This window comes from Sphingomonas sp. ACRSK, from assembly GCF_022346685.1.
GTDB lineage: Bacteria > Pseudomonadota > Alphaproteobacteria > Sphingomonadales > Sphingomonadaceae > Sphingomonas > Sphingomonas molluscorum.
Genome location: NZ_JAKRNR010000009.1, coordinates 56,167 through 110,328 on the forward strand (window position 1 = coordinate 56,167; position 54,162 = coordinate 110,328).

Annotated in this window: 58 protein-coding genes (2 of these 58 cut by a window edge); 34 read left to right on the forward strand and 24 right to left on the reverse strand. The window is 69.4% G+C overall.

What is annotated here, in order from left to right; genetic code table 11:
- Window positions 1–996: the final stretch of a heavy metal translocating P-type ATPase gene (locus MHZ35_RS06810; protein WP_274615708.1), read on the forward strand. 1,284 nt of this gene lie to the left of the window's left edge; 996 of the gene's 2,280 nt are visible here — the last part of the coding sequence; its start codon lies beyond the left edge, outside the window; its stop codon occupies window positions 994–996.
- Entirely contained in the window at window positions 993–1,385 is a 393-nt protein-coding gene (gene cueR, locus MHZ35_RS06815; protein WP_129342047.1) for a Cu(I)-responsive transcriptional regulator, read from the forward strand. The genes MHZ35_RS06810 and cueR overlap by 4 nt, the downstream gene beginning before the upstream one ends.
- Before the next feature lie 55 nt (window positions 1,386–1,440).
- Here the strand turns inward: cueR and MHZ35_RS06820 are convergent, their stop codons facing one another.
- Together MHZ35_RS06820 and MHZ35_RS06825 are read right to left on the reverse strand one after the other, a co-directional pair.
- Complete coding sequence (locus tag MHZ35_RS06820; RefSeq protein ID WP_132883166.1) at window positions 1,441–2,493, reverse strand: ribonucleotide-diphosphate reductase subunit beta; 1,053 nt, start codon at window positions 2,491–2,493, stop codon at window positions 1,441–1,443.
- Window positions 2,494–2,537: 44 nt separating this feature from the next.
- Window positions 2,538–2,738, reverse strand: a complete 201-nt coding sequence (locus MHZ35_RS06825) for a hypothetical protein (RefSeq protein WP_239434932.1) — start codon at window positions 2,736–2,738, stop codon at window positions 2,538–2,540.
- A 56-nt stretch (window positions 2,739–2,794) separates the two neighbouring features.
- Here MHZ35_RS06825 and MHZ35_RS06830 point away from each other — a divergent pair, with 56 nt between their 5' ends.
- A complete protein-coding gene (locus MHZ35_RS06830) occupies window positions 2,795–3,073 on the forward strand; it encodes a DUF2171 domain-containing protein (protein WP_239434933.1) in 279 nt (92 codons plus the stop codon).
- A gap of 172 nt (window positions 3,074–3,245) precedes the next feature.
- On the opposite strand, the gene MHZ35_RS06835 is transcribed toward MHZ35_RS06830, so the two are convergent.
- Complete coding sequence (locus MHZ35_RS06835) at window positions 3,246–5,147, reverse strand: ribonucleoside-diphosphate reductase subunit alpha (RefSeq protein WP_239434934.1); 1,902 nt, start codon at window positions 5,145–5,147, stop codon at window positions 3,246–3,248.
- Between the two features lie 409 nt (window positions 5,148–5,556).
- Here MHZ35_RS06835 and MHZ35_RS06840 point away from each other — a divergent pair, with 409 nt between their 5' ends.
- Window positions 5,557–7,146, forward strand: coding sequence for an amidase (locus tag MHZ35_RS06840; protein ID WP_239434935.1), 1,590 nt, complete (start codon window positions 5,557–5,559; stop codon window positions 7,144–7,146).
- 129 nt (window positions 7,147–7,275) lie between these two features.
- Here MHZ35_RS06840 and MHZ35_RS06845 read toward each other — a convergent pair whose 3' ends face one another.
- The 3 genes from MHZ35_RS06845 to MHZ35_RS06855 all read right to left on the reverse strand — a co-directional run bounded on the left by MHZ35_RS06845 (window position 7,276) and on the right by MHZ35_RS06855 (window position 8,837).
- Entirely contained in the window at window positions 7,276–7,674 is a 399-nt protein-coding gene (locus MHZ35_RS06845; RefSeq protein ID WP_239434936.1) for a DUF4345 domain-containing protein, read from the reverse strand.
- Window positions 7,671–8,132 carry a DUF2721 domain-containing protein gene (locus MHZ35_RS06850; RefSeq protein ID WP_239434937.1) on the reverse strand — a complete coding sequence of 154 codons (462 nt, stop codon included), beginning with the start codon at window positions 8,130–8,132 and terminating at the stop codon, window positions 7,671–7,673. Before MHZ35_RS06850 ends, MHZ35_RS06845 begins: the two co-directional genes overlap by 4 nt.
- 81 nt (window positions 8,133–8,213) lie before the next feature.
- Window positions 8,214–8,837 (reverse strand): DNA-3-methyladenine glycosylase family protein, encoded by a 624-nt coding sequence (locus MHZ35_RS06855; protein ID WP_239434938.1) that lies wholly within the window; start codon window positions 8,835–8,837, stop codon window positions 8,214–8,216.
- A gap of 78 nt (window positions 8,838–8,915) precedes the next feature.
- On the opposite strand from MHZ35_RS06855, the gene MHZ35_RS06860 reads away from it, so the two are divergent.
- Window positions 8,916–9,233: a 2Fe-2S iron-sulfur cluster-binding protein gene (locus MHZ35_RS06860; protein WP_125961975.1), complete on the forward strand. Its 318-nt coding sequence runs from the start codon at window positions 8,916–8,918 to the stop codon at window positions 9,231–9,233.
- Window positions 9,234–9,235: 2 nt separating this feature from the next.
- Here the strand turns inward: MHZ35_RS06860 and MHZ35_RS06865 are convergent, their stop codons facing one another.
- Window positions 9,236–10,237, reverse strand: a complete 1,002-nt coding sequence (locus MHZ35_RS06865) for a quinone-dependent dihydroorotate dehydrogenase (protein ID WP_239434939.1) — start codon at window positions 10,235–10,237, stop codon at window positions 9,236–9,238.
- A 181-nt stretch (window positions 10,238–10,418) separates the two neighbouring features.
- Here MHZ35_RS06865 and MHZ35_RS06870 point away from each other — a divergent pair, with 181 nt between their 5' ends.
- From MHZ35_RS06870 to MHZ35_RS06905, 8 genes are all read left to right on the forward strand, one after another.
- Window positions 10,419–10,901 carry an SUF system Fe-S cluster assembly regulator gene (locus tag MHZ35_RS06870; protein WP_125962022.1) on the forward strand — a complete coding sequence of 161 codons (483 nt, stop codon included), beginning with the start codon at window positions 10,419–10,421 and terminating at the stop codon, window positions 10,899–10,901.
- On the forward strand, window positions 10,901–12,364 hold the full coding sequence (gene sufB, locus MHZ35_RS06875; RefSeq protein ID WP_239434940.1) for a Fe-S cluster assembly protein SufB: 1,464 nt from the start codon (window positions 10,901–10,903) through the stop codon (window positions 12,362–12,364). The genes MHZ35_RS06870 and sufB overlap by 1 nt, the downstream gene beginning before the upstream one ends.
- A 179-nt stretch (window positions 12,365–12,543) precedes the next feature.
- Window positions 12,544–12,906, forward strand: a complete 363-nt coding sequence (locus MHZ35_RS06880; RefSeq protein ID WP_239434941.1) for an endonuclease domain-containing protein — start codon at window positions 12,544–12,546, stop codon at window positions 12,904–12,906.
- Window positions 12,907–12,908: 2 nt separating this feature from the next.
- Complete coding sequence (gene sufC, locus MHZ35_RS06885) at window positions 12,909–13,652, forward strand: Fe-S cluster assembly ATPase SufC (protein WP_239434985.1); 744 nt, start codon at window positions 12,909–12,911, stop codon at window positions 13,650–13,652.
- On the forward strand, window positions 13,649–14,728 hold the full coding sequence (locus MHZ35_RS06890) for a SufD family Fe-S cluster assembly protein (protein WP_239434942.1): 1,080 nt from the start codon (window positions 13,649–13,651) through the stop codon (window positions 14,726–14,728). Before sufC ends, MHZ35_RS06890 begins: the two co-directional genes overlap by 4 nt.
- On the forward strand, window positions 14,725–15,939 hold the full coding sequence (locus MHZ35_RS06895; RefSeq protein ID WP_239434943.1) for a cysteine desulfurase: 1,215 nt from the start codon (window positions 14,725–14,727) through the stop codon (window positions 15,937–15,939). The genes MHZ35_RS06890 and MHZ35_RS06895 overlap by 4 nt, the downstream gene beginning before the upstream one ends.
- A complete protein-coding gene (locus MHZ35_RS06900) occupies window positions 15,939–16,409 on the forward strand; it encodes an SUF system Fe-S cluster assembly protein (RefSeq protein ID WP_125961981.1) in 471 nt (156 codons plus the stop codon). The genes MHZ35_RS06895 and MHZ35_RS06900 overlap by 1 nt, the downstream gene beginning before the upstream one ends.
- A 14-nt stretch (window positions 16,410–16,423) precedes the next feature.
- Entirely contained in the window at window positions 16,424–16,777 is a 354-nt protein-coding gene (locus MHZ35_RS06905; protein WP_239434944.1) for a HesB/IscA family protein, read from the forward strand.
- A 168-nt stretch (window positions 16,778–16,945) separates the two neighbouring features.
- Here the strand turns inward: MHZ35_RS06905 and MHZ35_RS06910 are convergent, their stop codons facing one another.
- Window positions 16,946–17,638, reverse strand: coding sequence for a hypothetical protein (locus tag MHZ35_RS06910; RefSeq protein WP_239434945.1), 693 nt, complete (start codon window positions 17,636–17,638; stop codon window positions 16,946–16,948).
- Window positions 17,639–17,690: 52 nt separating this feature from the next.
- Window positions 17,691–18,374 carry an arylesterase gene (locus MHZ35_RS06915; protein ID WP_239434946.1) on the reverse strand — a complete coding sequence of 228 codons (684 nt, stop codon included), beginning with the start codon at window positions 18,372–18,374 and terminating at the stop codon, window positions 17,691–17,693.
- Between the two features lie 65 nt (window positions 18,375–18,439).
- On the opposite strand from MHZ35_RS06915, the gene MHZ35_RS06920 reads away from it, so the two are divergent.
- The 5 genes from MHZ35_RS06920 (at window position 18,440) to MHZ35_RS06940 (ending at window position 23,425) form a co-directional block, all read left to right on the forward strand.
- A complete protein-coding gene (locus tag MHZ35_RS06920; protein ID WP_239434947.1) occupies window positions 18,440–19,138 on the forward strand; it encodes an ABC transporter ATP-binding protein in 699 nt (232 codons plus the stop codon).
- On the forward strand, window positions 19,135–21,648 hold the full coding sequence (locus MHZ35_RS06925; RefSeq protein WP_239434948.1) for an ABC transporter permease: 2,514 nt from the start codon (window positions 19,135–19,137) through the stop codon (window positions 21,646–21,648). Before MHZ35_RS06920 ends, MHZ35_RS06925 begins: the two co-directional genes overlap by 4 nt.
- A gap of 22 nt (window positions 21,649–21,670) precedes the next feature.
- Window positions 21,671–22,294 carry a TetR/AcrR family transcriptional regulator gene (locus MHZ35_RS06930; protein WP_125961985.1) on the forward strand — a complete coding sequence of 208 codons (624 nt, stop codon included), beginning with the start codon at window positions 21,671–21,673 and terminating at the stop codon, window positions 22,292–22,294.
- Between the two features lie 141 nt (window positions 22,295–22,435).
- Window positions 22,436–22,846 (forward strand): hypothetical protein, encoded by a 411-nt coding sequence (locus MHZ35_RS06935; RefSeq protein ID WP_239434949.1) that lies wholly within the window; start codon window positions 22,436–22,438, stop codon window positions 22,844–22,846.
- A gap of 237 nt (window positions 22,847–23,083) precedes the next feature.
- The gene (locus MHZ35_RS06940; protein WP_239434950.1) at window positions 23,084–23,425 is read left to right on the forward strand and encodes a hypothetical protein; all 342 of its coding nucleotides are present in this window, start codon (window positions 23,084–23,086) and stop codon (window positions 23,423–23,425) included.
- 55 nt (window positions 23,426–23,480) lie between these two features.
- On the opposite strand, the gene MHZ35_RS06945 is transcribed toward MHZ35_RS06940, so the two are convergent.
- Genes MHZ35_RS06945 through tgt form a run of 4 tightly spaced genes read right to left on the reverse strand, consistent with a single transcriptional unit; the run spans window position 23,481 to window position 28,698 of the window.
- Window positions 23,481–24,452: a cell wall hydrolase gene (locus tag MHZ35_RS06945; RefSeq protein ID WP_342453506.1), complete on the reverse strand. Its 972-nt coding sequence runs from the start codon at window positions 24,450–24,452 to the stop codon at window positions 23,481–23,483.
- Window positions 24,453–24,477: 25 nt separating this feature from the next.
- Entirely contained in the window at window positions 24,478–27,324 is a 2,847-nt protein-coding gene (locus MHZ35_RS06950) for a M16 family metallopeptidase (protein ID WP_239434952.1), read from the reverse strand.
- A gap of 23 nt (window positions 27,325–27,347) precedes the next feature.
- Window positions 27,348–27,548 carry a hypothetical protein gene (locus tag MHZ35_RS06955; RefSeq protein WP_125961989.1) on the reverse strand — a complete coding sequence of 67 codons (201 nt, stop codon included), beginning with the start codon at window positions 27,546–27,548 and terminating at the stop codon, window positions 27,348–27,350.
- A gap of 19 nt (window positions 27,549–27,567) precedes the next feature.
- Entirely contained in the window at window positions 27,568–28,698 is a 1,131-nt protein-coding gene (gene tgt / locus MHZ35_RS06960) for a tRNA guanosine(34) transglycosylase Tgt (protein WP_239434953.1), read from the reverse strand.
- A gap of 112 nt (window positions 28,699–28,810) precedes the next feature.
- Here tgt and MHZ35_RS06965 point away from each other — a divergent pair, with 112 nt between their 5' ends.
- Entirely contained in the window at window positions 28,811–28,975 is a 165-nt protein-coding gene (locus MHZ35_RS06965; protein WP_239434954.1) for a hypothetical protein, read from the forward strand.
- Window positions 28,976–29,169: 194 nt separating this feature from the next.
- Here MHZ35_RS06965 and pgeF read toward each other — a convergent pair whose 3' ends face one another.
- From pgeF to lgt, 4 genes are read right to left on the reverse strand one after another with little or no spacing between them, the layout of a single operon-like run.
- Window positions 29,170–29,934 carry a peptidoglycan editing factor PgeF gene (pgeF, locus tag MHZ35_RS06970; RefSeq protein ID WP_239434955.1) on the reverse strand — a complete coding sequence of 255 codons (765 nt, stop codon included), beginning with the start codon at window positions 29,932–29,934 and terminating at the stop codon, window positions 29,170–29,172.
- Window positions 29,931–30,440 carry a GNAT family N-acetyltransferase gene (locus tag MHZ35_RS06975; RefSeq protein ID WP_239434956.1) on the reverse strand — a complete coding sequence of 170 codons (510 nt, stop codon included), beginning with the start codon at window positions 30,438–30,440 and terminating at the stop codon, window positions 29,931–29,933. The genes pgeF and MHZ35_RS06975 overlap by 4 nt, the downstream gene beginning before the upstream one ends.
- Window positions 30,437–31,483, reverse strand: coding sequence for a class I SAM-dependent methyltransferase (locus MHZ35_RS06980; protein ID WP_446741021.1), 1,047 nt, complete (start codon window positions 31,481–31,483; stop codon window positions 30,437–30,439). Before MHZ35_RS06980 ends, MHZ35_RS06975 begins: the two co-directional genes overlap by 4 nt.
- Window positions 31,480–32,358 (reverse strand): prolipoprotein diacylglyceryl transferase, encoded by an 879-nt coding sequence (gene lgt, locus MHZ35_RS06985; RefSeq protein WP_132883187.1) that lies wholly within the window; start codon window positions 32,356–32,358, stop codon window positions 31,480–31,482. The genes MHZ35_RS06980 and lgt overlap by 4 nt, the downstream gene beginning before the upstream one ends.
- Before the next feature lie 113 nt (window positions 32,359–32,471).
- On the opposite strand from lgt, the gene MHZ35_RS06990 reads away from it, so the two are divergent.
- From MHZ35_RS06990 to phbB, 3 genes are read left to right on the forward strand one after another with little or no spacing between them, the layout of a single operon-like run.
- Window positions 32,472–34,733, forward strand: coding sequence for a xanthine dehydrogenase family protein molybdopterin-binding subunit (locus MHZ35_RS06990; RefSeq protein ID WP_239434957.1), 2,262 nt, complete (start codon window positions 32,472–32,474; stop codon window positions 34,731–34,733).
- Window positions 34,730–35,737, forward strand: a complete 1,008-nt coding sequence (hemH, locus tag MHZ35_RS06995; protein ID WP_239434958.1) for a ferrochelatase — start codon at window positions 34,730–34,732, stop codon at window positions 35,735–35,737. Before MHZ35_RS06990 ends, hemH begins: the two co-directional genes overlap by 4 nt.
- A 60-nt stretch (window positions 35,738–35,797) precedes the next feature.
- The gene (gene phbB, locus MHZ35_RS07000) at window positions 35,798–36,520 is read left to right on the forward strand and encodes an acetoacetyl-CoA reductase (protein ID WP_239434959.1); all 723 of its coding nucleotides are present in this window, start codon (window positions 35,798–35,800) and stop codon (window positions 36,518–36,520) included.
- A 104-nt stretch (window positions 36,521–36,624) separates the two neighbouring features.
- Here the strand turns inward: phbB and MHZ35_RS07005 are convergent, their stop codons facing one another.
- Entirely contained in the window at window positions 36,625–37,017 is a 393-nt protein-coding gene (locus tag MHZ35_RS07005) for a glycine zipper 2TM domain-containing protein (protein WP_125961997.1), read from the reverse strand.
- A gap of 164 nt (window positions 37,018–37,181) precedes the next feature.
- Here MHZ35_RS07005 and MHZ35_RS07010 point away from each other — a divergent pair, with 164 nt between their 5' ends.
- Window positions 37,182–38,180 carry an esterase-like activity of phytase family protein gene (locus tag MHZ35_RS07010; protein WP_239434960.1) on the forward strand — a complete coding sequence of 333 codons (999 nt, stop codon included), beginning with the start codon at window positions 37,182–37,184 and terminating at the stop codon, window positions 38,178–38,180.
- 44 nt (window positions 38,181–38,224) lie between these two features.
- Here MHZ35_RS07010 and rpmB read toward each other — a convergent pair whose 3' ends face one another.
- Entirely contained in the window at window positions 38,225–38,527 is a 303-nt protein-coding gene (rpmB, locus tag MHZ35_RS07015) for a 50S ribosomal protein L28 (RefSeq protein WP_125961999.1), read from the reverse strand.
- A 183-nt stretch (window positions 38,528–38,710) separates the two neighbouring features.
- Between rpmB and MHZ35_RS07020 the strand changes: the two genes are divergently transcribed.
- The gene (locus MHZ35_RS07020) at window positions 38,711–38,929 is read left to right on the forward strand and encodes a hypothetical protein (protein WP_239434961.1); all 219 of its coding nucleotides are present in this window, start codon (window positions 38,711–38,713) and stop codon (window positions 38,927–38,929) included.
- A gap of 107 nt (window positions 38,930–39,036) precedes the next feature.
- On the forward strand, window positions 39,037–39,465 hold the full coding sequence (locus MHZ35_RS07025) for a nucleoside deaminase (protein ID WP_239434987.1): 429 nt from the start codon (window positions 39,037–39,039) through the stop codon (window positions 39,463–39,465).
- A 207-nt stretch (window positions 39,466–39,672) separates the two neighbouring features.
- Here the strand turns inward: MHZ35_RS07025 and MHZ35_RS07030 are convergent, their stop codons facing one another.
- On the reverse strand, window positions 39,673–40,350 hold the full coding sequence (locus MHZ35_RS07030; RefSeq protein ID WP_239434988.1) for an OmpA family protein: 678 nt from the start codon (window positions 40,348–40,350) through the stop codon (window positions 39,673–39,675).
- Between the two features lie 157 nt (window positions 40,351–40,507).
- Here MHZ35_RS07030 and MHZ35_RS07035 point away from each other — a divergent pair, with 157 nt between their 5' ends.
- Window positions 40,508–41,815, forward strand: a complete 1,308-nt coding sequence (locus MHZ35_RS07035; RefSeq protein ID WP_239434962.1) for a hemolysin family protein — start codon at window positions 40,508–40,510, stop codon at window positions 41,813–41,815.
- A 20-nt stretch (window positions 41,816–41,835) separates the two neighbouring features.
- On the opposite strand, the gene MHZ35_RS07040 is transcribed toward MHZ35_RS07035, so the two are convergent.
- Both MHZ35_RS07040 and purD read right to left on the reverse strand, forming a co-directional pair.
- The gene (locus MHZ35_RS07040) at window positions 41,836–42,552 is read right to left on the reverse strand and encodes a helix-hairpin-helix domain-containing protein (RefSeq protein ID WP_239434963.1); all 717 of its coding nucleotides are present in this window, start codon (window positions 42,550–42,552) and stop codon (window positions 41,836–41,838) included.
- Window positions 42,553–42,632: 80 nt separating this feature from the next.
- Window positions 42,633–43,895, reverse strand: coding sequence for a phosphoribosylamine--glycine ligase (purD, locus tag MHZ35_RS07045; RefSeq protein WP_239434964.1), 1,263 nt, complete (start codon window positions 43,893–43,895; stop codon window positions 42,633–42,635).
- Here purD and xseA point away from each other — a divergent pair.
- From xseA to mtnP, 5 genes are read left to right on the forward strand one after another with little or no spacing between them, the layout of a single operon-like run.
- Entirely contained in the window at window positions 43,894–45,273 is a 1,380-nt protein-coding gene (gene xseA / locus MHZ35_RS07050) for an exodeoxyribonuclease VII large subunit (RefSeq protein ID WP_239434965.1), read from the forward strand. The genes purD and xseA overlap by 2 nt on opposite strands.
- 19 nt (window positions 45,274–45,292) lie before the next feature.
- Complete coding sequence (locus tag MHZ35_RS07055; RefSeq protein ID WP_125962004.1) at window positions 45,293–45,493, forward strand: DUF2093 domain-containing protein; 201 nt, start codon at window positions 45,293–45,295, stop codon at window positions 45,491–45,493.
- A gap of 35 nt (window positions 45,494–45,528) precedes the next feature.
- Complete coding sequence (locus MHZ35_RS07060) at window positions 45,529–46,407, forward strand: M23 family metallopeptidase (RefSeq protein ID WP_446741022.1); 879 nt, start codon at window positions 45,529–45,531, stop codon at window positions 46,405–46,407.
- Between the two features lie 56 nt (window positions 46,408–46,463).
- Window positions 46,464–46,997 carry a superoxide dismutase family protein gene (locus tag MHZ35_RS07065; RefSeq protein WP_239434967.1) on the forward strand — a complete coding sequence of 178 codons (534 nt, stop codon included), beginning with the start codon at window positions 46,464–46,466 and terminating at the stop codon, window positions 46,995–46,997.
- A 16-nt stretch (window positions 46,998–47,013) separates the two neighbouring features.
- The gene (mtnP, locus tag MHZ35_RS07070; protein ID WP_239434968.1) at window positions 47,014–47,883 is read left to right on the forward strand and encodes an S-methyl-5'-thioadenosine phosphorylase; all 870 of its coding nucleotides are present in this window, start codon (window positions 47,014–47,016) and stop codon (window positions 47,881–47,883) included.
- A gap of 125 nt (window positions 47,884–48,008) precedes the next feature.
- On the opposite strand, the gene MHZ35_RS07075 is transcribed toward mtnP, so the two are convergent.
- Both MHZ35_RS07075 and acnA read right to left on the reverse strand, forming a co-directional pair.
- A complete protein-coding gene (locus MHZ35_RS07075; RefSeq protein ID WP_239434969.1) occupies window positions 48,009–48,434 on the reverse strand; it encodes a GNAT family N-acetyltransferase in 426 nt (141 codons plus the stop codon).
- 500 nt (window positions 48,435–48,934) lie between these two features.
- Window positions 48,935–51,607 (reverse strand): aconitate hydratase AcnA, encoded by a 2,673-nt coding sequence (acnA, locus tag MHZ35_RS07080; RefSeq protein ID WP_125962007.1) that lies wholly within the window; start codon window positions 51,605–51,607, stop codon window positions 48,935–48,937.
- Window positions 51,608–51,843: 236 nt separating this feature from the next.
- On the opposite strand from acnA, the gene MHZ35_RS07085 reads away from it, so the two are divergent.
- The 3 genes in view from MHZ35_RS07085 to MHZ35_RS07095 are tightly spaced (at most 52 nt apart) and all read left to right on the forward strand, a layout consistent with a single transcriptional unit that may run on beyond the window.
- Entirely contained in the window at window positions 51,844–52,623 is a 780-nt protein-coding gene (locus MHZ35_RS07085) for a histidine phosphatase family protein (RefSeq protein ID WP_239434970.1), read from the forward strand.
- On the forward strand, window positions 52,620–53,504 hold the full coding sequence (locus MHZ35_RS07090) for an NAD(P)H-hydrate dehydratase (protein WP_239434971.1): 885 nt from the start codon (window positions 52,620–52,622) through the stop codon (window positions 53,502–53,504). The genes MHZ35_RS07085 and MHZ35_RS07090 overlap by 4 nt, the downstream gene beginning before the upstream one ends.
- Before the next feature lie 52 nt (window positions 53,505–53,556).
- Window positions 53,557–54,162, forward strand: the 5' portion of a protein-coding gene (locus MHZ35_RS07095; protein WP_239434972.1) for a glycosyltransferase family 2 protein. The gene runs 414 nt beyond the window's last position; 606 of the gene's 1,020 nt are visible here — the first part of the coding sequence; the start codon lies at window positions 53,557–53,559; its stop codon lies off the right edge, out of view.

Below are 54,162 nucleotides of genomic sequence, written 5' to 3' on the forward strand. Positions count from 1 at the left end.
CTGGTCAAGGATGCCGAGGCGTTGCAGGCGCTGGAGAAGGTCGACACGCTGGTGATCGACAAGACGGGCACGCTGACCGAGGGCAAGCCGCGGCTGACCGTGATCGAGCCCGTCGAAGTGGCCGAGGACGAACTGCTCGCGCTCGCGGCGGCGGTGGAGGCGCACTCCGAGCATCCACTGGCGCACGCCATCGTGGCGGAAGCGGCCCGGCGCGGGCTGGCCGTGGCACCGGCCGAGGGCTTCCGTTCAAAGACGGGCGCGGGCGTGACCGCAACGGTCGCGGGACATTCGGTCGCGATCGGCAATGCCGCGCTGATGCGCGACGCGGGCGCGGACCCGCGGCCGCTCGCCGCCCGCGTGGAGGCGCTGGCCCACGACGGCGCGGGCGTGATGCTGGTCGCGGTCGACGGCGGCATCGCCGGCCTGCTCGGCGTCGCCGATCCCGTCCGCGAGTCCGCCTCTGGAGCGATCGCCCAGCTGCGTGCCGAGGGCCTGCGGATCGTCATGCTCACCGGCGACGGCCGCGGCACGGCGGAGGCGGTCGCGCGCACCATCGGCGGCATCGACGAGGTCCACGCCGGGCTCGCGCCCGAGGACAAGGCCCGCATCGTCGGCGAGCTCAAGGCGCGCGGTGCGCGGGTGGCGATGGCGGGCGACGGCATCAACGACGCGCCCGCGCTTGCCGCAGCCGATGTCGGCGTCGCGATGGGAACCGGCACCGATGTCGCGATCGAAAGCGCGGGGCTGACGCTGACCCGCGGCGACCTGGCCGCGATGGTGCGCGCACGGCGGCTGGCGAAGGCGACGATGCGCAACATCCGCCAGAACCTCGCCTTTTCCTTCCTGTTCAACGGCATCGGCGTGCCCGTTGCGGCCGGCGTGCTCTATCCGGTCGCCGGCATCCTGCTGTCGCCGATGCTCGCCGGGGCGGCGATGGCGTTGTCGTCGTTCGCAGTGGTAACCAACGCGCTGCGACTGAACGGAGTGCGGCTATGAACATCGGCCAGGCGGCGGACGCGAGCGGCATCTCCCAGCGGATGATCCGCCATTATGAGAAGATCGGCCTGATCCCGGCGCCGCTGCGGCGGGACAGCGGCTATCGCGACTATGACGCGGCGGATGTGGCGCGCTTGCGCTTCGTCGCCCATGCCCGCGACTTGGGCTTTCCGATCGAGGAGATCCGCTCGCTCCTGGGCCTGTGGCAGGATCGCCACCGATCGAGCGCAGACGTGAAGGCGCTGGCGATTGCGCGTGCGGAGGAACTCGGCCGCAAGGCGCGAGCCCTGGAGGAGATGCGGGGCACGCTGCTCGACCTGGCGCAGCGCTGCCACGGCGACGACCGGCCGGACTGCCCGATCCTCGACCGGCTCGCGGACCCGGCCTGAACGCAAAAGGGGCGCCGCAGCGCGACGCCCCTTCGGTTCGGCGGACAGCCTGGAGTTACTCCGCGGCGACGCCGTTGTGGGAGAACATGTCGCTCTCGCCGGCTTCCTCGTTCGCGGCGGCCGGGCCCTTGGCCTTCTGGCGCTTGTCGAAGCTGTCCCAGACCTCGTTCCAGTTGCCGCGGGTCGCGCCCTTCGAATATTCGGTCGCGCGCTGTTCGAAGAAGTTGGCGTGCTCGACGCCGTTCAACAGCGGCGTCAGCCACGGCAGCGGATGCTCGTCGATCATGTAGATCGGCTTCATGCCCAGCTGCCCCATCCGCCAGTCGGCGATGTAGCGGATGTACTTCTTGATCTCCTTGGGGGTCATGCCGTTGACCGGGCCCATCTCGAACGCGAGGTCGATGAACGCGTCCTCCAGCCGGATCGTCGTCTGGCACTGGTCGGCGATGTCGTCCTTCACCGCCTTGGTCAGGCAGTCGCGCTCCTTGGTGAAGGCGTGGAACAGCTGGATGATGCCTTCGCAGTGCAGGCTCTCGTCGCGCACCGACCAGGACACGATCTGCCCCATGCCCTTCATCTTGTTGAAGCGCGGGAAGTTCATCAGCATCGCGAACGACGCGAACAACTGCACGCCCTCGGTGAAGCCGCCGAACATCGCCAGCGTGCGCGCGATGTCCTCGTCGCTATCGACGCCGAACTGCTGCAGATAGTCGTGCTTGTCCTTCATCTCGGCATAGTCGAGGAAGGCGCCATATTCGCTCTCGGGCATGCCGATGGTGTCGAGCAGATGGCTGTAGGCCGCGATGTGGATCGTCTCCATGTTGCTGAACGCGGTCAGCATCATCTTGACCTCGGTCGGCTTGAACACGCGGCCGTACTTCTCGTGGTAGCAGTCCTGCACCTCGACGTCGGCCTGGGTGAAGAAGCGGAAGATCTGCGTCAGCAGGTTGCGCTCGTGATCGGACAGCTTCTGCGCCCAGTCGCGGCAATCCTCGCCCAGCGGCACTTCCTCCGGCAGCCAGTGAACCTGCTGCTGGCGCTTCCAATATTCATAGGCCCAGGGATATTCGAAGGGCTTGTAGGTCTTGCGGGCGTCGAGAAGGGGCATGGGTCAGACTCCAGGAATTTGAATGGGGCGGGCGCGGCGACCGGTCATGGTGTCTGGTTCCAGGACCATTGCGCCGTCGCGAAGATGGCAAGGACGAGGGCGAAGGCCGCGAGCATCGTGCCGGCGATGCGATAGCCGTAGACCGCACCCTCGCTGGTGGCGGTGCGCAGCCGCAGGAGCAGCCAGGCGCCGGCCACACCTGCGACGAGTGCCACGCCGTACATGATGAACACCGCGACGGTCATGCGACCATCCGCCGCGACGTGCGTTGATCGGCCGTCACCAACCAAGGAGGACTCCCATGGCAGACCTGTCGGCCATCAAGGAACATATGGAAGTGATCGGCGCGGACGGCGTCCATGTCGGTACCGTCGACAAGGTCGAGGGCGACCGTATCAAGCTGACCAAGCAGGACAGCGGTGCCGACATCGAGGGTGTCGAGGAAGGCCTGCATACCGACCATCACCACTTCATCTCCATCGGTCTCGTCGCCGAGGTCGAGGGCGACAAGGTCCGCCTGTCGGCGAACGCGGACGTCGCGGTCACCTTCGAAGAGGAAGAGGACGGCGAGCCGCTCTGATTCGGATGCCGCCGCAGCGGTCCGCGATGCGCGGGCCGGTGCGGCGTTTCCGAACGTGGCGGAGGCTGCGTTCATTCCATCCTCGTCGCCCCAGCCGGGGCGGATCGGCGTCCCGAAGCTACGGCTTCCGGGACGCCTTCCTATAGCATAGCCGACGGGCGGCTGCGCGGCCTTACTGGCAGGCCAGGCACTCGTCGTAGTCGGTGCTCTCGCCGATTTCGAACTTCGGCGCCTCGGGCGTGTTGTCCGCCTCGACGCCGCCGGTGCCGGCGAAGCCTGCGCGCTGAATCGACTTCGAGCGCAGGTAATAGAGCGACTTGATGCCCAGCTCCCAGGCGCGGAAGTGGAGCATCAGCAGGTCCCACTTCTCCACGTCGGCCGGGATGAACAGGTTCAGCGACTGCGCCTGGTCGATATAGGGCGTGCGGTCACCGGCCAGTTCGAGCAGCCAGCGCTGGTCGATCTCGAAGCTGGTCTTGAAGCACGCCTTTTCGTCCGCCGACAGGAAGTCGAGGTGCTGGACCGAGCCGCCATGCTCGAGGATCGAGTTCCAGACCGCGTCCGAATCCTTCGACTTCTCGCGCAGCAGCTTCTGGAGGTGCGGGTTTTTGACCGCGGTCGAGCCCGACAGCGTCTTGTGCGTGTACATGTTCGCCGGGATCGGCTCGATGCACGCCGAGGTGCCGCCGCAGATGATCGAGATCGATGCCGTCGGCGCGATCGCCATCTTGCAGCTGAACCGCTCCATCACGCCCATGTCGGCGGCGTCGGGGCAGGGGCCGCGCTCGACCGCCAGCTGCATCGACGCCTCGTTCACCTGGGCGTTGATGTGCTTGAAGATCTTGAGGTTCCACGACTTGGCCATCGCCCCCTCGAACGGCAGCCCGCGCGCCTGGAGGAAGCTGTGGAAGCCCATGACGCCCAGACCCACCGAACGCTCGCGCTCGGCCGAATAGCGGGCGCGCGCCATCTCGTCGGGGGCGTTCTTGATGTAGTCGGTCAGCACGTTGTCGAGGAAGCGCATCACGTCCTCGATGAAGCGCTTGTCGCCGTTCCACTCGTCCCACTTCTCAAGGTTGAGGGAGGAGAGGCAGCACACCGCGGTGCGATCGTTGCCGAGATGGTCGGTGCCGGTCGGCAGCGTGATTTCCGAGCAGAGGTTCGAGGTCGAGACCTTGAGCCCCAGGTCGCGATGATGCTTGGGCATCGTCGAGTTCACATGGTCGGAGAAGACGATGTACGGCTCACCGGTGGCGAGGCGGACCTCGACCAGCTTCTGGAACAGCGCGCGTGCGTCCACCTTACCGCGGACCGAGCCGTCCTTGGGGCTCTTGAGCTCCCATTCGGCGCCCGCGCGCACCGCTTCCATGAACGCGTCGGGGATCAGCACGCCGTGGTGCAGGTTCAGCGCCTTGCGGTTGAAGTCGCCCGAGGTTTTGCGGATCTCCAGGAACTCCTCGATCTCCGGGTGGGAGATGTCGAGGTAGCAGGCGGCCGAGCCGCGGCGGAGCGACCCCTGCGAAATCGCGAGGGTGAGCGAATCCATCACGCGCACGAACGGGATGATGCCGCTGGTCTTGCCGTTGAGGCCCACCGGCTCGCCGATGCCGCGGACATTGCCCCAATAGGTGCCGATGCCGCCGCCGCGCGATGCCAGCCAGACGTTCTCGTTCCAAGTCTCGACAATGCCTTCCAGGCTGTCGGGAACCGAGTTCAGGTAGCAGGAGATCGGCAGGCCGCGGCCGGTGCCGCCGTTGGACAGCACGGGCGTCGCCGGCATGAACCACAGGCGCGAGATATAGTCGTACACGCGCTGCGCATGCGCGGCATCGTCGGCGTAGGCGGAGGCCACACGCACGAACAGGTCCTGGAACGACTCACCGGGCAGCAGATAGCGGTCGGTCAGCGTCTCCTTGCCGAACTCGGTCAGCAGCGCGTCGCGCGCATGGTCGACCTCGACCGGATAGGGCCGGGCGATCGAGCGGCTGTCGCGCGCGGCCGCAGGGGCGGGTGCGTCCAGCGTGGTCGTGCTGTCGCCTGCGCGATTGTCCTGGCTGTCCCTGCTGAAGTCCATGCTGCCCTCGTTCCAAATGTCTTGTTCGCGGCCTTGGCAGGCCCGATGTAGCGTCGCCGAACACGGCCGCAACCAGCCCGCGTGAGCCACCTGCACCGTCAAAAAACGCGGCTTTTCCGCCGCATTCCGTTCAAACTGGAAGCCTTCGCTGGATACCAGCGATAGCGCCGCTTCCCAGGCGCCACCACAAGACTTGGTGTCGCGCAAACCTCGGCGGCTTGCAAGATCGCTCGTCGCAGTGAATCCGGCGTTCATCGTTCCCCGGCGCGCGCGACGCGTGGACATTCCTAGCGTTCAAGCGAAAACCGCAGCCTCAAAAAATTTTCGCCTGCGCCCGGCAGCCCTGCCGGCCCCGTTGCAAGCGGTCGCTGCCGGCCTCAAGCTGCGTCCACAAGCTAGGGAGTATGGGATGCGGCGGGTACAAGGGGGAATGCTGGGATTGGCGCTGCTGGCGCTTGCGACGACCGCACGCGCGGAGCCGCCCCAGACGCCTCCCATCGAGGAACTCTCCCTCTCCGACGCGGCAGCCGCGCTGGCCGCGGGCACCAGCAGCGAGGCGCTGACTCGCGCCTATCTCGCGCGCATCGAGGCGATCGACCGCAAGGGGCCGTCGCTGCGCAGCGTCATCGCCGTCAACCCCGAGGCGCTGGCGCAGGCGCGCGCGCTCGACGCCGAGCGGCGCGCAGGACGCATCCGCGGTCCGCTCCATGGCGTACCGTTGCTGATCAAGGACAATATCGAGACTCGGGAACTGCCGACCACCGCCGGCAGCCTGGCGCTCAAGGACAATCGCACCGGCCGCGATGCGCCGGTGGTGGCGCGGCTGCGTGCGGCAGGCGCCGTGATCCTGGGCAAGACCAACCTGTCCGAATGGGCGAACATCCGCTCTTCCGGGTCGATCAGCGGATGGAGCGCAATCGGCGGGCTGGTCCGCAACCCCTACGCGCTCGACCGGACCGCGTGTGGCTCGTCGAGCGGCAGCGGCGCCGCGGCCGCCGCCAGCCTCGCCGCGGCGGCGGTGGGGACGGAGACCGACGGCTCGGTCGTGTGCCCGGCGGCGATGAACGGGCTGGTGGGGCTCAAGCCGACGATCGGCTTGGTCAGCCGCACCCACATCGTGCCCATCAGCCACAGCCAGGACACCGCGGGCCCGATGGCGCGCAGCGTGCGCGATACGGCGCTGCTGTTCTCGGCAATGGTCGGCAGCGACCCGGCCGACCCGACCACGCGCGACGCCGACCGGCACCGCACCGACTATGCCGCCGCGCTCTCGGCCGACGCGCTGAAGGGCGTGCGCGTGGGCGTGCTCCGCCCGGAGATGTCGGCACCGCTGGCGAAGCAATATGATGCGGCGCTCGCGGTGCTGCGCGCGGCAGGCGCGACCCTGGTCGACGTGACGCCACCCAAGCTGGACGGGCTGGGCGAGGCCGAGTTCCTGGTGCTGAAGGCCGAGCTGAAGGCCGACCTCAACGCCTATCTCGCGACCACGCCGCCCGCCGTGAAGGCCCGCACGCTCGCCGACGTGATCGCCTTCAACGCCGAGCATGCCGATACCGAGATGCGCTTCTTCGGCCAGGATACGTTCGAGGCGGCGCAGAAGATGCCCGGTCTCGAAGACCCCGCCTATAAGGAAGCGCGCGCCAAGGCGCTGCGGCTCGCGGGTGCCGAAGGCATCGACGCGATGCTGGGCCAGGCAAAGGTGCAGCTGCTGGTGTCGCCGACCTATGGCCTGCCGTGGCTGTCCGATCCGGTGCACGGCGACCACTTCGTGCCGCCCTCGGCCAGTGAGCTCCCGGCGGTGGCCGGCACGCCGCACCTGACCGTCCCGATGGGGCTGGTGCAGGGGCTGCCCGCCGGCTTGTCCTTCCTCGGCCCCAAGTACAGCGAGGCGCTGCTGCTGGGCGCCGGCTATGCGTTCGAGCAGCGCGGCCGCCTGCGGGTGAAGCCCGGCTATGTGGCGAGCGTGCCGACGGAGCGCGGGCTGGAAGGGGCGCGGTAGACGGCCTAGCGCGCGCCTCCCGCGTGCTCCTGCGCAGGCAGGAGCCCAGGACCCCGGGCGCGACCGTGCTTTCTGCTGGGCCCTGGATCCCCGCCTGCGCGGGGATACGGAAGGAAGTGCGACGAAGACCTACTCGCGCCAGCGGCGTTGCAGGCTCGCCTGCCATAGCAACACCAGCGGTACCGCGCCCAGCTCCACGCACAGCCCGACCAGATGCCCCGTCGACGGCGGGCCAACCTCGATCAGCGACCAGGCCCGTGCCAAGCCGCCGATCACCACCATCATCCCCAGCAGGCGAAAGTGCGCGGCTTGGCGCTCGATGGCGGGGATGCAGCTGGCAAAGCCCAGCGCCATCCCCAGGAACACGCCGGACAGGTAGCGGAAATGGCTGTCGAGGTCCGCGCGCACGGCGTCGTGCGCCAGCCACCCGGCCCCGCGCAGGATGCCGACGCTCGCCGTGGACAGTGGGATCAGGCACAATAGGGCCACGACCGCCTGCAGCAGCCGGCGCTCGGCGCCTCTGGTCACGGCAGCGGCAGTTCGAGCAGGTCGGAGCGGACGCGGATCGCGCGCACGGACATGTGGATCTCGATCAGGAAGCAGATCAGCCCGCCGGTCAGCAGCAGCATCGAGACGATGAAGGCCACCGCGATCACCTGGCCGATCTGGAAATTGCCCAGTTCGGCCACGAATAGCATCGCCACCACCAGACAGATCGCGATCGCGGCCATGACGACCAGATAGACCGCGTTGTTGATCATGCGGATACGCCCGTCGATCAGCCGCAGCTCCGCCACGTGCTGGACCCGCTCGGGATCGTCGCCGCGCAGCTGCAACGCGGTCAGCTGGCGCGAGCGGTCGACGATGCGGGCCAGCCGCCCGACCATCACGTTCAGGATCGCGCCGAGGCCGGCGAGCAGGAAGACGGGCGCGATCGCGACCTGGATCGTTTCCGCGACGGTGGAGAGGACGGGAGAGAATGCCACGCGCCCGTTATTCGTGGGCCGCCAAGGTTGCGCAAGCGAAATGGTGGCATCGGGCGCTGCCGGTCGAGCCGCACCGGACGATCAGATCACCTCCATCTTGCTGTTGTAATGGTGCCAGGCGAGGATCGCCGCGGCCCCGCGGTGTGGGCGCCAGCCTTCCGCCAACACCCGCACCAGCTTCTCGTTCGGGCGTTCGGCGTGGCCCAGGATGCGCCCGACCTCCACCTGCACCGCGAGGTCGCCGGCCGGCCAGATGTCCGGCCGCCCCTCCGCGAACAACAGGTAGATTTCCGCCGACCAGCGCCCGATCCCCTTGATGCGGGTAAGCGCCGTGATCGCTTCCTCGTCATCCGTCGGCAGCGCGGCCAGGTCCAGTCGCCCGCTCGCCACTTCGTCGGCCAAGCTGCGGGCATAGCCGATCTTCTGCCGGGAAAGCCCGGCGGCGCGCAGCGTCTCGTCGCTTGCGGCGGCGAGACGGGCGGGGTCCTCGACCTCGCCCAGCGCCTCCTCCAGCCGGCGCCACACGGCGGCGGCGGCATGGACGCTCACCTGCTGGCCGACGATCGTGCGCAGCAGCGTCGCATAGCCGGGCTCGCGGATGCGGGGCGGGGGATAGCCGACGCGCCCGACCGCGGCGGCGAATGCGGGCTCGATCGCGGCGAGGGCATCCAGTGCCTCGCGCAGCTGTTGTGCGCTCAGGCCCATGCCTGCATCCGAGCCCGTGCGCCTTGAATTTGGCGGCGGCGGTCGCCAATGCCCTGACAGCTGTTCTGGAGAAAATGCATGCCCACGCTTACCGTTACCACGCGCGAAGGAGAAGAACGCAGCGTGCCCGCAGAGGTCGGCCTGAGCGTGATGGAAGTGATCCGCGACGCCGGCTTCGATGAGTTGCTGGCGCTGTGCGGCGGCTGCTGCAGCTGCGCGACCTGCCACGTCCATGTCGACGCGGAATTCCTGCCGCTGCTGCCGCAGATGAGCGAGGACGAAGACGAGCTGCTCGACAGCACGTCGGACCGTGACGAACGCTCGCGCCTGTCGTGCCAGATCCAGTTCACCCCGGCCCTCGACGGCCTGCGCGTGACCATCGCCGCGGAGGACTGAGGCTAGGGCCGGAGTCCTGCGACGATCCGACGCGCGAGGCCCGGCCCCTCGAACACCAGCGCCGAGTAGAGCTGGACCAGGCTGGCACCCGCATCGAGCCGACGCTGCGCTTCGTCCGCCGAGCCGATGCCGCCGACCGACACCAGCGGCAGCTGCCCGCCTGTGAAGTCGCGCGCTTCGGCAAGCCTGGCGCGGGCGAGCGCGGCGAGCGGGGCGCCCGAAAGCCCGCCCGTCTCGCCCGCATTCGCCGACCGCAGCCCCGCCGGCCGCGAGATGGTGGTGTTGGAGACGACCAGCGCGTCGATGCCGCCGTCGATCGCCGCACGGGCCGCGACCTCCAGCCCGGCGCGATCGAGATCGGGCGCCACCTTCAGGAACAGCGGCACGCGTCGGACCGCCAAGTGGCGTGCGGCGTCGCAGGCGGCGATCAGCTCGCCCAGCGCCGGCTGTGCCTGCAGGTTGCGCAGGCCCGGCGTGTTGGGCGAGCTGATGTTGATCGTCAGATAGTCGGCGAAGGGCGCTGCCTTCGTGATGCCGGCGACATAATCCGCGATGGCGCTGTCGCCTGCCACCGATTCCTTGTTGGCGCCGACGTTGATGCCGAGCACGCCGCGGCGCTCGGGCATTCGGGCGATGCGGTCGAGCGCCGCGTCGAGCCCGCCGTTGTTGAACCCCATGCGGTTGATGACAGCGCGGTCCTCCACCAGCCGGAACAGCCGCGGTTGCGGATTGCCCGGCTGCGGGCGCGGGGTGAGCGTGCCGACCTCGACCGAACCGAAGCCGAGCGCGAAGAAGCCGGCGACGGCCTCCGCATCCTTGTCGACGCCCGCCGCGAGCCCGACCGGGTTCGGGAAGCGCAGCCCTGCGATTGTGACCGGCATCTCGCGGGCGGCACCGGGCGCGAACGGCGTACCGGCGGCACCCCAGGCAGCCAACATGCGGATCGTCAGGCGGTGCGCAAGCTCGGCATCGAGCGAGAACAGCAGGGGATGGTAGAAGCGCATCGCCCGGCTATGGCAGCGGCGGGAAGGGGGGTCAAAGCCTGCGAGTGTCCCGGCGCGGCCGGCCGATTACTGTGATCGGAACAATAACGCCGAAGAAGCCTTCGCGCCTGCAAAATCCGGTTGACCCCAAGGGTCGCTGCTCCCATTTGCAATTCAGACCGGAATGATCCGATTGGGAGCCATGCGACTTTCCAGCCTTGCCGACTATGCCGTCGTGATGATGAGCGCGACCGCGCGCCACTGCGGGGGCGTGGCGCGGCTCAACGCGACGCGGCTAGCGGAGGACACGGGCCTGCCGCTGCCGACCGTCCAGAAGCTGGTGAGCCGCCTGTCGGCCGCCGGGCTGGTGGAGACCGGGCGGGGCGCTGCCGGCGGCTTCCGGCTGGCACGGCCCGCGGCGGCGATTTCGCTTGCTGACATCGTCGAGGCGGTGGAAGGGCCGATCGCGCTCACCACCTGCGTCGATGCCGACCGCCACGACTGCGCGGTGGAGGGCAGCTGCCGGGTCCGCCCGCACTGGGGCGGCGTCAACGCCCTGGTTCGCGATGCGCTGGCCTCGGTCAGCCTGGCAACGATTTCTTCCTCTGCAGGCCCCGAGCCTGTTGAACCAACCCTTTCCCAACTGGACCCCGCGCTTCGCCCGGGTGCCGGAGTGCACGCATAATGGCTACCAAGAACGCAGAGGCGCTCGCCGCCGCCAACAAGAAGTACGAGTGGGGCTTCTCCTCGGACATCGAGCAGGACTTCGCGCCCAAGGGGCTGAGCGAGGACACCGTCCGCTACATCAGCGCCAAGAAGGGTGAGCCCGAATGGATGCTCGACTGGCGCCTGAAGGCGTTCCGCCTGTGGCAGACGATGGAGGCGCCGGACTGGTCGAAGCTCAACGTCCCGCCGATCGACTATCAGGACGCGTACTATTACGCCGAGCCCAAGGCGAAGCCGAAGCTCGGCAGCCTGGACGAGGTCGATCCCGAGATCCTGCGCGTCTATGAGAAGCTCGGCATCCCGATTGAGGAGCAGAAGATGCTCGCCGGGGTCGAGGGCGCGCGCAAGGTCGCGGTCGACGCGGTGTTCGACAGCGTCTCGGTCGCCACCACGTTCCGCAAGGAGCTGGAGGCCGCCGGCGTCATCTTCCGCTCGATCTCGGAAGCGATCCGGGAATACCCCGATCTGGTCCGCAAGTGGCTCGGCAAGGTCGTGCCGCAGCGGGATAACTATTTCGCGACGCTGAACTCCGCGGTCTTTTCCGACGGCACCTTCGTCTACATTCCCGAGGGCGTGCGCTGCCCGATGGAGCTGTCGACCTATTTCCGCATCAATGCGGAGAACACCGGCCAGTTCGAGCGCACGCTGATCGTCGCCGACAAGGGCTCGTACGTCTCCTACCTCGAGGGCTGCACCGCGCCGATGCGCGACGAGAACCAGCTGCACGCGGCCGTGGTCGAGCTGGTCGCGCTGGACGATGCCGAGATCAAATATTCGACCGTTCAGAACTGGTACCCGGGCGACGAGAATGGCGTCGGCGGCATCTATAACTTCGTCACCAAGCGTGCGCTGTGCCAGGGCAAGAACTCGAAGGTGTCGTGGACCCAGGTCGAGACCGGCTCCGCCATCACCTGGAAGTACCCCAGCTGCGTGCTGGCGGGCGAGAACAGCGTCGGCGAATTCTATTCGGTGGCCGTCACCAACAATCGCCAGCAGGCCGATACCGGCACCAAGATGATCCACCTGGGCAAGGGCAGCCGCTCGACCATCGTGTCGAAGGGCATTTCCGCCGGCCGCTCGGACAACACCTATCGCGGGCTGGTGCGCGTCGGCCCGACCGCCGAGAACGTCCGCAACTTCACCCAGTGCGACAGCCTGTTGCTGGGCGATCAGTGCGGCGCGCACACCGTGCCGTACATCGAGGTGCGCAATCCCTCGGCGCAGATCGAGCATGAGGCGACGACCTCGAAGATCAGCGAGGACCAGCTGTTCTACGCGATGCAGCGCGGGCTCGACCAGGAAGCGGCGGTCGCGCTGATCGTCAACGGCTTCGCCCGCGAGGTGCTGCAGCAGCTGCCGATGGAGTTCGCGGTCGAGGCACAGAAGCTGCTGGGGATTTCGCTGGAAGGCAGCGTGGGTTGATGCAGGAAGGCCCCACCCCAACCCCTCCCCTGAAGGGGAGGGGCTTTGAAAGTGAAGAAGGCCGTTCCCTGAAGGGGAGCGGACTGGAAACTCTTGCGACCCCTCCCCTTCAGGGGAGGGGCAAGGGGTGGGGCCTGTCCAAGCAGACCCTCGCACCGTTGCAGGCGCATGCAGTCACCATGCGCCGCGAACCCACCGAACCCGAAAAGCGGCTTTGGCGTGCGCTTTCCGGCAGTAAGCTTGCCGGCTTCAAATTTCGGCGGCAGGCAGTAATCGGCCGCTATATCGCCGACTTCCTTTGTCCGCAGAAGGCGCTGGTGGTGGAAGTCGATGGCGACACGCACGCCGAAGGCGTTGATGCGGTGCGCGACGCCTGGCTTGTCGCGCATGGCTACCTCGTGGTCCGCGTTCTCAATCGGGACGTGCTGAACAACATGGAAGGCGTGCTCACGCATATTGTGCACGCGCTGAACAACGCGCCGGATCGCTGGTCCGGCCCCCACCCCAACCCCTCCCCTGAAGGGGAGGGGCTTGAAAGATGACGATGCTCAAGATTGAAAACCTGCACGCCGAGATCGACGGCAAGCCGATCCTGAAGGGCCTTTCGCTGACCGTGAATGCGGGCGAAGTGCACGCGATCATGGGGCCGAACGGCGCCGGCAAGTCGACGCTCGGCTATGTGCTCGGCGGGCGTCCCGGCTATGAGGTGACCGAGGGTTCGGTGACCTTCGCGGGCGAGGACCTGCTGGAGATGGAGGCGGACGCACGCGCGGCTGCCGGCCTGTTCCTGGGCTTCCAGTATCCGGTCGAAATCCCCGGCGTCTCCAACGTCCAGTTCCTGCGCGAGGCGTTGAACGCCCAGCGCAAGGCGCGTGACGAGAAGCCGCTGTCGGGTGGCGAATTCCTGAAGCTCGCCCGCGCACAGGCCGATGCGCTCAGCATGGACGCCGAGATGCTCAAGCGCCCGGTCAACGTCGGCTTCTCGGGCGGCGAGAAAAAGCGCAACGAGATGGTGCAGATGGGCATCCTCGATCCCACGCTCGCGATCCTGGACGAGACCGACTCCGGCCTCGACATCGACGCGCTGCGCATCGTCGGCGACGGCATCAACCGCATCATGCGCGCGCCCGACAAGGCGGTGATCCTGATCACCCACTATCAGCGGCTGCTCGATTACGTGAAGCCGGACGTCGTCCATGTGCTCGCCGACGGGCGGATCGTGCGCACCGGCGGTGCCGAACTCGCGCTCGAGCTGGAGCGCGAGGGCTACGCGCAGGTGGCGGCGTGAGCACCCTCGAACTCCCGTCGCCCAAGCTGGAGCGGTGGCGCTGGGCGGACCTGCCGGCGCTGCAGCGTGCGGCCGAGAGCCCGCGTGGGCCCGCGCCCGATCTGGAATCCGCGCTGCTGCCGCTCGACGGCCCGCGGCTGGTGTTCGTCGACGGCGTCTTCGACGCGGAGCGTAGCGCGCCGGGGCCGGTGACCGTGGGCCGCCGCGCATGGACGAGCGAGCACCCGCTCGCCCGCTTCGGGCAGCTTGAGGGCTGGGCACTCGACCTGAGCCAGGAGGCGGTGGGCGATCCGATCCAGATCGTCCATCTGGGGTCGGGCGGCGACAATCATCTGCGCGGGTTCATCGCGCTTGCGGCCGATGCTGCGGCGTCGGTGGTCGAGACCTTCGTCGGCAGCGGCTGGGCCAATCGCCAGACCCGCATCGAGCTTGCGCGCGGTGCGCGGCTGATGCGGTCGGTGCGGCTGATCCAGGCGGACGGCTTCGTCTCGATCCGCGATGAGGTCGATGTCGGCCAGGCGGCAAGCTATGCCGCGACCTTCCTGGGTGCCGGCGGCATGAGCAGCCGCATCGACGGCGAACTCGTCGTCAGCGGCACCGATGCCTATGCCGAAATGGGCGGCGCGCTGCTGACCCGCGGCGAGCAGCGTCAGGAATGCGCGGTCACCGTGCGCCACGCCGCCGAACGCGGCACCAGCCACCAGACCTGGCGCGCGGTTGCCGCCGACCAGTCGGCCGCGAGCCTCGCCGCCCGCGTCGACGTCGCCCGCGGTGCGCAGAAGACGGATGGCGAGCAGTCGCTCCGCGGCATCCTGCTCCAGCGCACGGCGACGGTGAACCTCAAGCCTGAGCTGGAGATCTTTGCCGACGACGTGAAGTGCGCGCATGGCGCGACCGTGGGCGAGCTCGACAATCGCGCGCTCTTCTACCTCCAGAGCCGCGGCGTGCCGCGCCCGCGCGCCAAGGCGCTGCTGACCCGTGCCTTCGTGGCGGACTCGCTCGACCGCATCGGCCAGGAGACCGTGCGCGAGGCATTCGTGGCCGACGCCGACCGGTGGCTGGAAGCGGCGCTGTGACCGTGCTGGCCGACACCCGTCCGCTCGACGTGGTCGCCGATTTCCCGGCGATCCCGGCGGGCTATGCCTATCTCGACACCGCCGCGACCGCGCAGAAGCCGCGGCCGGTGCTCGACGCGATCGCGCGCGGCTATGGCGAGACCTATGCCACCGTCCACCGCGGCGTCTACCAGCGCTCGGCCGACATGACGCTGGCGTTCGAAGCGGCGCGGCGGCGGGTGGCGGACTTCATCGGCGCGCGCTCGCCGGACGAGATCGTCTTCACCCGCGGCGCGACCGAGGGGATCAACCTGGTCGCGCAATGCTGGGCCGGCACGCAGCTGAAGGCGGGCGACCGCATCCTGCTGTCGATGCTGGAGCACCACAGCAACATCGTGCCGTGGCAGATGGTCGCCGAGCGCGTGGGCGCGGCGATCGACGTCGTGCCGCTCACCGCCGACGGCCGCATCGACCTCGACGTGATGGCGCAGATGCTGCGGCCCGAGCACAAGCTGGTCGCGCTCGCCCATGTCTCCAACGTGCTGGGCTCGGTACTCGACGTGCAGCGCGCGGTGACGCTGGCGCATGGCGTCGGCGCCAAGATCCTGATCGACGGCTGCCAGGCGGTCGCACGGCTGCCGGTCGACGTGGCCGCGCTCGGCTGCGACTTCTACGTCTTCTCCGGCCACAAGCTCTACGGTCCCACGGGCATCGGCGTGCTGTGGGGCAGGGGCGAGCTGCTGGAGGCGATGCCGCCCTACCAGGGTGGCGGCTCGATGATCGATCGGGTGACGTTCGAGCGCACCACCTACGCCCCGCCGCCGGGCCGGTTCGAGGCGGGGACGCCGCACATCGTCGGCGTGCTCGGGCTGCATGCCGCGATCGACTATGTCGCGGGCATCGGCCTGGACGCGATCCACGCGCACGAGACGGCGCTGGTCGCCGCCGCCCGCGAAGGGCTGGGGCGGATCAACTCAGTCACGCTGTTCGGGCCGGAGGATTCCGCCGGCATCGTCAGCTTTGCGTTTCAGGGGGTGCATCCGCACGACATCGGCACCATCTTGGACGAGGAACGCGTGGCGATCCGCGCCGGCCACCATTGCGCACAGCCGCTGATGGACCGGCTCGGCGTGCCGGCGACCGCGCGCGCGAGCTTCGGCGTCTATAATTCGGCCGCCGATGTGGATGCGCTGGTGCGCGGACTGGAACGAGTGAGCAGGATCTTCGGGTAATGGACGAGACACGCAGGATCGCGGTGGAAGAAGTCGACACGGTGGACGCGCCGCGCAAGGCGCGCGTGGACGAGGTGGTCGATGCGGCAGCGGAGCCGCGCCGCCGCGACTATCTGGAAGGCTTCCTGGCGCAGAAGCCGGAGCCGGTGTCGGCCGGCGAGCCGGGCGGCGAAATCTACGACGGCGTCATCGCGGCGCTGAAGGAGATTTATGACCCCGAAATTCCGGTCAATCTCTACGACCTGGGGCTGATCTACGGCGTCGACGTGACCGAGGGCGGTCATGTCGCGGTCACCATGACGCTGACGACGCCGCATTGTCCGGTCGCGGAATCGATGCCGGGCGAGGTCGAACTGCGGGTCGGCGCGGTGCCGGGCGTCGCCACGGCCGAGGTCAACCTCGTGTGGGATCCGCCCTGGGACCCGCAGAAGATGTCCGACGAGGCCAAGCTCGAACTCGGCATGTTGTAAGGGACGAACGACAGATGGCCACCACCCTTCGCCCCCGTCCTGCCGCGCTGACGCTGACCCCGTCGGCCGAGCAGCGCATCGCCGACCTGATGGCCAAGGCGCCCGAGGGCGCGATCGGCGTCAAGCTCTCGACCCCGCGCCGCGGCTGTTCGGGCCTCGCCTACTCCGTCGACTATGTCACCGAGGCCAAGCCGTTCGACGAGCGCATCGACACGCCAAGCGGCACGCTGTTCGTGGATGGCGGCTCGATCCTCTACCTGGTCGGCTCGACCATGGACTGGGTCGAGGACGACTTCACCGCCGGCTTCGTGTTCAACAACCCCAACGCGAAGGGCGCCTGCGGCTGCGGGGAGAGCTTCACGGTCTGAAGGACGCCCCTTTTCCTAGAGAGGGGCGGTTGAATTTGCCCAACCGCCCGTGCTCCTGCGTAGGCAGGAGCCCAGGGTTTCAGGCGCCGTCTTTCGTGGCTCTGGGCTCCTGCCTGCGCAGGAGCACGGATGCGCGTCGGAAACTAGTTTGTTGCGGTCGCGCGGATTTCATCCACAAACGTCCGCTTCGGGGCACGCCTTCAGGGAAAGCACGCGATCAACAATGATCTCGTGCCCCGATAGGCCCATGTGGCCGTATTCTCCCGGGTACATTGTTTTTCGGCCGACGAATTCGATGATCCATCTCCGCCCGCGTGGACGATGCTCGCCGTCCACATAGACACGGCTCATGTCGAGCCAGATCGTCGCCGCCCGGGCTCGTTCGAATTGCTGCCGCCATCCGGCGGATTTCGGATCGGCGCGTGGCCATTCGGGCGGGGTAGTTCCTTCCGGTATGAACGCTTGTCCCTCGAACTCATCGACCCAAACGCCTCGGTAGCGCCGGGGGGCCTCCATCTTGTAGCATTGGTCCGTCGGGATTGATCCGATCGTCCCCGCGTCGATTTGGTAGGCGCAGGGGTACTCCCGCAACGCATGGCCAGCGTAGCGATAGCATCCATGCCCCACATCCGCTTCCGTGCACGGCTTCGTGAGCAGGCGTGCGCGTTCCTGATCTTCCGCGCGGGCGAATACTCGAGAGTCCGGAGGGTCGAACTGCCCGGCGTCGGCCGCGCCGGAACTCAGCGTCACGCAGGCGAGGATCAGGATCAGCCGCCGTGTTCGCATGTGCCTCCCCTTGGTGATCGGAAACCGCGTTGCCGCTGCGTCGAGTGCTCCCGAGGTTTGAGGATGCTGCACCATTCGCCGGACGCTCGCAACGGGCGCGGCGCCCGACCCCGTTACACGTCCCGACCTACTCCACCCGCTGCAGCCGCTCCGTTACCACCGGCGCGATGCGCGTGACCATCTGCTGCACGCCCTTGGCGTTCGGGTGCACCCGGTCGGCCTGCATCAGCGCGGGGTTGCCGATTACGCCGTTCAGCACGAACGGGTAGAGCACCGCGTCATATTCCTCGGCGAGTTCGGGGAAGATGCGGTTGAATGCGCCTGCATAGTCCGCGCCCAGGTTCGGCGGCGCCATCATACCGGTGAGCACCACCGGGATCTTGCGGCGCTTCAACTCGTCCAGCATCGCTTTCAGGTTCTCGCGGGTGGTCGCCGGCGGGATCTGGCGCAGCACGTCGTTGCCGCCCAGGCCCAGCACCACCAGATCCGGCGTGCGCTTCAGATTGTCGAGCGAGAAGGCGAGCCGCTGGCGACCGGCCGCGGTCGTGTCGCCGGACACGCCTGCGTTCACCACGGTGGCGTTGATCCCGGCCCCGCGCAGCGCCGTCTGCAAGCCGTCCGGGAAGCTTTGCCCGCGCGCCAGGCCATAGCCCGCGTAGAGGCTGTCGCCGAACGCCAGCACCAGCCGCTCGGGACCCTGGGGCACGCTCGCCGCGGGTGCCGCGGCCGCCTGCGCGCCGTTCACCGGTACGTTCGCCTGGTCGGCCGGAACCCCTTGCGCGCCCCGATCATCGCAGCCGGCGAGCAGCAAGGCTTGGAGAAGCAGCGTACCCGCTCCATAACGAAAGCTACCATCCTCCAATGCGATCCTCCGACATGCCCGAAACGAACCACGGCGATATGGTGATCGCCGCGCGTGATGTCACCTTGACCCTCGGCAACGGCGACGCCGCCACGCCGATCCTGCGCGGGATCACCCTTTCGGTGGCGCGTGGCACCAGTCTGGCGCTGCTGGGCGCATCGGGCTCGGGCAAGTCGTCGCTGATGGCGGTGCTTTCGGGACTGGAGCGGGCGACGGGCGGCAGCGTGCACGTGGCCGGCCTCGACTTCGGTGCGCTCGACGAGGATGCGCTGGCACGGGCGCGGCGGGGGCGGATCGGCATCGTGCTCCAGGCATTCCACCTGCTGCCCACCATGACCGCGCTCGAGAACGTCGCCGTGCCGATGGAACTGGCCGGCGACACGGATGCGTTCGCGCGCGCCGAGGCGGAACTGCAGGCGGTCGGGCTCGGCCATCGCCTCCGCCATTATCCCGCGCAGCTTTCGGGTGGCGAGCAGCAGCGCGTCGCGATCGCCCGCGCGCTCGCCGGCCGGCCGGAGATCGTGTTCGCCGACGAGCCGACCGGCAACCTCGATGCCGCAACCGGCGCTGCGATCATGGACCTGTTGTTCGAGCGACGCGCCGCCACCGGCGCCACACTGGTCGTCATCACCCATGATCCCGCGCTTGCCGAGCGCTGCGACCGCATCGTCTCCCTGGCAGACGGACGGATCGTGCGGGACGAGACCAAGTGAACGAGTGGCGGCTGGCCTGGCGGCTAGCACGGCGGGAACTGCACGGGCGGTTCCGCGGCTTGCGCCTGCTGCTGGTGTGCATGTTCCTGGGCGTGGGCGCGCTGGCGGCGATCGGCAGCCTGTCGGCCGCGATCGACGGCGAGCTCAAGGCGCGCGGCGCGGCGATCCTGGGCGGCGACGTCGAGTTCGCCACCTCGCAACGTGCCGCGACCGACGCGGAACGCGCAGCCTTTGCCCGATTTGGCAGGGTTTCCGAAACGACCGGCATGCAGGCGATGGCGGTGCGGGAAGGCGGTGCCGAGAGCCCCCAGACGGTGCCGGTTACGCTCAAGGCGGTGGATCGCAACTACCCGCTCTACGGCAGCCTGCGCCTCGCCGATGGCAGCATCGCCCATCCCGCCGATCCGACGCGCGTCTGGATCGCCCCCGGCCTTGCGGAGCGGTTGCGCGTCGGCGTGGGGCAGCAGCTGCGCCTGGGAAGCGCCCGCTTCACCATCGCCGGCATCATCGCCGACGAGCCCGACCGGCTGGGGGAGGGGTTCACCCTCGGCCCCGTCGCGATCGTCTCGCTGGAGGGTGTCGCCCGCACCGGCCTGATCCAGCCGGGCAGCCTCTACGAGACCAAGTACCGGATCGCGCTCCCCGCCGATCGCGCGCCCGAGGCGGCGTCGGAGGCGATCAAGGCAGCCTTCCCCGATGGCGGATGGGAGGCGAAGACCCGCGATCGCGCCTCGCCGGGCGCAGCGCGCTTCCTGGACCGCATGGGCCAGTTCCTGGTGCTGGTGGGGCTTGCGGCGCTCGCCATCGCCGGGATCGGCGTCGGCAACGGCGTGGGCTCCTATCTGGCCACCCGCCGCGGCAGCATCGCCGCGTTGAAGGTGCTGGGCGCGACCTCGGGCGGCATCGCGCGCGTGTACCTGCTTCAGGTCGCGGTGGTCGCGGGCGTCGGCATCCTGCTGGGGTTGGTGGCGGGCATCGCCGCCGTGCCGCTGATCCTGTGGGTGGCGGGCGACGTGCTGCCGGTGGCACCGGAGTTTGCGATCCATCCGGCACCGCTGGCGCTCGCCGCCGGCTATGGCCTGCTGACCGCGCTCGCCTTCACCGCGCCGCCGCTGGTTCAGGCAGGCACCGTGCCCGCCGCGGGCCTGCTGCGCGGCAGCCTCGATCTGCGGCGCGCGCCCTGGCGGCGGGTGCTGCCGTGGACGGGCGGGGCAGGGCTCCTGGTGGTCGCGATCGCGGTCGCCACTGCCGAGCAGCCGTGGTTCACCGCCAGCTTCCTCGCCACCATCGCCGGCACGCTGCTGCTGCTCGCGGCCTTCGGCTGGGGCGTGCGCTGGCTCGCCGCGCGCTTGCCGCGGCCGCGTGGCCCGCTGCTGCGGCTGGCGCTCACCGGGCTCCACCAGCCGGGCGCGCGTACGGTCACGCTGGTGGTGGCGCTGGGGCTCGGCCTCACGCTGTTCGTGCTGCTGGCGGCGATCCGCACCAGCATCGACGCGAACATTCGCGAGACCATCCCGCAAAAGGCGCCGGCGCTGTTCGCGCTCGACGTGCCCCGCGACCAGGTTGATCTGTTCCGCCGCACGGTCACCGGCGTTGCGCCCCAGGCAGAGCTGCGGATGGTCCCGCTGATGCGCGGCACGATCACCGCTTATGCCGGGACGCGCGTCGCCGACCTCGAGACCCTGCCGGAAGGTGCCTGGGCGCTTCGGGGCGAGCGTGGCCTCACCTATTCGGAGACGCTTCCGGAGGGCAACGAACTGGTGGAGGGCACATGGTGGCCGGCCGGCTATGCCGGCCCGCCGCTGGTGTCGCTCGACGTCGATCTCGCGCGCGCCTTGGACCTCAAGATCGGCGATCCGATCCGCTATTCGGTGCTCGGCGTCGAGCGGGAGGCGCGCGTCGCCTCCTTCCGCCGCATCCACTGGGACAGCCTCGGCTTCAACTTCGTGATGGTGTTCAGCCCCAACGCCATTTCCGACGTGCCGCACAACCTGGCCGCAACGATCGACCTGGCGAAGGGGCAGGAAGGGGCGGTCACCCGTGCGCTGCTGCCGCGCTTCCCCTCCGTCTCGGTGGTGGAGGTGCGCGGCGTCGTGGAGCAGGTGCGCACGATCGTCAGCCAGATGGCGACCGCCATCGCCGCGGCGGCCTCCGTCGCGATCCTTGCGGGCATCGCCGTGCTGATCGGCGCGATCGCCGCGGCGCGGGAGGCGCGCACCTATGACGGCGTGATCCTGAAGACGCTGGGCGCCACGCGGGCGCAGGTGCTGGCGGTGCAGGCGCTCGAATATGCGTTGCTGAGTGCTGCCATCGCGGCCCTGGCGCTGGCGCTCGGCCTAGTGGGCGCCTGGTACGTGGTGGTGGAGGTCTTCGCGTTCGAATGGCTGCCGGATTATCCGGCCGTGTTGGGAACGCTTGCGGTCGGGGCGGGGGTGACGCTGGTCATCGGCATCCTGGGCGCGCTTCCGATCCTGGGCATTCGCCCGGCACGCGCCTTGCGTCAGCTCTAGCCGTGGGCGCTAAGTTGCTTATATGACGGGAATTATGAAAGCCGCGCTTTGCTGTTCCGGACGGGGTCGTCCCCGCGAATTTGATGTCGAGGAAGCCTTGGCCGCCGCGCTGCGGGTGTTCTGGAGCAAGGGCTATGAGGGCGCTTCGCTGTCCGACCTGACGGAGGCGATGGGGATCACGCGCCCGAGCCTCTATGCCGCCTTCGGCAACAAGGAGTCGCTGTTCCGCAAGGCGCTCGACCTCTACGAGCGCGAAAAGCTCAGCTATATCAGCGTCGCGCTGGAAGCGCCGACCGCACGCGAAGTTGCCGAGCGGCTGTTGCGCGGCGCGGTCGAAAGCCATGCGAGCACCTCCGGGCCGCGCGGCTGCCTGGGCGTGATCAGCTCGGTCGCCTGCGGAGCGGACGCGGAGTCGATCCGTGAGGAAGTCCTGAAGCGGCGCGCCTCTTCCCAGGCCGCGCTGGTCGCCCGTTTCGAGCGCGCGAAGGCCGAGGGGGACCTGCCCGCGCACGTCGATCCGCAGGGTCTTACCGCCTATCTGGTGGCTATCCTCCAGGGCATGACGGTGCAGGCGGGCGCGGGTGCCAGCAGCGAGGCGTTGAACGCGTTGGTGGATACCAGCCTGGCGATGTGGCCGAGCGCCTGAACGCTGGGTTTCGCTAAAAACTACCAACGGGTACAAATATCCCGTTGACGGCTCGAGTCGCCTTCTGTACCGGTCAGTAGGTATAGAGGGCACGACGACGGCACCGCCGTGGACCTGCCCATCCGAGATCGAGGGAAGGCCATGGGCTATCTGACATTCAGCGAGTTGGGCGGCGCTGCCGCTGCGAAGGCGGCGGCGGCTCCGATCGTACCGCAGGCCGATCCGGTGCCGGTCCAGGCCGGGCTGTCGCCGCTCGAATGGTCGGTCGTGGCGATCGCCCGCAACGAACGTCTGGGAAGCCTTCGCCAGCCGGGCCCGGTCCTGACGGCGCTGGGGTCGCTGTTCGGCGCCCGCCCGCGCCTGCCGCTCGCCGATCCCAAGCTGGAGGCGTTGCGCCGCCTGTCGGTGCTTGCCTGGCATCGCGGCGACAACCTGCCCAAGTCCGAGATCGCCCGCTTCTTCTCCGCAGGGTTCAGCACGCATCAGTTCGAAACGCTGCTGACCAGCATCGGCCGCGGCCGGCTGGCGAACACGCGCACCCGCGCCGCCTGAGACGCGCGCGACTTCCGTTCCCTCCCGACCAGTCCCCCTTGGGCGGTCCGTCTTCCGGCGGGCCGCCCGATTTTTATGCAGGCAGAACGCTCCATCCCGGGGTGGCCGAAGATGAACGGTGTCGGCGCACTTGCGACAATCGGCGACACAAAAGCGGTGTTGCTGACACGATCCAGCGACGGTGCGGCCCCAAATTGCTTCTCGACCGGACGAAGGTCGGATTTGAGGAGTGTAGCCATGAAGAAGATCGCACTGATGATCGCGGGCCTGGGGATCGCCGCGACCGCGCTGCCCGCCGCCGCGAGCGCGGCGCCGTGGCAGAACATCAACCAACGCCAGGCAACCGTCGAGCAGCGCATCGACCAAGGCGTGCGCAGCGGCCGCCTCGATCGTCGCGAGGCCACTCGCCTCCGCGCCGAGTACCGCCAGATCGCGCAGCTCGAGAACCGCTATCGCCGCAGCGGCGGTGGCCTCTCGGTGGGCGAGCGGCGTGACCTCGACCAGCGGCTCGACCGGCTGATGGCACGCACCAAGTATCAGAAGCATGATCGTCAGGGATATCACGGCCCCCGCCGCTGAGCCCGACGATCACGAACCAGGACGCCTCGCCGGCAACGGCGGGGCGTCGTTCGTTTCAGCGCAACGGCTTGCCCGAGTCCTTCCACCGGTCGAGCACCGTCGATTCCGGCAGCTTGTTTTCGGCCGCGGGCGGCGCCGGAGTGGGTGCGGGGCGCACTTCGGGCGCGTCGGTGCCCGGCTGGGGCGTCGAGGGCGGAGGTGCGCCCGCAGCGGTTTCCGGAAGCGGGAGCGGGTCGAGCGGCGAGGGCAGGTGCGGCCCCGGCGGGGGCTCGCGCCCGGCATAGCGGTCGCTGAACGCATCGGCCGTCCCCCACCAGCCCTTCCAGCGGTGGAAGAAGTGTGCACCGAACGCACCCGTCATCACCAGCGACCGGTTCCACGCCGGGGTGACGGCATAGGTGTGATAGTGGGTGGCGAGCCCCACCGGCGCGAACACCGCGCCGGTCAGCGCCTGTGCCGCGACGCGCCGCGCGCGTGCCCAGGCGGCGGGGACGCGCTGCCGGGCCATAGCGCCGTCGCAGGCGAAGCTGAACTGGCAGCCGCGCCGCTCCGAACCCTGGTAGACCACGCCGCACACGGTTGCCGGGAAGGCAGGATGACGCACGCGATTGAGCACCACCTGCGCCACCGCGCGCTGCCCGTCGTCGGGCTCGTTCGCCGCCTCGTAATAGACCGCTGCCGTGAGGCATTCGAGCGCACGCGCCTGGTCGAGCACGCTGCCGCGCGCGCGAAAGGGGCGGGCGGGCACGATCGACCCGTCTCCCTCCATGGCGGCGAGCGCGGGGATCGGCAGGTCCGGCAGCGGCGCGGTGCCGGTGGTGCCGGCCTGCGGTGCCGCGAGCGCGCCGGAGAAGGGCGGCGCCTCCCCCCGCGCACTGCTGCGCGGGGGCAGGGGCATGCGCCGGGCGGCGGCGCGCTGCTGCTGGTCGAGCGCGATGCTTCCGGCGTGCAGCGAGAAGGCGAGGGCGGCAACGACGACCGCCGTTACCGCGACGTGCCGCCTCCGCAGGCGTCCCAGGCGCGGCACCCTCACTCCCTGGCCTCGTTCCCGGTCAGCGCGTCAGCTTCGGCGTGTCGAGGTCGAGCGCGCTGGCCGGGATCACCTCGGCCTGCGGGTAGCGCTGGCGAAGCGTGTCCGCGAACTGCTTGGCATCACCGACCACGACGATGCTCGCGCCGGCCGGGTCGAGCACCTGCGCCGCCACCTGCTGCACTGCCTGCGCATCGACCCCCTCGATCTCGGCGAGCGCGTTGTCGATCGCGTTCACCGGCTGGCCCGCGAGCACATAGGCGCCGAGCTTACCCGCCAGGCCGCCGCGCGTCTCGACATCGCGGCTGAAGCCGCCCGAGAGCACCGCCTTGCGCGTCGCGAGCTCGGCGGCCGGCACCGGATCCCGGCCGATGCGGCGCAGCTCCGCGACGATCAGGTCGACCACCTCGGGCGCGGACTCGTTCTTGGTCTGCACGGTCGCGCTGAACGGACCCACGCCACGGTCGCCGGCAAGGGCGCTGCGTGCCCCGTAGGAAAGCCCGCGCTTGATGCGGATTTCCTGGTTGAGCCGCGACGAGAAGCCGCCGCCCAGCACCGTGCTCGCAAGCCGCGCCGCCGGGAAGCGCGGATCGCCGCGCGACAGCGCCGCACGCGAGACCACCACCGCCGCCTGCCCGCTGCCGGGCAGGTCGACCACGACGACGCGGGGCGTCGCGGGTAGCGCCGGCTCCGTCGGTGCCGCGGCGCTGGCGCCGCTTGCCTGCCAGTCGCCGAACAGCTGCTCGGCCATGGCCTGCGCCTTGGCGGGCGTGATGTCGCCGACCAGGATCAGCGTCGCGCGATCCGGGCGCCAGGCTTCGCCATGGGAGGCGACGATCTGCTCGCGGGTCACGCCGCGATAGCTGGTTTCGGTCCCCACCTTGCCATAGCGGCTGTCGCCGAACACCGCGCGCGCCGCGACCTTGCCGGCGAGCGAACCGGGATCCGACTGCTCGATCTGGAGCGCATCGATCCACTGGGTGCGGACCCGCTCGATCTCCTTGGGATCGTACGCGGGATTGCGGACCACATCGGCCAGGATGCCCATCGCCGGAGCGAGGCCATTGGTGCCCACCAGCAGCGAGACGCTCGCGCCATCATCCTCGGCGTCGGTGTCGAGCGATGCCCCCAGCGCCTCCACCTCCGCCGCGATCTGCGTGGCGGAGCGGGTGCGGGTGCCTTCGGTCAGCAGTTCGGTCGCGAACCAGCTCGGCTCCGGCCGGCGCGCCGGCGCGGAGAGCTCGCGCGTGTCGACGACCATCGTCGCGGCGACCAGCGGCAGGCCGGACTTGGGCACGGTCACGAGCCGCAGCCCGTTTGCGAGCCGCGTCTCCGTCCGAGCGGGAAGCGCCGCGGTCGCGACAGGACCCGGCTGGGGCAGCGGCTTGCGTTCGGCCTCCGATGCGACCTGATGCACCGCCACGCCGGCAGGGATGGTCAGCGCACGCGTCTCGACGGTCGGGGCGATGCGGATCGAGTCGTCCGAGGGCGCGCCTTCAGCCTGCGGCAGATATTGCAGCACCGCCACCTGGTTCTCGCCCAAGTAGCGGCGGGCGACGCGCTGGACCGCGGCGGCATCGACCTTGGCGATCGCGGCGAGCTGGCGGTCGGCGGCGCGGGGATCGCCGTTGACGATCACGCTGTTGGCAAGCGTGAAGGCGCGTCCTTCGGCGGTTTCGCGTCGGGCGAGTGCGGCCGCCAGGATCTCGTTCTTGGCCTCCGCGAGTTCGGCGGCGGTGACCGGCGCATCGCGCAGCCGTGCCACTTCTCGCTTCAGCCCGGCCTCCACCGCGCCGATGTCCTTGCCCCCGGCAGCGATCGCATAGGCCGCGAGCACGCCGGTGTCCTTCTTGCTGTCGAGATAGGTCTCGGCCGACTGGGCGAGCTGGTCGCGATAGACCAGCGCCTGGTAGAGCCGCGAGTTGCGCCCGGTCGAAAGCACTGCGTTCAGCACCGCGAGTGCCGCCTGGTCGGGATCGTTGTCGGGCGGAACCTGGTAGCTCAGCACCACTGCGGGGAGCGGCGTGTTCTCGGCATGGACGACATGCCGGGTGGCCGCGGTGCGTGGCGGCTCCTTCACCGCCACGCGCGGGATCGGCCGGTTCGGCTTGGCGACGGGCGCGAAATACTGGTCGACCCATCTATCGAGCTCGGTGGGGTCGAAGTTGCCGGCGACCACCAGCACGGCGTTGTCGGGCCGGTAATAGGTCGCGTGGAACGCGCGGATGTCGTCGATCGTGGCCGCGTCCAGGTCCTCGATGCTGCCGATCCCCGGCCGCGCATAGGGATGGCGGGTGTAGGAGATCATCGGCAGGTAGAAGCCGAACAGCTTGCCATAGGGCTGCGCGAACACGCGGCTGCGCAGCTCTTCCTTCACCACGCCGCGCTCGGAGGCGAAGCTGGTCGGCTCCACCACCAGCGTCGCCATGCGATCGGCCTCTGCGAACAGCAGCCGCTCGAGGTGATTGGCCGGGACCACCTCGAAATAGTTGGTGTAGTCGTCCGCCGTCGAGGCGTTGTTGTAGCCGCCCACGTCCTCGGTCAGCCGGTCGAACGCCTCCGACGGCAAGTTGCGCGTCTGCTTGAACATCAGGTGTTCGAACATGTGCGCAAAGCCCGATCGCCCGCGCGGATCGTCCTTCGAGCCGACGTCGTACCAGACCTGCACCGCGACATTGGCGGTGGAGGTGTCGCGGATCGCATAGACCCTGAGGCCGTTCGCCAGCGTCCGCTCGGTATAGGCGAGCGGCGCGACCGGGGCCGGTGCCGGTGGCTTGGCGGTCGATGCGGCGGGCGCGTGCTGCCGTGCGGCGGCGGTTGCGGGAACAAGTGCAGTGGCGAGCAGCAGCGCCGCGCGGAAAGGGTGCATCGATCAGCCTTGTGGTGCGCGGGTCAGCGCTTCGTACGGGAGCGGTTGGCGTAGAGCAGCGCGGCGGTGAGCGCAGCCGAGCCGATGCCGACGCCGATGCTGATCGGAACGGCGGGCCAGCGCTTGGGCCGCTCGATATCGGCGGTTTCGGCCGCGGCTTCGCGCACGCGCTTGGCGTCCTTGCAGGCGGCCTCGACTTCGTTGATCGGGTGCGTGTCGGTCATTGCTCTTCTCCGAGTACGATCATCCGCGACTGGAATAGCGCGTCCGGAAGTCGTTGGCGAACATGGATAAGCTGCCTGCCGCAATTGCCGCGCGCAGGTCCGCCATCAGCCGCTGGTAGAACCACAAGTTGTGCTCGGTCATCAGCATCGCCCCCAGGATCTCGCCCGCGCGGACCAGATGATGGATATAGGCGCGGCTCCAGCCGGTGCAGCTGGGGCAAGGGCATTCCGGATCGAGCGGCCCCGTGTCCTCGGCAAAGCGCGCGTTGCGGATGTTTATCGGGCCAGTGCGGGTGAACGCCTGGCCCGTGCGGCCCGAGCGGGTGGGCAGTACGCAGTCGAACATGTCGACGCCGCGCTCGACGGCGCCGACGATGTCGTCGGGCTTGCCGACGCCCATCAGGTAGCGGGGCTTGGCCGCGTCGAGCTGGCCGGGGGCATAATCGAGCACGCCGAACATCGCCTCCTGGCCCTCGCCGACCGCGAGGCCGCCGATCGCATAACCGTCGAAGCCGATGTCTTTCAGCGCATCCGCCGACTCCCGGCGCAGCGACTCGTCGAGCGCGCCCTGTTGGATGCCGAACAGCGCCGCACCCTCGGCGTGGGCGCCGCCCGAATCGAAGCCGTCGCGGCTGCGCTTCGCCCAACGCATCGAGCGCTCCATCGCGCGCGCCTGCACCTCGCGGGTGGCGGTGGTGGGCACCAGCTCATCGAAAGCCATGACGATGTCGGAGCCGAGCAGCCGTTGGATCTCCATCGAGCGTTCGGGGCTCAGCAGATGGCGCGAGCCGTCGAGGTGGCTCTTGAACTCGACGCCGTCTTCGGAGCGCTTGGTGAGCTCGGACAGGCTCATCACCTGATAGCCGCCGCTATCGGTCAGGATCGGCCGGTCCCAGCCCATGAAGCCGTGCAGCCCGCCCAGCCGGTGGACGCGCTCGGCGCCGGGGCGCAGCATCAGGTGATAGGTGTTGCCGAGCAGGATGTCGGCACCCGAGGCGCGCACGTCGGCGGGTTTCACCGCCTTGACGGTGGCGGCGGTGCCGACCGGCATGAAGGCGGGGGTGCGGATGGTGCCGCGGCGCATCGCGATCTCGCCGGTGCGGGCGCGGCCGTCGGTCGCGTGGATGGTGAAGTCGAAACGAGGGGACATGCCCGCCTGATGCCGCTGCGCGCCGCCGCTGTCGAGCCGCGATCACGCTTCCCGTGCCGGGAGCGTCGGCCGCTCCGGTGCGTTTTCGACGCGTGAGGAAGAGGAGCATGCCATGGCCGAACAACCCCTGTCGCCCGGCGACGACGCCGCACCCGGTACGCCCGGCACCGGCGAGAACCTCTGCCCGCGCTGCAGCGGCAGCGGGCGGATCGACGGCGCGGAATGCCCGGAATGCGAGGGCACCGGCACGGTGATCGAGGGGATCGGCGGCGGGTGAGGGTCCTTTCGGCAGCGCGAATGGATGCCAGTTTAGCTGCCATGACGAGGGACAGGTGCGGGAAGGCCCCAGAACCACCACCGTTCGTCCTGAGTAGCCATTGAGCGAAGTCGAAGTGGCGTATCGAAGGATGCTTCGATACGGGTCTTCGACAAGCTCAGCCCCTACTCAGCACGGACGGGGATGTTGAAGGTCTATTCCAACCCGATGATCGCGATCTGCCGGCCATAATCCGGCTCGCCGCGGTGGGTCGAGCGGCGGTAGCTGAAGAACCGCTCCGGATCGGCATAGGTGTCGAGCCCCAGCGCCTCGATCCGGCGCACGCCGGCGCTTGCGAGCCGATGGACGACATAGGCCTCCAGGTCGAACTGGGCGTGGCCTTCGCGCGTGTCGGTGAAGAAGCGTTCGTTCTCCGGATCGGCTTCGGCGAAGCGGCGGACGAACTCGGCATCCACCTCATAGCTGGCGCGTGCGATGCAGGGACCGACCGCAGCAGCGATGCGCTCCCGCCTGGCGCCCAGCTGCTCCATCGCCGCCAGCGTCGAGTCGGTGACACCGCCGATCGCGCCCTTCCAACCCGCATGCGCAGCCCCGACGACGCCGGCTTCGCGGTCGGCGAGCAGCACCGGCGCGCAATCCGCCGTGAGAATGCCGAGGGCGAGGCCCGGCCGGTCCGTCACCAGCGCGTCCGCGTGCGGGCGCAGCGCCTGCTCGAAGGGCTGGGTCACCACCACCGCGTCGGCGGAATGGACCTGGAACAGCGTCACCAGCTGCGCTCCCGGCAGCACCGCCTCGGTCGCGCGGCGACGGTTCTCCGCCACCACTTCGACGGCATCTTCGGAGCCGAGCCCGACGTTCAGCCCGGCATGGATGCCCTGCGACACCCCGCCGCGCCGACCAAAAAAGCCGTGCGGCACGCCAGCCAGCGTGGCGGCGCGGATCACTTCGGGATTGCTCAAAGGTCTAGGCTCCAGATGCGGTCGTCGTCGACCTGCTCGCCGACGACGAACTCATAGCGGCCGACTTCGACGAAGCCGTAGCGCGCGTAGAAGCGCTGGGCGCGATGGTTGTCGACATAGACGCTCAGCACCAGCCGGTCGGCACCGTCGGCGCGGGCGGTGGCGAGCGCCCAGTCCATCAGCGCCGGGGCGACGCCTTCCCCCTGCCAGGGGCCGAGTACGTACAGCTGGTGCAGCTCGACGGTCCGCGCACCCCAGTCACCCGGGAAGAGGACCGGCCCAAGCTTGGCGAAGCCGGCGATCGCGCCGCCTTCCGCCTCGGCCAGCCGCACCTTGTAGGCCGGATCCGACAGATGCGAAGGCAGGCCGTTCTCGCCGAAGGTGGCGTCGAGGAACGCAGCCAGATCAGAGGCGCGGTAGAGCGTGCCGAAGGTGTCGCAGTAGCAGCGCTTCGCCATCTCCGACAGCGCCGGCCCGTCCGCCGGCACGGCGTCGCGCAGGATCATGCGAACCCCGCCGGCGCCGGCCAGTCGGGCGCGGTGACGGCGATCGCCTTGAACAGCTCGCCCATCTTGTCGGGCGCGACCAGCCGCTGGCGATCGTCGGCGATCTGCTGCGCGCGCTCCGGGCTGGCGAGGGCGAGCGTCGCCACCCGCGCGTCGATGCCGAGCGCGGTCAGCCAGAAGCCCTGTTCGAGCGGGCCATAGCCCTTGGCGTCCTCGACCCGTGCGGCCTCCAGCAATGTCCCGAAGTCGACATGCGCGGTGAGGTCCACCTCGCCGGGCGTGTCGAAGGGGTTGGCGAACTGATGCTCGCGCACCGCCTGCAGCGAGTCGCCGATCGCGGGCCCGGTGTAGCCATAGTCGATCACCAGCGCGGTGCCGCCCTGCGCCACCAGCCGCTTTGCCAGCTGGCGCATCACCGCGACGGCGGCGGGCGCGGTCTCCAGGATCGAGCCCGGGGGTGCGTCGCGCAGCGCCTCCGGCACGATCGGGTCGAATCCGGTGGTGCCGGCGATCGGCAGGAACAGCGTGTCCTGGCAGGCGACCAGCCGCTCGCGCCAGCCGTCCGCAGTCTTGATGAGCTGGCGGATGGGCAGGGCGTCGAAAAACTCGTTGGCCACCACCAGCAGCGCACCGTCGTCGGGGACCCCCACCAGGTCGACGTGCCATTCGGCGTCGGACACGCGCTCCTTCTGCGCGGCGCGCAGCGTGGCGCTCGTTTCGATGAAGTGCACCTGCGGCTTGAGCCCTGCGCTCGCCATGGCGCGCAACGCATCGGCCGCCAGCGTTCCCCGGCCCGGCCCGAGCTCGACGTAGCGGGCCGGCGGCCGTCCGGCGCGGTGCCAGGCGTCGGCAAGGGCCAGCCCCACCAGTTCGCCGAACATCTGGCTGACCTCGGGCGCGGTCGTGAAGTCGCCGCGCGCGCCCAGCGGATCGCGGCTGTTGTAATAATGGGCGTTCGCCGCGCCCATGAACTGCGACAGCGGGATCGGCCCGCCGAGCGTGATCGCGCGGGCGAGCCGGTCGGGAAGCGACCCCTCGCTCAAGCGACGCTCTCCGACCCCGCGATCGGCTCGATGCGCTGGCGGCGGCGATTGGCGGTGACGATCAGGTAGATGCCGCCCGCGATCATCGGCAGCGTCAGCCACTGGCCCATGTGCAGCCCGGTCTGCCGTGCGAACTCCATCAGCTGCTCGTCGGCCTCGCGGAAGAACTCGACGAAGAAGCGGCTGAGGCCGTAGCCGAGCAGGAACCAGCCGACGAGCTTGCCCGGCTGATAACGGGCGTTGGTGCGCCAGAACAGGAACCAGAGAAGCGCGCCGAGAAGAATGCCCTCAAGGCCCGCCTCATAGAGCTGGCTGGGGTGGCGCGCCGGATCCAGCCCGCCCGCCACGGTGTTGGGAAACACGATGCCCCAGGGCACGTCCGTCGCCTTGCCCCACAGTTCGCCGTTCACGAAATTGGCGAGCCGGCCGAAGAACAGGCCGAAGGGTGCACAGCACGCGACATAGTCGTGGATGCGCAGCCAGTTGAGCTTGTGCTTGCGCGCCATCAGCAGGATGCCGATCGACGTGCCGACCACGCCGCCGTGGAACGACATGCCGCCGTCCCACAGGCGCAGGATCCGCCACGGATCGGACCACATGTCCTCGCCATAGAACAGCACATAGCCGATGCGCCCGCCCAGGATGATGCCGAGCGTCGCATAAAAAACCATGTCGTCGGCGTGGCGGCGCGCCATCGGGGCGCCCGGCTGCGCGAGCAGCTTCAGCAGGTACCACCAGCCGACCAGGATGCCGGCCAGATAGGCGAGCGAATACCATTTCAACGTGAAGAAGCCGAGGTCGAGCGCCACGGGGTCGAGCCCCAGCTGGTCGAACCGGATGTGGCCGCCGGCAGCGGCAAGCGTCGAAAGGATCAAGTCGAGGGCTCCGGAAGTCTTTGCGCTGCTGGTACGCCGCTCGCCCCGAAAACCCAAGCGCGGAAGCGCAGGCCGGCTGGCGCCGGCTTTCGCCGGGCGATAGAGCGGCGGCCATGGCTTTGGATGCAGTGTCGCGCGCGGCCCCTTCGGCAACGGGATTGACCCGGCGCAGGCTGCTGGTCGGCGGCGCGGCGGGGGTGGGGCTGGTGGTCGGCTGGGCGCTTTGGCCACGCGACCACGCCGTCAACCTGACGGCGGCCGAGGGGGAGACGATCTTCGGCCCCTGGATCAAGATCGGCGCAGACGGGCAGGTGACCGTCGCGGTGCCGCAGGCGGAGCTGGGACAAGGCGTGTTCACCGCCCTGCCGCAGATCGTCGCCGACGAACTGGGCGCGGACTGGCGCACCGTCGCGGTCGAGCCGGCACCGATCAACCCGCTCTATGCCAATCGGCTCGCAGCATCGGTGCTGTTCGAGGATGCGCTGGGCGACCTGCCCGAACGGGTGCGCAGCCGCCACGCGGAGGCGCAGACGCTGATGCTAACGGCCGCCTCCACCTCCGTCCGCGCGTTCGAGGGCGAATTGCGCAAGGCCGGGACTGCGGCCCGCATCCTGCTGTGCAAGGCGGCGGCGCGCCGCTGGGACGTGGACTGGCACAGCTGCGCCACCCTCGACGGCTTCGTGATCGCGGGCGGGCAGCGTGAGCGGTTCGGCGCGCTTGCGGCGGATGCGGCCGACGAGCGGCTGCCGAGCGGCGACCTGCCGTTGCGCACCGGCGAGGAGAAGCGGCTGACCGGGGAGTCGCTGCCCCGCCTCGACGCGCCCGCCAAGGTCGACGGCAGCGCCAGTTTCGCGGGCGACATTCGCCTGCCCGGCATGGTGTTCGCGGCCATCCGTCAAGGGCCGATCGGCGACAGCCGGCTGGTACGCGTGGACCGTGCGGCCGCCGATCGCGTGCGCGGCGTCTCCGCAGTGGTGGAGAACCCGAACTGGGTCGCCGCCGTAGGAGAGACCTGGTGGGCCGCTAATGCTGCGCTCGATGGGCTCGCCCCCCGGTTCGAGACGCGCAGCCCGCTGGTGGACAGCGAGTCGATCGACGCCGCACTCGACGCCGCGCTCGATGGCGAGGGTGCCCGCATGGCGCGCGTCGGCGATCTCGCCGCGACCTTCAAGGATGCACAGGTCGTCACCGCCGACTATCGCGTGGGGGCGGCCTTGCATGCCGCGATCGAGCCAACCACCGCCACCGCCGCCTGGCGGGATGGGCGGCTGACGCTGTGGATGCCCACCCAGGCGCCGGCGCTCGCACGCGCCGCGGCGGCGCGGACGCTCGGCATCGGCGAGGAGCGCGTCGTGCTGCACCCGACGATCGCCGGCGGCAGCTTCGGCGCGAACCTGGAGCATCAGGTCGCCGAGCAGGCAGCGCTTTTGGCCCGGCGCCTGGAAAAGCCCGTGCAGCTGACCTGGTCGCGCAGCGAAACCTGCCTGCATGATCGCTACCGCCCGCCGGCCGCCGCCCGCATGACGGCGCGGCTGGCAAAGGGTGGCGGGGTGGCCGGCTGGCTGTGCAAGATCGCCGCGCCTTCCGTCGGCCACGAGCTTTCGGAGCGCCTGCTCGCCGACGACACCACCGCCCGCGCGGCCATGCTGCTGCCGCAGGGCGGCGACACGCTGGCGGTGGAGGGGGCGGTGCCCACCTATGCGATCCCTGCGCTCGCCGTTGACCACCACCCCGCCGAGATCGGCGTGCCGGTCGGCTACTGGCGCTCGGGCGCCCACAGCTACACCGCCTTCTTCAACGAATGCTTCATCGACGAGCTCGCCCATGTGGCAGGCATCGAGGCGCATTCCTTCCGCATCGCGATGCTCGGCGGCAACCCGCGACTGGCGCGGTGCCTCTCCACCGTCGCGACGCTCGGCGGATGGCAGGGCGGGATCCCCGGCAGCGGCCAGGGGCTCGCCTGCCACCAGATGCGCGGCTCCTTCATCGCGGTGATGGCGGAGGCGCGGATGGGCGCAGACCAGCGGGTGAAGGTCGACCGGCTGGTCGCGGCGGTGGATTGCGGGCGGCAGATCAACCCGGACCTCGTGCTCCAGCAGATCGAGGGCGGGCTGATGTTCGGAATGGCCGCGGCGCTCGGCGCCACCACCGGCTTCACCGACAACCTCGCCGATGTGCGCGGTTTCGGGGCGATGAACCTGCCGCGGCTCGCCGACACGCCCGAGGTGTCGGTGGAACTGATCCGCAGCGATGCGGATCCGGGCGGGGTGAGCGAGCTTGCGGTTCCCCCGGTCGCACCCGCCATCGCCAATGCGGTGATGGCCGCAACCGGCGTTCGCCTCCGCCGCCTTCCGCTGCTACCGGAGGAAGAATGACGCCGCCCGCCGATCATCCCGCCATTCCCCAGCCCCGGATCGGCGTCCTGCTGATCAATCTCGGCACCCCCGACGCGCCCGAGCCGCGAGCGGTCAAGCGCTACCTGGGTGAGTTTCTGTCGGACCGGCGGGTGGTGGAACTGCCGGCGATCGCGTGGCAGCCGATCCTGCGCGGCATCATCCTGAACACCCGGCCGAAGAAGTCCGCCCACGCCTATAGCCAAGTGTGGACGGAGCAAGGTTCGCCGCTCGCCGCCGTCACCCGCGCGCAGGCGGAGGGGCTGAAGGGCGCCTTCGGCCCCGAAGTGCTGGTCGACTGGGGCATGCGCTACGGCAATCCGGCGATCGGCGAACGGCTGCGCGCGATGAAGGCCGCGGGATGCGAACGCATCCTGCTCGCGCCGCTCTACCCGCAATATTGCGCAGCAACGACCGCGACGGCGAACGACAAGGCGTTCGCCGCGCTCGCAGGGATGCGCTGGCAGCCGGCGATCCGGACGCTGCCGCCCTATCACGATCATCCCGCCTATATCGACGCGCTCGCACGGACGGTGCGGGAGGATCTGGCGAAGCTTTCCTTCACCCCCGACGCGATCGTCGCCAGCTTCCACGGCATGCCGCAACGGACGCTGGAACTGGGCGATCCCTATCACTGCCACTGCCAGAAGACCGGCCGGCTCCTCTCGGAAGCGCTGGGGACCGAACTGGTGGTCGCGTTCCAGTCGCGGTTCGGCCGGGCCAAGTGGCTGGGGCCGGCGACCGACGACACGCTGGCGGCGCTCGCCCGGGCCGGCAAGCGGCGGGTGGCGATCGTCGCTCCCGGCTTCTCGGCCGATTGCGTGGAGACGCTGGAGGAACTGGCGATCCGCGGACGCGAGACGTTCGAAGAGGCGGGCGGCACGGATTTCGCCTATCTCCCGTGCCTCAACGCCGAGCCCGCGGGCTTGCAGATGCTGCGCAGCATCCTTGCAGCGGAGCTTGCAGGCTGGCTGCCTGCCGCCTAGCCTGACGGGGAAGCGGGCGGCCTCTTTTTGGCGCCCGCAACTCGGATGGAGAGCAAGGTCATGGCACGGGTAGCGATTGTAACCGGTGGCACGCGCGGCATCGGCGAGGCGATCAGCCTGGCGCTCAAGGAAGCGGGCATGACCGTCGCCGCCAACTATGCCGGCAATGAGGAAAAGGCGAAGGCGTTCACCGAGCGTACCGGCATCGCCGCATTCCGCTGGGACGTGAGCGACTATGATGCCTGCCAGCATGGCGTCGCCGAGGTCGAGGCGGCGCTGGGGCCGGTCGACGTCGTCATCAACAACGCCGGCATCACCCGCGACGGCACCATCCTGAAGATGACGGCCCAGATGTGGGACGAGGTGATCCGCACCAATTTGGGCGGCTGCTTCAACATGGCGAAGGCGGTGTTCCCCGGCATGCGCGAGCGCAAATGGGGCCGCATCGTCAACATCGGCTCGATCAACGGCCAGGCCGGCCAGTACGGCCAGGTCAACTATGCGGCGGCGAAGTCGGGCATCCACGGCTTCACCAAGGCGCTGGCGCAGGAAGGCGCGCGCTTCGGCGTGACCGTGAACGCGATCGCACCCGGCTATATCGATACCGAGATGGTGGCGGCGGTTCCGGCGGACGTGCTGGAAAAGATCGTCGCCAAGATCCCGGTCGGACGCCTTGGCCAGGCGCATGAGATCGCGCGCGCGGTCGCCTTCCTCTGCGCGGAGGACGGCGGCTTCATCACCGGCTCGACCCTGTCGATCAACGGCGGCCAGCACATGTACTGATCCGGGGGCGGGCTTCCTCCCGCCCTTACGGCCAAAACGAAAAAGGGCCGGTCCATCGCTGGACCGGCCCCGGCTCCCGATACGCTACAGGGGAGCGAAATCCGTTAGCGGCAGCGACGCGGGCTGTCCGAACGGTCGATCGCACGACCGGCGACCGCGCCGACTGCACCACCCAGCACCGTGCCGAGCAGGCGGTCTCCGCGACCCGCAACCTGGTTGCCGAGCAGGCCGCCTGCGACCGCGCCGATCACCGTGCCGCCATCACCATTGTCGCAGCGACGATAGTTGCGGTTGTTGTAGTAGCGGCGGTCATTGCCGCGATAGCTGCGGCGATCGTACCCGCGGTCATAGCGGCGGTCGTAGCCACGGTCATACCCGCGATCATAGTGGCGATCACCGTAATAGTGGCGGCTCTGCGCGACCGCCGGAGCGGTGGGAACCAGCGCGGTGAAGCCCATGGCGAGGGCGGCGCCTGCGAGAGAAAGCTTCTTGAACATCGGTCGTCTCCCAACTCGAACTTTTTCGTCAGCGGCGGGATTGCCCGTCGTCGATGAAGCCCTTTTGGCCGAGTCGCCTTGAGCGAAGCCTGAATGCGCTCGTTATCGGAGGTTCATGCGCGAAACGGCTGTCGCGATGCCGAATCGCCGCTTAAGGCCGACGCATGCGTATCGCTTCCGTGGTGCTCCTGACGCTGGCGTTGGTGCCGAGTTGGACGGGCACCATTCCCCGCCAGATCCTGGGCAAGCACCCGAACGTGACCGCGCGGCAAGTGCCGCTGCGGGCGGGCGACCCGCAGGATCGGCGGGTGGGGGCGCTTACCTATCTGGGCGGCGTCCAACTCACCAGCCGCGACCGCGCCTTCGGCGGCTTCTCCGCGCTGCGCGTCGAGGGAGATCGGTTCACGCTCCTCAGCGATTTCGGGTCGGTCGTTCGCTTCCGCATGGGCGCCGACTGGCAGGTCACGGAGCCGGAGTTCCTGTCGCTCCCCGGCGGCCCCGGCACCGGCTGGGAAAAGCGCGACCGCGACAGCGAATCGCTTGCGGTGGATCCGGCGACGGGACGCCTGTGGGTAGGCTTCGAGCGCGCGAACGCGATCTGGCGCTACTCGGCCGATTTCCGCGCCGCGGAGCGATACGTCCGCCCAAGGGCGATGGCCAAGTGGCCCAACGCCAGCGGACCGGAAGCGATGGTGCGCCTGCGATCCGGCGCGTTTCTGGTGTTCAGCGAAGGTGCGCGCAACCGGAAGCGGCGGGAGATCGGATTTGACGCGATCCGATTCGCAGGCGACCCGACGGTACACCCGGACCGCGGCTTCCACTTCCGCTACCTGCCGCCCAAGGACTATGCGCCCACGGACGTGGTGGAACTCGCCGACGGACGGCTGCTCATGCTGCATCGTGCGGCATCGCTGCGAAAGGGATTCACCGCCATCCTCTCCGTCATCGAACCGGAGACGATTCGGCCGGGGGCAGTGGTGCAGGGGCGGGAGATCGCCCGGCTGGCGGACGACGTGATCCACGACAATTACGAGGCGCTGGCCGTCGCGCATGAAAAAGACGCGACCATCCTGTGGCTCGCGTCCGACGACAACCAGATGTGGATCGAGCAGTCGCTGCTCTTGAAGTTCCGGCTGGACCTTCCGCCCGCAGGCGGAAGGTAGCAGGATCAGGCCGCCCGTCCGCCCGAAGGGGACAGGCAGCTAAATCAGGCCGCCGCCTCGGTGGTGGTGGCGATCTTCTTGGCGATCTCGCGCTTCAGGCGACGAACGCGCAGCGACAGGTCGGTGTCGCGGGTCTTGAGCAGCCAGTTGTCCAGGCCGCCGACATGCTCGACCGAGCGCAGGCCGTGCGTCGACACGCGCAGCTTCACGCCGCGCTCCAGCGCGTCCGAAAGAAGCGTCACGTTCTGCAGGTTCGGCAGAAAGGTACGCTTGGTCTTGTTGTTGGCGTGGGAAACGTTGTTACCCACCTGCCGGCCCTTGCCGGTCAGCTCGCAAATGCGCGACATGCGTTGGTTCCTGGTTACGGCAATGGTCGGGGCAACTGCCCCGGGAAAGTCGGCGCTAGTAACGGCAGAGGCGCGCCGCGTCAACCGCGCCACCGCGGACTGACGTTGCGCAGCGTGCAACCGCCCGCCGCCTGCGCGCGTTATTCCGGCAGCGAATCCTTTTGGCAACCGGGGAATCCTTTCATGCGCGCGATCCTCTTCATCCTCGGCCTCGTCGTCCTGCTGCTGATCGGCGCGATGATGCTTGGCCTGGTCAGCATCGACATGGTCCGTCCCGCCGCCGTCCAGGCGCCCAAGTTCGAAGCGGACGTGGGCCGCGTCGACGTCGGGACCGAGAACCGCACCGTGCAGGTGCCGACCCTCGACATCCAGCGCGCCGACAACACCCAGGCGCCGCAGTAACCGTCGAGCCTGTTCCGCGCAGCAGCCGGGGCCTTGTAGCCTGGCCGCTGGCGTAAGGCGCCTGGGCGGGCCATGACGCGGCCATGGCCTTTCCGCTTCCCGAACCCATGCGCCTGGCGCTCGACGCGGCGCGCGCTGCTGCGGACGCAGGCGAGGTGCCGGTGGGCGCCGCGCTGCTCCAGAACGGGCGCGTGCTGGCGGTCGCCGGCAACGCGCCCCGCACGCTCTGCGACCCGACCGCGCACGCGGAGATGCGGGTGATTCGCGCCGCCGCCGCCGCGCTCGGGCGCGAGCGGCTGGAGGATTGCGACCTGTGGGTGACGCTGGAGCCCTGCGCGATGTGCGCGGGCGCGATTGCCCACGCCCGGGTCGCGCGGGTCTATTACGCGGCGTCCGATCCGAAGGGCGGCGCCGTGGAGCACGGTCCGCGCTTCTTCGCGCAACCGACCTGCCACCACCGGCCGGAAATCTACCCGGGCATCGGCGAGCGCGAAGGCGCGGCGCTGCTGCGCGACTTTTTTGCGGACCGGCGGTAGCAGGGGCGGGGCAGGCCGGGATCCTCTCGCACCCCATCGTAACGTCGAGAGAAGCGGCACAGCAAAACGCCCGCCCAAACAGGGCGGGCGCTTCGCAATTACCGTGCTCCTGCGAAAGCAGGAGCCCAGGGTTCCGGGCGCTGTCCTGTATGGCCCTGGGCTCCTGCCTCCGCAGGAGCACTGGCTTGGGACAGAACCCGGTCGTCTTTAGCGAACCTCGTCCTGGTTGATCGGCACGATCTTGATCTCGACGCGCCGATTCGCGGCGCGGCCGGCGTCGGTGTCGTTGCTGGCGATCGGCTGGGTCTCGCCAAAGCCGCGGGTGCCGATTCGCGCGCTCTGCACGCCGTGGGTCGTCAGATAGCCGGCGACGGCCGAGGCGCGGCGCTCCGACAGCGTCTGGTTGTACGCGTCCGACCCGTTCGAATCGGTGTGGCCGTACACGTCGATGTAGGTCTGGTTATATTGCGCCAGCACGTCGGCGACCTGGTCCAGCGTCGGCTGGAACTGCGGCTGCACGGTGGCGCTGTCATAGGCGAAGGTGATGCCGGACGGCATGTTCAGCAGCAGGTCGTCGCCCTGACGGACCACCTGCACGTCGGTGCCGGCGGTGCGCTGGCGCAGTTCGCGCTCCTGCCGGTCCATGTAGTTGCCGATCGCAGCCCCTGCGATGCCGCCCAGGCCCGCGCCGACGATCTTTTCGGTGCGGTCGTTGTGTCCGCCGACCAGGTCGCCCAGCAGATAGCCGCCGAGCACACCGCCGACGCCGCCGATCGCCGCCTTCGAAATCGTGCGCTGGCCGGTTTCCGGATCCGTCACGCACGCGCTGGTCAGCGTCATCGTGCCCAGCGCGCCTGCCAACATCAGCTTCGACACACTCCGCATCATGCTCCTCCGTCTGCAATTTCTTGATGTGATCTTGTTTCGGTGAACACCGACCCGGACAGGATTGTTCCGCACGCGATTTGAACGCTGGCTGACCGAAAGCCTGAGGATGCGGTTGTCGGGGCCGCACCATTGCGGCTAAGCGTTGGGCAGAACAATGACCCAGTTCACCCCATTTCCGTGGATCGACGTCGCGATCATTCTCGCGCTGGTCCTCCTGAACGGCGTCTTCGCCATGTCCGAACTCGCGATCGTGTCCGCACGGCCGGCCCGGCTGGAGGCGTTGGCACGCGCCGGCGGCAGGGGAGCGGCCACCGCGATGCGGCTGGCCGGCGATCCGGGCAAGTTCCTGTCCACCGTCCAGATCGGCATCACCCTGATCGGCATCGTCGCGGGTGCCTATTCGGGCGCGAGCCTGGGTGGTCCCGTCGGCGAGCGGCTGAGCGCCTGGCTCGGCCTCGCGCCGCAGACCGGCGAGACGGCCGGCTTCGCGATCGTGATCGGGCTCACCACCTATGCCTCGCTGGTGATCGGCGAACTGGTGCCCAAGCAGTTCGCGCTTCGCTCGCCCGAGCCGATCGCCGCCATCGTCGCATTGCCGATGCACTGGCTGTCGAAGCTGACCGCCCCGCTGGTCTGGCTGCTCGACACCACGACCGGCCTCGTCTTCCGGCTGCTGCGCCTCGATCGAGAGACGGAGAACCGCGTCACCGCCGAGGAACTGCAACTACTGGTGGCGGAGGCGACCAAGTCCGGCGTGATCGAGGAGCATGAGCGCTCGATCATCTCCGGCGTGGTGCGGCTGGCAGACCGGCCGGTGCGCGAGATCATGACGCCGCGAACCGACGTCGATTGGCTCGACCTGGACCTGGAGCCGGAGAAGCTGCGCGCGGCGCTGGCGGAGACGCCGCACACCCGCTTGCCCGTCGCCGAAGGATCGATCGACAAGGTCGTGGGCGTGGTGCAGGCGCGCGACATCGTTGCGGCGACCATGCGCGGCGAGGCGCTGGACCTGCGCCGCCTGATGCATGTCGCGCCGGTGCTGCCCGACCAGGTCGATGCGATGGACGCGCTCACGGCGCTGCGCGGTGCCGATGTGCCGATGGGCCTGGTCCACGACGAATACGGCCATTTCGAAGGGCTGGTGACGCCTGCCGACCTGCTCAAGGCGATCGCCGGCGAGTTCGCGTCCGACGCCGAGCCGGGTGATACGCCCAACGTCATCGCGCGGGAGGACGGCACCCTGCTGGTTTCCGGCCAGCTCTCGGCCGACGCGCTGGCCGAGCGGCTGGGGATTGAGCTGCCCGAGGATCGCGACTATGCGACGGTCGCGGGTCTTGCCCTTGCGATCCTCAAGCACCTGCCCGAGGAGGGCGAGCACTTCCTGGAACAGGGCTGGCGCTTCGAGATCGTCGATATGGACGGGCGCAAGATCGACAAGCTGCTGGTGTCCGCCGCGGCCTGACCCGCGGCGGCTTCAAGAGTTCAGCCGAGCTTCCCGAACTTCGCTTCATAGCCGGCACGGTCGCCCGCCGCGAGCAGGTGCGCCTGCTCGACCCAGCGGTCCCGCGCCATCCGGCCCTGGAAGGTGCCGAGCGACGCATCGATCCGGTCGGCCTCGGCCGGGCTGAGCGCAGCCAGGTCGGCGATGCTCGTGATCCCCATCTCGGCGAGCTGCGCGGCGACCTTGGGGCCCAGGCCCTTCAGCGTGGTGAGGTCGCTTGCTGCGTTAGCAGGGGCGGGCGCGGGTGCCGGGGCGGGGCTGGCAAGCGGCGCGCTCGGTGCAGCTGCGGCCGGCGGCTCGGCAGGTGCCGGCGGTGCCGCGGACGCGATCGGCTCGGCGGGTGCCGGCGGGGTCGCGGGAGCGGCTGGCGCGGCGTGCTGCGGTTCCTGCACCGGCTGCGGCGCGGGGGCGGGGAGGTCGGTCGGCTCCACCGGCGCGCGCCGCTCGGCTGCGATGGCTGCGCCCGGTGCGTCCGGATCGGCGACCGCCGCGCCCGGCGCCTCACGCCGGCTTTGGCCGATCGCATCCAGCTCGCGCTCGGCGGCGCGGCGCTTGGCGCGAAGCCGCATTCCCCACAGGATCGCGATGATGATGATCGCCGCAAAGACCGCGATCACCACCAGATGGGTGACGGTGATGGGCATCATCTGGTCCGCCGCCCCTACGACGGTCTGGCGGGATTGTTCGGCTTCTTCCATGCGTACGCCTCCGGCCGGCCAAACCGCGGCCGGAGGCAGAACATAGCGGCGCAGCCGCCATCCTCAAGGCGTTGAGGCGCCTAGCCTTCTTCGCGCGCGATTTCGCGCCAGCCGATGTCGCGCCGCCAGAAGCCGTCGGCAAAGGCGATGCGGTCGACGGCGCGATAGGCGGCGGCCTGTGCCTCGCGGACGCTGGGGCCGGTGGCGGTGACCGTCAGCACGCGGCCGCCCGAGGCGACCAGCGCCTCGCCCTCGCGGCGGGTGCCGGCCTGGAACACGCGGGCGCCATGCGCCTCGGCGGTGTCGATGCCGGTGATGGTGCCGCCGGCCGCCGGCGTGCCCGGATAGCCGCGTGCCGCCACGACGACGGTGAGTGCCGGATCGTCGGAGAAGCGCACCTTGTGCCCTGCCAGCCGCCCCTCGGCCGTCGCCAGCATGATCTCCAGCAGGTCGCTTTCCAGCCGCATCATCAGCACCTGGCACTCGGGATCGCCGAAGCGGGCGTTGTATTCGATCAGCTTGGGGCCCAGCGGCGTCAGCATCAGCCCGGCATAGAGGACGCCGCTGTAGGGCAAGCCTTCCTCGGCCAGCTTCTCGATGGTGGGGCGTACGATCGTGTCGATCGCCAGCTGCTCCAGCTCCGGCGTCAGCACCCGTGCCGGGCTATAGGCGCCCATGCCGCCGGTGTTCGGCCCCACGTCCCCGTCGCCGACGCGCTTGTGGTCCTGCGCCGATCCGAAGGGCAGGTAGCTGGTGCCGTCGGTCAGCACGAACAGGCTGGCTTCCTCGCCGGTCAGGAACTCCTCGATCACGGCCTCGGCACCCGGGCCGTCGAACAGCGCGACCAGTGCGGCGTCCGCTTCTTGCGGAGAGCTGGCGATGGTCACGCCCTTGCCGGCAGCCAGGCCATCCGCCTTGATGACGACCGGCAGCCCGAAGGTGCCGAGCGCGTTGCGAGCGGCTTCGAGCGAAGTCACCCGGACATAGCCCGCGGTCGGGATGTTGGCGCGCTGGCACAGGTCCTTGGTGAAGCCCTTGGAGCCTTCCAGCTGCGCCGCCGCCGCAGATGGCCCGAACACGGCGATGCCGGCCTCGCGCAGCCGGTCCGAAAGGCCTTCGACCAGCGGCTGCTCGGGGCCGACCACCACGAAGCGTATGTCGTGCTCGCGGCAGAAGGCGAGCAGCGCCGCCTGGTCGGTCGCGGCGATCGCGACGCATTCGGCATGCTCGGCAATGCCGGGGTTGCCTGGCCCGGCATAGAGCCTATCGAGGAGCGGAGATTGTGCGAGCCGCCATGCGAGCGCATGTTCGCGCCCCCCCGAGCCCACCAGCAGGACGTTCATGCCCGATCCTTTTTCCGGCTTTTCATCGGGGCGGCTCGTAGCCGAGCCCATCCCCGGCGACAACGCCGCACCCGTCAGCGTCAGCGAACTTGCCGGCCGCCTGAAGCGCATGGTGGAGGGCGAGTTCGGCCATGTTCGCCTGCGCGGCGAGATTTCGGGGTACAAGCGCGCCGCCTCCGGCCACGTCTATCTGTGCCTGAAGGACGAGAGTGCGGTCATCGACGGCGTCATCTGGCGCGGTGCGGCCGCTGCGCTGCCGTTCCAGGCGCAGGACGGCATCGAGGTCGTCGCGACCGGCAAGCTCACCACCTATCCGGGCCGGTCCAAGTATCAGATCGTAATCGATCGCATGGAGCTGGCGGGCGAGGGCGCGCTGATGGCGCTGCTCGAAAAGCTCAAGGCGAAGCTCGGCGCCGAGGGGTTGTTCGATGCCGGCCGCAAGAAGCCGCTGCCCTTCCTGCCGCGCGTGATCGGCGTCGTCACCTCGCCTACGGGTGCCGTGATCCGCGACATCCTTCACCGGCTGGAGGATCGTTGCCCGAGCCATGTCATCGTCTGGCCCGTGCAGGTGCAGGGGGAGGGCGCAGCCCAGCAGGTCGCAGCGGCCGTGCGCGGCTTCGATGCGATCGAGCCCGGCGGGCCGGTGCCGCGTCCCGACCTGCTGATCGTCGCGCGCGGCGGCGGCTCGATCGAGGATTTGTGGGCGTTCAACGAGGAAGCCGTGGTCCGCGCCGTCGCCGACTGCTCGATCCCGGTGATCTCGGCGGTGGGGCATGAGACCGACACGAGTCTCTGCGACCACGCCGCCGACCTGCGCGCGCCGACCCCGACCGCGGCGGCCGAGCTTGCGGTGCCGGTGCTCGCCGACCTGCGCCACACCGTCCAGAGCCATGCGATGCGCACCGAGCGTTGCGTCCGCCGCTATCACCAGCGCGGGGAGGAGCGGCTGGCAGCACTCGTCCGCGTGCTGCCGCGGCGCGACGCGCTGCTGGGGCCGCAGCGCCAGCGGGTGGACGACCTCGCCCAGCGGCTGGGTCTGGGGCTGGAGCGGCGGCTGGGGCAGGCGCGGCGGACGCTCGATCGCCAGTCGGCGGTGCTGCGGCCCGCGATGCTGGACCGCCAGCTCGATCGCAGCCGCCAGCATCTCGCCTCGGTCGGCCGGCTGCTGGAAAGCGTGAACCCCGACAACCTCCTCAAGCGTGGCTATGTCCGCGTCGAGGCGCGCGGCACCGGCAAGACGATCGACTCCGCCGCCGCCGCCCGGGCTGCGGGCGGCCTGAAGCTCCACTTCCGCGATGGCGTGGTGGACGCACGGGTTGAGCGCGCCGGGGGCAAGCCCTATCCTTCGGACAAGCCCGAGCAGCCAAGCTTGCTCTGATGCCTCTATGGATTACCGGATGTTGATGTCGAACAGCTCGCGCCAGGCGCGCCTCCACTATCTTTCGGGCGGGTTCCGCGTCCTGTCGCCGGGCGACCACGTCGTCTGCGCCCGCACCGGTGAGAAGATCCCGCTCGAAGAGCTTCATTACTGGAGCGCAGAGCGGCAGGAAGCCTATGCCACTGCGGAGGCCGCGACCGCGGCGATGCGTCCGGCGTGAGGCTGCGCGCAGGCGCGACACTCGCAGCGGGGCTGATGGCGGCGCTGCCCGGCTGCGCCGTGGTGCCGGAAAGCGCCGGCCGAGCCCAGCCGGTACAGGCGCCGCCGGCGGCCGTTGCAGCAGCGCCTGCGCCCGCGCCGCGCCCGGTGGCCCCTGGTCCGTTCCGCTACGAAGGTCAGCGCATTCAGGGCGGCATGCTGGTCGGCACCGCGCCGGCAGGGGTGACGTCGCTCACGTTCGAGGGCGAGCCGATCGCACTCGCACCGGACCGCCGCTTCCTGATCGCCTTCGATCGCGACGCGGGTCCCACCGCCCGGCTGGTCGCGCGCTTTGCGGACGGTCGCGAACAGGTCGAGACGCTCAGCGTCGCCCCGCGCGCCTGGCAGATCGAGCGGCTGCCAACGCTTCCCAAGGTCAGCCAGCCGAGCGCCGAGTTCCAGCGCCGCCGCCCGCCCGAACTCGCCCAGATCGCCGCCGCCCGCAAGCAGGAGACTGGGGCGCAGGGCTGGTCGCAACGCTTCCAATGGCCGACGACCGGGCGCATCTCTGGCCGGTTCGGGTCGCAGCGCATCTATGCGGGCGAGCCCGGCAGCTATCATTCGGGGGTCGACGTGGCCAAGCCCACCGGCGCCCCCGTGACGGCGCCGGCAGACGGCGTGGTGATCCTGGCGGCCGATTCGCCCTTTACCCTGGAGGGCAATCTGCTGATGCTCGACCATGGCATGGGGCTCAGCAGCGCATTTCTTCACCTCTCGCGGATCGACGTCCGGCCCGGGCAGCGCGTCCGCCAGGGGGAGGTGATCGGCGCGGTCGGCAGCACGGGCCGCGCGACCGGCCCGCATCTCCACTGGGGCATGGTCTGGAAGGGGCGTCGGCTCGACCCGATGCTGATTGCGGGGCCGATGCCCGGCTGACGCGGAACTGCCACCGGGATCGGCGATTGAACTGGCAACAAACAAGGGGAACGACGATGAAGACGCACCTGGCCCTGCTCGCCGCGACCGGCCTGATGGCTGCCTGCACGCAGACCGCTCCCGTCGACAGCAGCGCAGCGCCCGCCGCCCCGCGCGTCGCGACCGCGATGCTGCGCACGGCCGCCAATGCGCCGGCGGGTACCGCCACCGCGACGGAAGTCCCCGGCGGCGTCCGCATTGCCCTCAGCGTCACTGGGCTTCCCCAGGGGCCGCACGGCGCCCATGTGCATACCACCGGCCGTTGCGATGCGCCGGACTTCACGACGGCGGGCGGCCACTGGAACCCGAACGCCCGGCAGCACGGCACGAAGAACCCAGCCGGGCCGCACGCGGGCGACATGCCCAACCTGCTGGTGGGCACCGACGGCACCGGCTCGATCGAATTCACGCTGCCGGGCGGCACCTTCGACGGCCTGCTCGATGCCGATGGCTCGGCGTTCATGGTGCATGCGAGCGCGGACGACCTGATGACCGATCCTTCGGGCAACAGCGGCGGCCGGATCGCCTGCGGCGTGTTCAACCCCGCCTGACGACGGGCTTGGCGGCGTGAGCGGCTGGACGCTCGGCATCATCGGTGGCTCCGGTCTTTACGGGGTCGCCGGGGTCGAGGACGGACGGTGGGAGACGGTGGAAACGCCGTGGGGCTCGCCGTCCGACGCGTGCTACGTCGGGCGGATGGGGCATGTCCGCGTGGTGTTCCTGCCGCGTCACGGCCGCGGGCACCGCATCCCACCCTCCGACCTCAACGCCCGCGCCAACATCGATGTGCTCAAGCGCCTGGGCGTGACGGACGTGCTGGCGATCTCCTCGGTGGGATCGCTCGTGGAGGATCGGCCGCCCGGCAGCTTCACCGTGGTCGACCAGTTCATCGACCGCACCCGTGGGCGGCCGTCGAGTTTCTTCGGGCCGGGGCTGGTGGCGCATGTGTCGATGGCAGACCCGGTGTGCCCGCGCCTGTCGGCGCTCGCCGCCGACGCCGCCCGTGCGGCCGGTGCCGCCGTGTCGCGGGCCGGCACCTACCTGGCGATGGAAGGCCCGCAGTTCTCGACCCGTGCCGAGAGCCGGCTCTACCGCAGCTGGGGTTGCGAGGTGATTGGCATGACGGCGATGCCCGAGGCCAAGCTCGCGCGCGAGGCGGAACTGCCCTACGCGCTGGTCGGCATGGTCACGGACTATGACTGCTGGCGCGAAGGGGAGGCGGTGGACACTGCCCAAATCCTCGCGCAGCTCGACGCCAATGCACGGAAGGCGCGGGCGCTCGTCCAGCATCTGGTCGCGGGCCTGCCGGAGGAGCGACCGGCGTCTCCGATCGATACCTGCCTCGACTCGGCCCTGATGACCGCGCCATCGATGCGGGATCCTACGCTGGTGGCGCGGCTGGACGCGGTGGCAGGCAGGGCGCTGCGCCGCACGTAATGCTACGTACCCCGGCGAAGGCCGGGGCCCAGTTGGGAAGGTGCCAGAGGGGCGCGCAAACGCCCGAAGCATCGCAACTGGACTCCGGCCTTCGCCGGGGTACGAGGACTTTCTGCCGTAGAAGCCTAACCGTCCAGCCGCTTGCTGAGAAAGAACCGCCGGCTGCCGCGCGGGTGGTCTTCCAGCGTCCCGAACACGCGGAACCCCAGCTTCTCGTAGAAGCCGCGGGCCTGGAAGGCGAAGGTGTCCAGCCAGAGGCCGCAACAGCCGCGCGCCCGGGCGATCCGTTCCGCTTCGGCGATCAGTGCGCTCCCGGTCCCTTGGCCGCGCAACGCCTCCGGGATCGCCAGATACTCGACAAACAGCCAGTCATAGCCGCTGCGGCCCCACAGGCCGCCCACGCTCTTGCCGTCTTCATCGTGCAACAGGATCGCCACGGGTTCGGCCTTCGCCGGCCCTGCCATCTGCTCGTTGTAGGCGCGCAGCGGCGCAAGCACCGCCTCGCGATCTTCGGGGCTGGGCTGTTCGGGGATGTGAAGGCGGAACGTCATGGTGCGCTTGTAGCGCGTCCGGGCAGCAGTGTCCCGTCTTGGCGGCAGGCGGTCCGGCCGGCCGCCGAACCAAAAAAGAGGATGCTCGTGGGGGAGAGCAGGCGCTGGTGGCAGCTCGACCCCCCACGCTGCACCCGCCGTCATGCCGGTTTACCGGCGGCTCCGCTCCCAGTGATTATTATCGTTCGGCGGCTGCAGTGCCATGCGCATAGCAGAACGGCGGACAAAAAAAAGGGCCGACCCGAGGGCCGGCCTTGAAAGGTTTAGGAGAGGATGCCTGAAAGGCACGTGCTTTGTGCGCCGCAGCACGGCTTTACGCAATTGCGAAGGTTTATTGGTGCAGTTGCAGTTCTTGCAACATCGGCGTGCGCGTAAATTCCGCACCTCTGCAGGGGAATTAGGCAGCCGCCCTGCAAGCTGCTCATTCCGCGGGCAAAGGGCAAAAAGAAGGGGCGCGGGAAGCTTCCTTCCCACGCCCCTCTTGCTCGTTCGGCTGCTGCTTAGGCGGCGAGCTTGCGCAGCACGTAGTGCAGGATGCCGCCGTTCAGGAAATACTCCAGCTCGTTGACGGTATCGATCCGGCAGCGGGCCTGGAACGTCTCGGTGGTGCCGTCGGCACGGACCAGCGTGACCTCCACGTCTTGGCGCGGGCGCAGGCCGGCGACGTTCTGGATGGTGAAGGTCTCGTCGCCCTTCAGCCCCAGCGACTGGCGGCTGACGCCTTCGGCGAACTGCAGCGGCAGCACGCCCATGCCGACCAGGTTCGAACGGTGGATGCGCTCGAAGCTCTCGGCGATCACCGCGCGCACGCCGAGCAGGTTGGTGCCCTTGGCCGCCCAGTCGCGCGACGAGCCGGTGCCATATTCCTTGCCGGCCACGACCACCAGCGGGGTGCCGTCCGCCTTGTGACGCATGGCTGCGTCGTAGATCGGCATCACCTCGCCCTCATACTGGGTCATGCCGCCTTCGACGCCGGGCACCATCTCGTTCTTGATGCGGATGTTGGCAAAGGTGCCACGGACCATGACTTCGTCGTTGCCGCGGCGGGCGCCGTAGCTGTTGAAGTCCTTGCGCGCGACCTGGTGCTCCTGGAGGAAGCTGCCCGCCGGGCTGTCGGCCTTGATCGAGCCGGCCGGCGAGATGTGGTCGGTCGTGATCGAGTCGCCCAGGATCGCCAGCGGCTTCGCCTCGATGATGTCGGCGACCGGCGCCGGCGTCATCGACATGCCTTCGAAATAGGGCGGGTTGTGGATGTAGGTCGAGCTTGTCGGCCAGCTGTAGGTGTCCGAACCCTCAACCGAGATCGCGCTCCAATGCTCGTCACCGGCATAGACGTTGCCGTAGCGCGAGCGGAACATCTCGTCGTCGATGTTGGCCGCCATCAGGTCGGCGACTTCCTGGTTGGTCGGCCAGATGTCCTTGAGGAACACGTCCTGACCGTCCGAGCCCTGGCCGATCGGGGTCTCGATCAGATCCTGGGTGACGGTGCCCTTCAGCGCATAGGCGACCACCAGCGGCGGCGAGGCGAGGAAGTTGGCACGTACGTCGGCCGACACGCGGCCTTCGAAGTTGCGGTTGCCCGACAGGACCGAGGCGGCGACGATGTCGTTGCCGTTGATCGCCTGGCTGATCGGTGCCGCGAGCGGACCCGAGTTGCCGATGCAGGTCGTGCAGCCATAGCCGACGAGGTTGAAGCCGATCGCGTCCAGGTCCTCGGTCAGGCCGGCCTTGTTGAGGTAGTCGGTGACCACCTGCGAACCCGGCGCGAGCGAGGTCTTGACCCAAGGCTTCGGCTTCAGGCCCAGCGCACGCGCCTTGCGGGCGACCAGGCCGGCGGCGACCAGCACCGACGGGTTGGAGGTGTTGGTGCAGCTGGTGATCGCCGCGATCACGACGTCACCGTCGCCGATGTCGTGGTCCTTGCCCTCGACCGCAACGCGCTCCGGCTGCTCCTTCTTGTAGAGCTTGGTGAGGTCGCCGTTGAACACCTCGTCCACCTTGTTCAGGCTGACGCGGTCCTGCGGGCGCTTCGGGCCGGCGAGGCTGGGGACGACGCTGCCCATGTCGAGCTCGAGCGTGTCGGTGAAGATCGGATCCTCGCGGCCCGCTTCGTGCCAGAAGCCGTTGGCCTTGGCATAGGCCTCGGTCAGCGCGATCACTTCCTCCGGACGCGCGGTCAGGCGCATATAGTCGATCGTCTTCTCGTCGATCGGGAAGAAGCCGCAGGTCGCGCCATATTCCGGCGCCATGTTGGCGATGGTCGCACGGTCAGCGAGCGTCATCGACGACAGGCCCGGGCCGTAGAACTCGACGAAGCGGCCGACGACGCCCTTGGCGCGCAGCATCTGGGTGACGGTCAGCACCAGATCGGTCGCGGTGATGCCTTCCTTGAGCGCGCCGGTCAGCTTGAAGCCGACGACTTCCGGGATCAGCATCGACACCGGCTGGCCGAGCATGGCGGCTTCCGCCTCGATGCCGCCCACGCCCCAGCCGAGCACGCCCAGGCCGTTCACCATGGTGGTGTGGCTGTCGGTGCCGACCAGCGTGTCGGGATAGGCGATGGCGCTGCCATCGGTCGCCTGCGACGACCACACCGACTGCGCGATATATTCCAGGTTCACCTGGTGACAGATGCCGGTGCCCGGCGGCACGACCTGGAAGTTGTTGAGCGCCTTGGAGCCCCACTTGAGGAACTCATAGCGCTCCATGTTGCGCTGGTACTCGAGCTCGACGTTCTGCTCGAACGCCTTGGGCGTGCCGAACTCGTCGACCATCACCGAGTGGTCGATGACGAGGTGGACGGGGACCTGCGGGTTGATCTTGGCCGGATCGCCGCCGAGCTTGGTGATCGCGTCGCGCATCGCGGCCAGGTCGACCACGCACGGCACGCCGGTGAAGTCCTGCATCAGCACGCGCGCCGGGCGGTACTGGATCTCGCGGTCGGAGCGCGCATCCTTCTGCCAGTCGACGATCGCCTGGGCATCGGCCGGGGTGACGGTGGTGCCGTCCTCGAAGCGGAGCATGTTCTCCAGCAGCACCTTCATCGAGAAGGGCAGGCGGCTGATGTCGCCGAGCTTCGCCGAAGCCTTGGCGAGGCTATAGTAGCTGTAGCTCTTGCTGCCGACCGTGAGCGTGTCACGGGTGCCGAGCGTGTCCTGGCCGATGGCGGTCATAGGTGGACTTGTCCTTCCAGTCTGCGCGGCGCGGACGGAGGGGCGGGAGGGGGTCCCGCTCGGGCGCGCCGCCATCAAAAGCGAATGCGAGATTCGGGGCGGGCTGTAGCAAGGGGGTGCGGCTGTGGGAAGTGCGGGTTCTTACCTGCGAAAGGGTCGCAAAAAGAGGGAGTTCTGGAACTCCCTCCGGGGTTCGCCGCTTCCTTCCTGCGAAGATGCCGCAGGAGTCACCGTCCATGCCGACCGCCCATTCCCCCGCCTGGCCCGAACGCCTCTGGATCGTGCGGCACGGGGAAAGCGCGGGCAATGTGGCGCGCGACGCGGCCCACGCGGCGGGCGCCCCGCGGATCGCCGTGGGTACCCGCGACGTGGACGTGCCGCTCTCCCCCCGTGGCGAGGAGCAGGCGCGCGCGCTCGGCCGCTGGTTTGCGCGGGGCGAGGCGCACGGCCGGCCGGAGGTGCTGCTCGCCTCCCCCTATGCCCGGGCGATGGAGACGGCGCGGCTGTTCCGCGAGCAGGGCGGCACCGCCATTCCCGAGGAGCCGATCTGCCCGGACGAGCGACTCCGCGAAAAGGAGTTCGGCATCCTCGACGGCCTGACCACCAGCGGCATCGTCACGCTCCAGCCCGAACAGGCGGAGTTCCGCCGGCTGCTCGGGAAATTCTACCATCGGCCGCCGGGTGGCGAGAGCTGGTGCGACGTCATCTTCCGCCTGCGCTCGCTGATGGACACGGTGGGGCTGCACTATGGCGGCCGCCGGGTGATGATCGTCGCGCACCAGGTCGTGGTGCTCTGCCTGCGCTATGTCATCGAGCGGATGAGCGAGGCGGAGATCCTGGGCATCGACCGGGAGGGAGACGTGGCGAACTGCTCCGTCACCGAATATCGCTATGATCCGGACAAGGGTCGCTACGGCGGCCTGGCGCTCGTGCGCTACAACGAAACCGCTCCGGTGGAGGAAAGCGCGGTCGCGGTCACCGCCGAGCCGGACCGCAGCGCCGGAGTGCGCGGATGAGCGGACCGACGGCAATCGACAGCGCCTGGCTCGCCAAGAATCCGCTGCCCGTCCATGGCGAGGGTACCGACAAGAACAGCCGGGGACGCGTGCTGGCGGTCGGCGGCTCGCGGCGCGTGCCGGGCGGGCTGCTCCTGACCGGCGAGGCGGCGCTCCGAGTCGGCGCCGGCAAGCTGATGCTTGCGACCATCGCTTCGGCAGCGCCCTTGCTCGGCGTCGCCATGCCCGAAGCCGGAGTGACCGCGCTCCGGGAGGACGCGGACGGCGAGATCGCGGGCGAGGCGGGCGGGCTGGCGCAGGAGTCGCGGCGCTGCGACACCATCGTGGTGGGGCCCGCCATTTCGGATCGCGCGGCGGCGATCCGGCTGGTCGAACAACTCGCGGACGATCCTCCGGAGGATGCCGCACTGGTGCTGGACGCCGCCGCGGTCGCCTGTGCCGGGCCGCTCGCCGAGCGGCTGGCCTCCGCCTTCGGGGGCAGGCTGGTTCTCACGCCGCACCTCGGCGAGATGGCGGCGCTGTGCGACTGCGAGCCCGAAGAGATCGCCAGGGACCGCGAGGGTGTGACCCTGCGGACGGCAGAGCGCTTCCAGGCCGTGGTCCTGCTCAAGGACAGCAGCACGCTGGTCGCGGCACCCGATGGGCGGACGCTGTTGCGCTATGCGGGCGGCGGCGTCGGGCTGGCCACGGGCGGCTCGGGCGATGTGCTCGCGGGCGCCATCGCGGGGTTGATCGCGCGCGGTGCCGATCCGCTGGTCGCCGCGGGCTGGGGCGTGTGGCTGCATGGCGAGGCGGGGGCGGCCCTGGCGATGGCGAACGGGCCGGTCGGCTTCCTCGGTCGCGAACTGCTGCCCCAGCTTCCGCGACTCTTGCCGCGCTGACCGTCGCGCAGGCAATTCCGTTCGGCGCAGAGTTGGAGTATCGCGCCGGCCCATGAACCGGCCTGCGCTCTCGATCGTGATCCCCTGCTACAATGAAGAAGCGTGTCTGGACGCGCTGCACGCGCGCGTCTCCGCCGCGGCCCATGCCGCGGTGGGGGGCAGCCACGAGATCGTGCTGGTCAACGACGGCTCGCGCGACGGCAGCTGGCCGGTCATGCAGCGCATCGCCGCTGCCGACCCGTGCGTCGTCGCCATCAATCTCTCGCGCAACCATGGCCACCAGCTGGCGCTTACCGCCGGGCTCGACCTGTGCGCGGGCGAGCAGATCCTGATCCTCGACGCCGATCTTCAGGACCCGCCCGAGCTGCTCTCCGACATGCGCGAGACGATGGTGCGGGAGGGCGCGGACGTGGTCTACGCCGTGCGCCGCAAGCGCGAGGGCGAGTCGCTGTTCAAGAAGCTGACCGCCGCCATCTTCTACCGCGTGCTCGATCGCGTGACGGATACGCCCATCCCGCTCGACACCGGCGACTTCCGCCTGATGAGCCGGCGTGCCCTCGACGCCTTCCTGTCGCTTCCCGAACAGGCGCGCTTCATCCGCGGCATGGTCGCCTGGGTGGGCTTCCGCCAAGTGCCGTTCCTCTACGACCGTGCCGAG

Bases quoted from the DNA above. Each gene is read 5' to 3' on its own strand.
- MHZ35_RS07060 (WP_446741022.1), top strand. From the start codon at position 45,529: ATGGCGGCGCTGCCCGGCTGCGCCGTGGTGCCGGAAAGCGCCGGCCGA.
- MHZ35_RS06940 (WP_239434950.1), top strand. From the start codon at position 23,084: ATGAAGAAGATCGCACTGATGATCGCGGGCCTGGGGATCGCCGCGACC.
- MHZ35_RS07055 (WP_125962004.1), top strand. From the start codon at position 45,293: ATGTTGATGTCGAACAGCTCGCGCCAGGCGCGCCTCCACTATCTTTCG.
- MHZ35_RS06975 (WP_239434956.1), bottom strand. From the start codon at position 30,440: ATGATCCTGCGCGACGCCGTGCCGGCGGACGGGCCGGCGCTGTCGGAG.
- sufC (WP_239434985.1), top strand. From the start codon at position 12,909: ATGCTCAAGATTGAAAACCTGCACGCCGAGATCGACGGCAAGCCGATC.
- MHZ35_RS07075 (WP_239434969.1), bottom strand. From the start codon at position 48,434: ATGACGTTCCGCCTTCACATCCCCGAACAGCCCAGCCCCGAAGATCGC.
- MHZ35_RS07005 (WP_125961997.1), bottom strand. From the start codon at position 37,017: ATGTTCAAGAAGCTTTCTCTCGCAGGCGCCGCCCTCGCCATGGGCTTC.
- sufB (WP_239434940.1), top strand. From the start codon at position 10,901: ATGGCTACCAAGAACGCAGAGGCGCTCGCCGCCGCCAACAAGAAGTAC.
- MHZ35_RS06835 (WP_239434934.1), bottom strand. From the start codon at position 5,147: ATGGACTTCAGCAGGGACAGCCAGGACAATCGCGCAGGCGACAGCACG.
- MHZ35_RS06865 (WP_239434939.1), bottom strand. From the start codon at position 10,237: ATGCGCTTCTACCATCCCCTGCTGTTCTCGCTCGATGCCGAGCTTGCG.
- MHZ35_RS06935 (WP_239434949.1), top strand. From the start codon at position 22,436: ATGGGCTATCTGACATTCAGCGAGTTGGGCGGCGCTGCCGCTGCGAAG.
- MHZ35_RS06855 (WP_239434938.1), bottom strand. From the start codon at position 8,837: ATGGGCCTGAGCGCACAACAGCTGCGCGAGGCACTGGATGCCCTCGCC.
- MHZ35_RS06930 (WP_125961985.1), top strand. From the start codon at position 21,671: ATGACGGGAATTATGAAAGCCGCGCTTTGCTGTTCCGGACGGGGTCGT.
- MHZ35_RS07065 (WP_239434967.1), top strand. From the start codon at position 46,464: ATGAAGACGCACCTGGCCCTGCTCGCCGCGACCGGCCTGATGGCTGCC.
- MHZ35_RS07020 (WP_239434961.1), top strand. From the start codon at position 38,711: ATGCGCGCGATCCTCTTCATCCTCGGCCTCGTCGTCCTGCTGCTGATC.
- MHZ35_RS06990 (WP_239434957.1), top strand. From the start codon at position 32,472: ATGGCTTTGGATGCAGTGTCGCGCGCGGCCCCTTCGGCAACGGGATTG.
- MHZ35_RS06965 (WP_239434954.1), top strand. From the start codon at position 28,811: ATGGCCGAACAACCCCTGTCGCCCGGCGACGACGCCGCACCCGGTACG.
- purD (WP_239434964.1), bottom strand. From the start codon at position 43,895: ATGAACGTCCTGCTGGTGGGCTCGGGGGGGCGCGAACATGCGCTCGCA.
- MHZ35_RS07090 (WP_239434971.1), top strand. From the start codon at position 52,620: ATGAGCGGACCGACGGCAATCGACAGCGCCTGGCTCGCCAAGAATCCG.
- xseA (WP_239434965.1), top strand. From the start codon at position 43,894: ATGCCCGATCCTTTTTCCGGCTTTTCATCGGGGCGGCTCGTAGCCGAG.
- cueR (WP_129342047.1), top strand. From the start codon at position 993: ATGAACATCGGCCAGGCGGCGGACGCGAGCGGCATCTCCCAGCGGATG.
- MHZ35_RS06825 (WP_239434932.1), bottom strand. From the start codon at position 2,738: ATGACCGTCGCGGTGTTCATCATGTACGGCGTGGCACTCGTCGCAGGT.
- MHZ35_RS06955 (WP_125961989.1), bottom strand. From the start codon at position 27,548: ATGACCGACACGCACCCGATCAACGAAGTCGAGGCCGCCTGCAAGGAC.
- hemH (WP_239434958.1), top strand. From the start codon at position 34,730: ATGACGCCGCCCGCCGATCATCCCGCCATTCCCCAGCCCCGGATCGGC.
- MHZ35_RS07025 (WP_239434987.1), top strand. From the start codon at position 39,037: ATGCGCCTGGCGCTCGACGCGGCGCGCGCTGCTGCGGACGCAGGCGAG.
- MHZ35_RS06950 (WP_239434952.1), bottom strand. From the start codon at position 27,324: ATGCACCCTTTCCGCGCGGCGCTGCTGCTCGCCACTGCACTTGTTCCC.
- MHZ35_RS06820 (WP_132883166.1), bottom strand. From the start codon at position 2,493: ATGCCCCTTCTCGACGCCCGCAAGACCTACAAGCCCTTCGAATATCCC.
- acnA (WP_125962007.1), bottom strand. From the start codon at position 51,607: ATGACCGCCATCGGCCAGGACACGCTCGGCACCCGTGACACGCTCACG.
- MHZ35_RS06860 (WP_125961975.1), top strand. From the start codon at position 8,916: ATGCCCACGCTTACCGTTACCACGCGCGAAGGAGAAGAACGCAGCGTG.
- MHZ35_RS06880 (WP_239434941.1), top strand. From the start codon at position 12,544: ATGCGCCGCGAACCCACCGAACCCGAAAAGCGGCTTTGGCGTGCGCTT.
- MHZ35_RS06905 (WP_239434944.1), top strand. From the start codon at position 16,424: ATGGCCACCACCCTTCGCCCCCGTCCTGCCGCGCTGACGCTGACCCCG.
- phbB (WP_239434959.1), top strand. From the start codon at position 35,798: ATGGCACGGGTAGCGATTGTAACCGGTGGCACGCGCGGCATCGGCGAG.
- MHZ35_RS07010 (WP_239434960.1), top strand. From the start codon at position 37,182: ATGCGTATCGCTTCCGTGGTGCTCCTGACGCTGGCGTTGGTGCCGAGT.
- MHZ35_RS07030 (WP_239434988.1), bottom strand. From the start codon at position 40,350: ATGCGGAGTGTGTCGAAGCTGATGTTGGCAGGCGCGCTGGGCACGATG.
- rpmB (WP_125961999.1), bottom strand. From the start codon at position 38,527: ATGTCGCGCATTTGCGAGCTGACCGGCAAGGGCCGGCAGGTGGGTAAC.
- MHZ35_RS06840 (WP_239434935.1), top strand. From the start codon at position 5,557: ATGCGGCGGGTACAAGGGGGAATGCTGGGATTGGCGCTGCTGGCGCTT.
- MHZ35_RS06900 (WP_125961981.1), top strand. From the start codon at position 15,939: ATGGACGAGACACGCAGGATCGCGGTGGAAGAAGTCGACACGGTGGAC.
- tgt (WP_239434953.1), bottom strand. From the start codon at position 28,698: ATGTCCCCTCGTTTCGACTTCACCATCCACGCGACCGACGGCCGCGCC.
- MHZ35_RS06870 (WP_125962022.1), top strand. From the start codon at position 10,419: ATGCGACTTTCCAGCCTTGCCGACTATGCCGTCGTGATGATGAGCGCG.
- MHZ35_RS07040 (WP_239434963.1), bottom strand. From the start codon at position 42,552: ATGGAAGAAGCCGAACAATCCCGCCAGACCGTCGTAGGGGCGGCGGAC.
- MHZ35_RS06910 (WP_239434945.1), bottom strand. From the start codon at position 17,638: ATGGTGCAGCATCCTCAAACCTCGGGAGCACTCGACGCAGCGGCAACG.
- MHZ35_RS07085 (WP_239434970.1), top strand. From the start codon at position 51,844: ATGCCGACCGCCCATTCCCCCGCCTGGCCCGAACGCCTCTGGATCGTG.
- MHZ35_RS06830 (WP_239434933.1), top strand. From the start codon at position 2,795: ATGGCAGACCTGTCGGCCATCAAGGAACATATGGAAGTGATCGGCGCG.
- MHZ35_RS06920 (WP_239434947.1), top strand. From the start codon at position 18,440: ATGCCCGAAACGAACCACGGCGATATGGTGATCGCCGCGCGTGATGTC.
- MHZ35_RS07035 (WP_239434962.1), top strand. From the start codon at position 40,508: ATGACCCAGTTCACCCCATTTCCGTGGATCGACGTCGCGATCATTCTC.